Source organism: Plantibacter cousiniae (nom. nud.) (genome assembly GCF_977070315.1).
The window spans coordinates 115,344-170,398 of sequence record NZ_CDRVEU010000015.1; the positions used below are offsets into that span (position 1 = coordinate 115,344).

The 55,055-nt window shown below is 59.1% G+C and carries 61 protein-coding genes (2 of these 61 cut by a window edge); 43 read left to right on the forward strand and 18 right to left on the reverse strand.

Annotation, left to right across the window (positions count from 1 at the left end; translation table 11 throughout):
* The 8 genes from ACW55A_RS24680 to ACW55A_RS24715 form a co-directional block, all read right to left on the reverse strand.
* Positions 1–1,776, reverse strand: the 5' portion of a protein-coding gene (locus ACW55A_RS24680; protein ID WP_003372786.1) for a PrkA family serine protein kinase. It extends 147 nt beyond the left edge of the window; the window shows 1,776 of its 1,923 coding nt (coding positions 1–1,776); it begins with the start codon at positions 1,774–1,776; its stop codon lies off the left edge, out of view.
* A 287-nt stretch (positions 1,777–2,063) separates the two neighbouring features.
* The gene (gene glpE / locus ACW55A_RS24685) at positions 2,064–2,384 is read right to left on the reverse strand and encodes a thiosulfate sulfurtransferase GlpE (protein WP_003372784.1); all 321 of its coding nucleotides are present in this window, start codon (positions 2,382–2,384) and stop codon (positions 2,064–2,066) included.
* Between the two features lie 23 nt (positions 2,385–2,407).
* Positions 2,408–3,283: a symmetrical bis(5'-nucleosyl)-tetraphosphatase gene (locus ACW55A_RS24690; protein ID WP_096105317.1), complete on the reverse strand. Its 876-nt coding sequence runs from the start codon at positions 3,281–3,283 to the stop codon at positions 2,408–2,410.
* On the reverse strand, positions 3,283–3,663 hold the full coding sequence (apaG, locus tag ACW55A_RS24695; protein ID WP_003316251.1) for a Co2+/Mg2+ efflux facilitator ApaG/CorD: 381 nt from the start codon (positions 3,661–3,663) through the stop codon (positions 3,283–3,285). Before apaG ends, ACW55A_RS24690 begins: the two co-directional genes overlap by 1 nt.
* Before the next feature lie 115 nt (positions 3,664–3,778).
* Positions 3,779–4,585 (reverse strand): 16S rRNA (adenine(1518)-N(6)/adenine(1519)-N(6))-dimethyltransferase RsmA, encoded by an 807-nt coding sequence (rsmA, locus tag ACW55A_RS24700; protein WP_003433248.1) that lies wholly within the window; start codon positions 4,583–4,585, stop codon positions 3,779–3,781.
* Positions 4,582–5,571: a 4-hydroxythreonine-4-phosphate dehydrogenase PdxA gene (pdxA, locus tag ACW55A_RS24705; protein WP_003433247.1), complete on the reverse strand. Its 990-nt coding sequence runs from the start codon at positions 5,569–5,571 to the stop codon at positions 4,582–4,584. Before pdxA ends, rsmA begins: the two co-directional genes overlap by 4 nt.
* Positions 5,568–6,890, reverse strand: a complete 1,323-nt coding sequence (locus ACW55A_RS24710) for a peptidylprolyl isomerase (RefSeq protein WP_003433245.1) — start codon at positions 6,888–6,890, stop codon at positions 5,568–5,570. Before ACW55A_RS24710 ends, pdxA begins: the two co-directional genes overlap by 4 nt.
* On the reverse strand, positions 6,871–9,651 hold the full coding sequence (locus ACW55A_RS24715) for an LPS-assembly protein LptD (RefSeq protein WP_060708352.1): 2,781 nt from the start codon (positions 9,649–9,651) through the stop codon (positions 6,871–6,873). The genes ACW55A_RS24710 and ACW55A_RS24715 overlap by 20 nt, the downstream gene beginning before the upstream one ends.
* Before the next feature lie 129 nt (positions 9,652–9,780).
* Here ACW55A_RS24715 and ACW55A_RS24720 point away from each other — a divergent pair, with 129 nt between their 5' ends.
* From ACW55A_RS24720 to ACW55A_RS24730, 3 genes are all read left to right on the forward strand, one after another.
* Positions 9,781–10,803, forward strand: coding sequence for an aminoglycoside phosphotransferase family protein (locus ACW55A_RS24720; protein ID WP_044309473.1), 1,023 nt, complete (start codon positions 9,781–9,783; stop codon positions 10,801–10,803).
* Positions 10,804–10,902: 99 nt separating this feature from the next.
* Positions 10,903–11,574, forward strand: a complete 672-nt coding sequence (gene murU / locus ACW55A_RS24725) for an N-acetylmuramate alpha-1-phosphate uridylyltransferase MurU (protein WP_003433236.1) — start codon at positions 10,903–10,905, stop codon at positions 11,572–11,574.
* A complete protein-coding gene (locus ACW55A_RS24730; RefSeq protein ID WP_455808907.1) occupies positions 11,575–12,342 on the forward strand; it encodes a TerB family tellurite resistance protein in 768 nt (255 codons plus the stop codon).
* Positions 12,343–12,350: 8 nt separating this feature from the next.
* Here ACW55A_RS24730 and ACW55A_RS24735 read toward each other — a convergent pair whose 3' ends face one another.
* Positions 12,351–13,349, reverse strand: coding sequence for an alpha/beta hydrolase family protein (locus ACW55A_RS24735; protein ID WP_054081688.1), 999 nt, complete (start codon positions 13,347–13,349; stop codon positions 12,351–12,353).
* A 114-nt stretch (positions 13,350–13,463) separates the two neighbouring features.
* Here ACW55A_RS24735 and ACW55A_RS24740 point away from each other — a divergent pair, with 114 nt between their 5' ends.
* The 9 genes from ACW55A_RS24740 (at position 13,464) to trpE (ending at position 24,066) form a co-directional block, all read left to right on the forward strand.
* Positions 13,464–15,476, forward strand: coding sequence for a sensor histidine kinase (locus ACW55A_RS24740; RefSeq protein WP_498811719.1), 2,013 nt, complete (start codon positions 13,464–13,466; stop codon positions 15,474–15,476).
* Positions 15,473–16,102 carry a response regulator gene (locus tag ACW55A_RS24745; RefSeq protein ID WP_003341145.1) on the forward strand — a complete coding sequence of 210 codons (630 nt, stop codon included), beginning with the start codon at positions 15,473–15,475 and terminating at the stop codon, positions 16,100–16,102. The genes ACW55A_RS24740 and ACW55A_RS24745 overlap by 4 nt, the downstream gene beginning before the upstream one ends.
* A gap of 396 nt (positions 16,103–16,498) precedes the next feature.
* Positions 16,499–17,623, forward strand: coding sequence for an ABC transporter ATP-binding protein (locus tag ACW55A_RS24750; protein ID WP_003372763.1), 1,125 nt, complete (start codon positions 16,499–16,501; stop codon positions 17,621–17,623).
* A gap of 82 nt (positions 17,624–17,705) precedes the next feature.
* Positions 17,706–18,740, forward strand: a complete 1,035-nt coding sequence (locus ACW55A_RS24755; protein ID WP_003372761.1) for a polyamine ABC transporter substrate-binding protein — start codon at positions 17,706–17,708, stop codon at positions 18,738–18,740.
* Positions 18,741–18,817: 77 nt separating this feature from the next.
* On the forward strand, positions 18,818–20,065 hold the full coding sequence (locus ACW55A_RS24760) for an ABC transporter permease (protein ID WP_003372759.1): 1,248 nt from the start codon (positions 18,818–18,820) through the stop codon (positions 20,063–20,065).
* A gap of 11 nt (positions 20,066–20,076) precedes the next feature.
* The gene (locus tag ACW55A_RS24765) at positions 20,077–20,898 is read left to right on the forward strand and encodes an ABC transporter permease (RefSeq protein ID WP_003394916.1); all 822 of its coding nucleotides are present in this window, start codon (positions 20,077–20,079) and stop codon (positions 20,896–20,898) included.
* 126 nt (positions 20,899–21,024) lie between these two features.
* Entirely contained in the window at positions 21,025–21,699 is a 675-nt protein-coding gene (gene rpe, locus ACW55A_RS24770) for a ribulose-phosphate 3-epimerase (RefSeq protein ID WP_003304938.1), read from the forward strand.
* Entirely contained in the window at positions 21,696–22,514 is an 819-nt protein-coding gene (locus tag ACW55A_RS24775) for a phosphoglycolate phosphatase (protein ID WP_455808905.1), read from the forward strand. Before rpe ends, ACW55A_RS24775 begins: the two co-directional genes overlap by 4 nt.
* 70 nt (positions 22,515–22,584) lie before the next feature.
* Positions 22,585–24,066 (forward strand): anthranilate synthase component I, encoded by a 1,482-nt coding sequence (trpE, locus tag ACW55A_RS24780; protein WP_003433217.1) that lies wholly within the window; start codon positions 22,585–22,587, stop codon positions 24,064–24,066.
* Positions 24,067–24,278: 212 nt separating this feature from the next.
* Here the strand turns inward: trpE and estP are convergent, their stop codons facing one another.
* The 4 genes from estP to ACW55A_RS24800 all read right to left on the reverse strand — a co-directional run bounded on the left by estP (position 24,279) and on the right by ACW55A_RS24800 (position 27,719).
* Positions 24,279–26,201, reverse strand: a complete 1,923-nt coding sequence (gene estP / locus ACW55A_RS24785) for an esterase EstP (RefSeq protein WP_455808904.1) — start codon at positions 26,199–26,201, stop codon at positions 24,279–24,281.
* Positions 26,202–26,306: 105 nt separating this feature from the next.
* The gene (locus ACW55A_RS24790; protein ID WP_003316268.1) at positions 26,307–26,549 is read right to left on the reverse strand and encodes a pyocin activator PrtN family protein; all 243 of its coding nucleotides are present in this window, start codon (positions 26,547–26,549) and stop codon (positions 26,307–26,309) included.
* Between the two features lie 121 nt (positions 26,550–26,670).
* Complete coding sequence (locus tag ACW55A_RS24795; RefSeq protein ID WP_455808903.1) at positions 26,671–26,919, reverse strand: DUF1654 domain-containing protein; 249 nt, start codon at positions 26,917–26,919, stop codon at positions 26,671–26,673.
* Between the two features lie 152 nt (positions 26,920–27,071).
* On the reverse strand, positions 27,072–27,719 hold the full coding sequence (locus ACW55A_RS24800) for a LexA family protein (protein ID WP_003433211.1): 648 nt from the start codon (positions 27,717–27,719) through the stop codon (positions 27,072–27,074).
* A gap of 153 nt (positions 27,720–27,872) precedes the next feature.
* On the opposite strand from ACW55A_RS24800, the gene ACW55A_RS24805 reads away from it, so the two are divergent.
* The 23 genes from ACW55A_RS24805 (at position 27,873) to ACW55A_RS24915 (ending at position 46,493) form a co-directional block, all read left to right on the forward strand.
* On the forward strand, positions 27,873–28,316 hold the full coding sequence (locus ACW55A_RS24805) for a hypothetical protein (RefSeq protein ID WP_002551910.1): 444 nt from the start codon (positions 27,873–27,875) through the stop codon (positions 28,314–28,316).
* A 266-nt stretch (positions 28,317–28,582) separates the two neighbouring features.
* Entirely contained in the window at positions 28,583–28,774 is a 192-nt protein-coding gene (locus ACW55A_RS24810) for a Com family DNA-binding transcriptional regulator (RefSeq protein WP_455808902.1), read from the forward strand.
* A gap of 9 nt (positions 28,775–28,783) precedes the next feature.
* The gene (locus ACW55A_RS24815; protein ID WP_498811720.1) at positions 28,784–29,632 is read left to right on the forward strand and encodes a putidacin L1 family lectin-like bacteriocin; all 849 of its coding nucleotides are present in this window, start codon (positions 28,784–28,786) and stop codon (positions 29,630–29,632) included.
* A 173-nt stretch (positions 29,633–29,805) separates the two neighbouring features.
* Complete coding sequence (locus ACW55A_RS24820; RefSeq protein WP_003411734.1) at positions 29,806–30,195, forward strand: hypothetical protein; 390 nt, start codon at positions 29,806–29,808, stop codon at positions 30,193–30,195.
* Positions 30,176–30,514: a hypothetical protein gene (locus tag ACW55A_RS24825; protein WP_003372736.1), complete on the forward strand. Its 339-nt coding sequence runs from the start codon at positions 30,176–30,178 to the stop codon at positions 30,512–30,514. The genes ACW55A_RS24820 and ACW55A_RS24825 overlap by 20 nt, the downstream gene beginning before the upstream one ends.
* Positions 30,515–30,560: 46 nt before the next feature.
* On the forward strand, positions 30,561–31,151 hold the full coding sequence (locus tag ACW55A_RS24830) for a phage tail terminator protein (RefSeq protein WP_003433201.1): 591 nt from the start codon (positions 30,561–30,563) through the stop codon (positions 31,149–31,151).
* Positions 31,148–31,336, forward strand: coding sequence for a DUF2635 domain-containing protein (locus tag ACW55A_RS24835; protein WP_003419716.1), 189 nt, complete (start codon positions 31,148–31,150; stop codon positions 31,334–31,336). The genes ACW55A_RS24830 and ACW55A_RS24835 overlap by 4 nt, the downstream gene beginning before the upstream one ends.
* 18 nt (positions 31,337–31,354) lie before the next feature.
* A complete protein-coding gene (locus ACW55A_RS24840) occupies positions 31,355–32,851 on the forward strand; it encodes a phage tail sheath subtilisin-like domain-containing protein (protein WP_005781026.1) in 1,497 nt (498 codons plus the stop codon).
* 60 nt (positions 32,852–32,911) lie between these two features.
* The gene (locus tag ACW55A_RS24845) at positions 32,912–33,259 is read left to right on the forward strand and encodes a phage tail tube protein (protein WP_003372729.1); all 348 of its coding nucleotides are present in this window, start codon (positions 32,912–32,914) and stop codon (positions 33,257–33,259) included.
* Positions 33,256–33,552, forward strand: coding sequence for a phage tail assembly protein (locus ACW55A_RS24850; RefSeq protein ID WP_003316280.1), 297 nt, complete (start codon positions 33,256–33,258; stop codon positions 33,550–33,552). The genes ACW55A_RS24845 and ACW55A_RS24850 overlap by 4 nt, the downstream gene beginning before the upstream one ends.
* A gap of 130 nt (positions 33,553–33,682) precedes the next feature.
* Complete coding sequence (locus ACW55A_RS24855) at positions 33,683–35,827, forward strand: phage tail tape measure protein (protein WP_455808900.1); 2,145 nt, start codon at positions 33,683–33,685, stop codon at positions 35,825–35,827.
* A complete protein-coding gene (locus ACW55A_RS24860) occupies positions 35,824–37,248 on the forward strand; it encodes a DNA circularization protein (RefSeq protein WP_498811721.1) in 1,425 nt (474 codons plus the stop codon). The genes ACW55A_RS24855 and ACW55A_RS24860 overlap by 4 nt, the downstream gene beginning before the upstream one ends.
* 3 nt (positions 37,249–37,251) lie before the next feature.
* Positions 37,252–38,379: a phage baseplate assembly protein gene (locus tag ACW55A_RS24865; RefSeq protein WP_003372722.1), complete on the forward strand. Its 1,128-nt coding sequence runs from the start codon at positions 37,252–37,254 to the stop codon at positions 38,377–38,379.
* Positions 38,376–38,888: a phage baseplate assembly protein V gene (locus tag ACW55A_RS24870; protein WP_003372720.1), complete on the forward strand. Its 513-nt coding sequence runs from the start codon at positions 38,376–38,378 to the stop codon at positions 38,886–38,888. The genes ACW55A_RS24865 and ACW55A_RS24870 overlap by 4 nt, the downstream gene beginning before the upstream one ends.
* Positions 38,885–39,283: a phage GP46 family protein gene (locus ACW55A_RS24875; RefSeq protein WP_003394886.1), complete on the forward strand. Its 399-nt coding sequence runs from the start codon at positions 38,885–38,887 to the stop codon at positions 39,281–39,283. The genes ACW55A_RS24870 and ACW55A_RS24875 overlap by 4 nt, the downstream gene beginning before the upstream one ends.
* On the forward strand, positions 39,273–40,313 hold the full coding sequence (locus ACW55A_RS24880) for a baseplate J/gp47 family protein (RefSeq protein WP_003372716.1): 1,041 nt from the start codon (positions 39,273–39,275) through the stop codon (positions 40,311–40,313). Before ACW55A_RS24875 ends, ACW55A_RS24880 begins: the two co-directional genes overlap by 11 nt.
* A complete protein-coding gene (locus tag ACW55A_RS24885) occupies positions 40,301–40,900 on the forward strand; it encodes a YmfQ family protein (protein ID WP_058402094.1) in 600 nt (199 codons plus the stop codon). The genes ACW55A_RS24880 and ACW55A_RS24885 overlap by 13 nt, the downstream gene beginning before the upstream one ends.
* A 10-nt stretch (positions 40,901–40,910) precedes the next feature.
* Positions 40,911–42,155: a hypothetical protein gene (locus tag ACW55A_RS24890; RefSeq protein ID WP_498811722.1), complete on the forward strand. Its 1,245-nt coding sequence runs from the start codon at positions 40,911–40,913 to the stop codon at positions 42,153–42,155.
* 12 nt (positions 42,156–42,167) lie between these two features.
* Complete coding sequence (locus ACW55A_RS24895; RefSeq protein ID WP_455808898.1) at positions 42,168–42,596, forward strand: tail fiber assembly protein; 429 nt, start codon at positions 42,168–42,170, stop codon at positions 42,594–42,596.
* A 334-nt stretch (positions 42,597–42,930) separates the two neighbouring features.
* Complete coding sequence (locus ACW55A_RS24900; protein WP_074807403.1) at positions 42,931–43,428, forward strand: tail fiber assembly protein; 498 nt, start codon at positions 42,931–42,933, stop codon at positions 43,426–43,428.
* 240 nt (positions 43,429–43,668) lie between these two features.
* Complete coding sequence (locus ACW55A_RS24905; protein WP_003433193.1) at positions 43,669–44,214, forward strand: glycoside hydrolase family 19 protein; 546 nt, start codon at positions 43,669–43,671, stop codon at positions 44,212–44,214.
* Between the two features lie 11 nt (positions 44,215–44,225).
* On the forward strand, positions 44,226–44,723 hold the full coding sequence (locus ACW55A_RS24910; protein WP_498811723.1) for a lysis system spanin subunit: 498 nt from the start codon (positions 44,226–44,228) through the stop codon (positions 44,721–44,723).
* 591 nt (positions 44,724–45,314) lie between these two features.
* A complete protein-coding gene (locus ACW55A_RS24915) occupies positions 45,315–46,493 on the forward strand; it encodes a tyrosine-type recombinase/integrase (protein ID WP_498811724.1) in 1,179 nt (392 codons plus the stop codon).
* Between the two features lie 360 nt (positions 46,494–46,853).
* Here the strand turns inward: ACW55A_RS24915 and ACW55A_RS24920 are convergent, their stop codons facing one another.
* From ACW55A_RS24920 to ACW55A_RS24935, 4 genes are read right to left on the reverse strand one after another with little or no spacing between them, the layout of a single operon-like run.
* Complete coding sequence (locus ACW55A_RS24920; RefSeq protein ID WP_003377353.1) at positions 46,854–47,054, reverse strand: helix-turn-helix transcriptional regulator; 201 nt, start codon at positions 47,052–47,054, stop codon at positions 46,854–46,856.
* Complete coding sequence (locus ACW55A_RS24925) at positions 47,051–47,905, reverse strand: DNA adenine methylase (RefSeq protein WP_498811725.1); 855 nt, start codon at positions 47,903–47,905, stop codon at positions 47,051–47,053. Before ACW55A_RS24925 ends, ACW55A_RS24920 begins: the two co-directional genes overlap by 4 nt.
* The gene (locus ACW55A_RS24930) at positions 47,902–49,032 is read right to left on the reverse strand and encodes a hypothetical protein (protein WP_498811726.1); all 1,131 of its coding nucleotides are present in this window, start codon (positions 49,030–49,032) and stop codon (positions 47,902–47,904) included. Before ACW55A_RS24930 ends, ACW55A_RS24925 begins: the two co-directional genes overlap by 4 nt.
* Positions 49,029–49,385, reverse strand: coding sequence for a hypothetical protein (locus ACW55A_RS24935; protein ID WP_498811727.1), 357 nt, complete (start codon positions 49,383–49,385; stop codon positions 49,029–49,031). The genes ACW55A_RS24930 and ACW55A_RS24935 overlap by 4 nt, the downstream gene beginning before the upstream one ends.
* 98 nt (positions 49,386–49,483) lie before the next feature.
* Here ACW55A_RS24935 and ACW55A_RS24940 point away from each other — a divergent pair, with 98 nt between their 5' ends.
* The 4 genes from ACW55A_RS24940 to ACW55A_RS24955 all read left to right on the forward strand — a co-directional run bounded on the left by ACW55A_RS24940 (position 49,484) and on the right by ACW55A_RS24955 (position 52,163).
* A complete protein-coding gene (locus ACW55A_RS24940; RefSeq protein WP_499140655.1) occupies positions 49,484–50,395 on the forward strand; it encodes a DUF5906 domain-containing protein in 912 nt (303 codons plus the stop codon).
* A gap of 328 nt (positions 50,396–50,723) precedes the next feature.
* Entirely contained in the window at positions 50,724–51,221 is a 498-nt protein-coding gene (locus tag ACW55A_RS24945) for a hypothetical protein (protein ID WP_498811729.1), read from the forward strand.
* Positions 51,222–51,465: 244 nt separating this feature from the next.
* Positions 51,466–51,780 carry a phage holin family protein gene (locus ACW55A_RS24950; RefSeq protein WP_498811730.1) on the forward strand — a complete coding sequence of 105 codons (315 nt, stop codon included), beginning with the start codon at positions 51,466–51,468 and terminating at the stop codon, positions 51,778–51,780.
* Positions 51,777–52,163 (forward strand): hypothetical protein, encoded by a 387-nt coding sequence (locus ACW55A_RS24955; protein ID WP_498811731.1) that lies wholly within the window; start codon positions 51,777–51,779, stop codon positions 52,161–52,163. Before ACW55A_RS24950 ends, ACW55A_RS24955 begins: the two co-directional genes overlap by 4 nt.
* 170 nt (positions 52,164–52,333) lie before the next feature.
* Here the strand turns inward: ACW55A_RS24955 and ACW55A_RS24960 are convergent, their stop codons facing one another.
* On the reverse strand, positions 52,334–52,594 hold the full coding sequence (locus ACW55A_RS24960) for a hypothetical protein (protein WP_498811732.1): 261 nt from the start codon (positions 52,592–52,594) through the stop codon (positions 52,334–52,336).
* A 455-nt stretch (positions 52,595–53,049) separates the two neighbouring features.
* On the opposite strand from ACW55A_RS24960, the gene ACW55A_RS24965 reads away from it, so the two are divergent.
* The 4 genes from ACW55A_RS24965 to ACW55A_RS24980 form a co-directional block, all read left to right on the forward strand.
* The gene (locus tag ACW55A_RS24965; protein WP_498811733.1) at positions 53,050–53,370 is read left to right on the forward strand and encodes a hypothetical protein; all 321 of its coding nucleotides are present in this window, start codon (positions 53,050–53,052) and stop codon (positions 53,368–53,370) included.
* Complete coding sequence (locus tag ACW55A_RS24970) at positions 53,255–54,292, forward strand: terminase gpA endonuclease subunit (RefSeq protein WP_498811749.1); 1,038 nt, start codon at positions 53,255–53,257, stop codon at positions 54,290–54,292. The genes ACW55A_RS24965 and ACW55A_RS24970 overlap by 116 nt, the downstream gene beginning before the upstream one ends.
* 73 nt (positions 54,293–54,365) lie before the next feature.
* A complete protein-coding gene (locus tag ACW55A_RS24975) occupies positions 54,366–54,572 on the forward strand; it encodes a phage head-tail joining protein (RefSeq protein ID WP_019333399.1) in 207 nt (68 codons plus the stop codon).
* A protein-coding gene (locus tag ACW55A_RS24980) for a phage portal protein (RefSeq protein WP_498811734.1) crosses the window boundary here: on the forward strand, positions 54,569–55,055 show its 5' end (the start). 722 nt of this gene lie beyond the right edge of the window; the window shows 487 of its 1,209 coding nt (coding positions 1–487); the start codon lies at positions 54,569–54,571; its stop codon lies beyond the right edge, outside the window. Before ACW55A_RS24975 ends, ACW55A_RS24980 begins: the two co-directional genes overlap by 4 nt.

Genomic DNA, 55,055 nt, shown 5'->3' on the forward strand with positions numbered 1-55,055 from the left:
CAGGAGATCCTCGGTGTTGGAGAACATTTTCTTCTCGATCACCACCCGCAGCTTCTCGTAGCTGAGCCAGGTCGGATTCTTGCCATTGTTGTTGGCGCGGGCACGCAGCACGAAGTTGACGATTTCGTTGCGGAAATCTTTCGGGTTGCTGATACCAGCCGGTTTCTCGATCTTTTCCAGCTCCTCGTTCAAGGCCACGCGGTTGAGGATCTCGCCGGTTTCCGGATCGCGGTATTCCTGATCCTGAATCCAGAAGTCCGCATACAACACGTAGCGGTCGAAAATGTTCTGACCGTACTCGCTGTAGGATTCCAGATACGCCGTCTGGATTTCCTTGCCGATGAACTCGATATAGCGCGGTGCCAGGTATTCCTTGATAAAGCGCAGATAGCGTTCGCGCGTTTCGGCAGGGAATTGCTCCTGTTCGATCTGCTGTTCCAGTACGTAAAGCAGATGCACCGGGTTGGCCGCGATTTCGTGCGGATCGAAGTTGAAGACCTTGGACAGAATCTTGAACGCGAAGCGGGTCGACAGGCCATTCATGCCTTCGTCGACGCCCGCGCTGTCGCGGTATTCCTGAATCGACTTGGCTTTCGGGTCGGTGTCTTTCAGGTTCTCGCCGTCATACACGCGCATCTTGGAGTAGATGTTGGAGTTGTCCGGCTCCTTGAGGCGCGACAGTGTGGTGAACTGCGCGAGCATTTTCAGAGTGTCCGGCGCGCAATGCGCCTTGGACAGCGAACTGTTGAACAGCAGCTTGTCGTAAATCTTGATCTCGTCGCTGACACGCAGGCAGTACGGCACCTTCACGATGTAGATACGGTCGATGAAGGCTTCGTTGTTCTTGTTGTTGCGGAAGCTGTGCCATTCCGATTCGTTGGAGTGCGCCAGCAGGATACCGTTGAACGGGATCGCGCCCAGCCCTTCAGTACTGTTGTAGTTGCCTTCCTGGGTTGCGGTGAGCAGCGGGTGAAGGACCTTGATCGGCGCCTTGAACATCTCGACGAATTCCATCAGGCCCTGGTTGGCCCGGCACAGCGCGCCCGAGTAGCTATAGGCATCGGCGTCGTTCTGCGGGAATTCTTCCAGCTTGCGGATATCCACCTTGCCGACCAGCGCAGAGATGTCCTGGTTGTTTTCATCGCCGGGTTCGGTTTTCGCCACGGCAATCTGGTTGAGAATAGAAGGGTAGAGCTTCACGACCTTGAACTGGCTGATATCACCGCCGAATTCGGCCAGGCGTTTGGTTGCCCAGGGCGACATGATGGTGCTCAGGTAGCGTCGTGGAATCCCGAAGTCTTCTTCGAGAATCGCGCCGTCCTCGGTGGCGTTGAACAAGCCCAAGGGCGATTCGAAGACGGGCGAGCCCTTGATGGCGTAGAACGGTACTTTTTCGATCAGTTGCTTGAGTTTTTCCGCCAGGGACGATTTACCGCCGCCCACCGGGCCGAGCAGATACAGGATTTGCTTCTTCTCTTCCAGGCCTTGGGCGGCATGGCGGAAATACGAAACGATCTGGTCGATGCATTCTTCCATTCCGTGGAAGTCGGCAAAGGCCGGATAGCGGCGTATGACCTTGTTGGAGAAAATGCGCGACAGCCTGGAGTTGGTGGAGGTATCCACCAGTTCAGGTTCGCCTATAGCCAGCAGAAGGCGTTCTGCGGCAGAGGCATAGGCGCTGCGATCCTGTTTGCAGAGCTCCAGATACTCCTGTAGCGAGAGCTCTTCTTGCCTCGTGCTTTCGAAGCGTTGTTGGAAGTGGCTGAATATACTCATGACGTCACCTCGCTCGATACGTGGAGCCGGCGGCGGATCGTCAGTCGATGCTGGCAACAACCGTAGCACTACGGCTGCTGTTTCCCCCCAGAACACCTTAAAAGTAACTACCGATGACCCACGCGCCGGTGTACCGGCTCTCCCCTGAATACGGATGGCCTAGGCTAAGGATAGTTCGGATTCGGAAAGATAAAGAAGGGATGCGCGAGAAGAGGGGGTGACCGTTCGTCAGATGGCTCGCGAGCCCGCGTAGAACGCGGGATCAGCTGTCATAAAAATATTTTCTATCAGCCTTGCACGGTTTCTTGCGGGTAAGTGGCGCGCCACAGCTCGAAACCACCGTCAACGCTGTACACATCGGAGAAACCCTGGCCGACCAGATAAGCTGCAGCGCTCTGGCTGGAGTTGCCGTGGTAACAGACGACCACCAACGGCTTGTCCAGGTCGGCCTCGCGGATGAAGTCGGCGATCGAGTGGTTGTCCAGATGCACGGAATCGGGAATGTGATTGCTCTGAAAAGCCTGTGGATCCCGAACATCGACCAGCACGGCGCCTTGCTCGCGCAGAGCCTGGGCCTGTTCAGGTGGGATACGTTTGAATTCAGTCATTGCCTGGGCTCCTGAGCCTGAGGTTACGAAAGGGGAGTAGCGCCGGGTTGCACGCGGGTAACAAGCCCGTCGGCGGCATTGCCGATAGCATCGCAATTGCACTGATGACGTTCAAGCGTATCGACATTAAGCAGCGTCATCGAGCCGCCCCAGACACATCCGCTGTCGAGGGCAAAGACGTCCGGTTCGTCGCAGCGACCTTCCAGTGCAGCCCAGTGGCCGAAAATGATTTTCACGTCTCGGGTCTTGCGGCTCTGATGGCTGAACCAGGGCGCGTAGCCAGGTATCGCGGTGCCGACCCCTTCCTTGCTCTTCAGGTCGAGCTTGCCGTCGCTGGTGCAGAAGCGCATGCGGGTGAAGTAGTTGGTGATGACCCGCAGACGCGTCACGCCTTGCAGGTCGTTGTCCCACTTGGCTGGTTCATTGCCGTACATGCCGTCGAGAAAGGCGCCGTACAACTGATCGTCCTGCAGCGCGTGCTCGACTTCGGCGGCGTGCTTCAAGGCTTTTTTCAGTGTCCACTGCGGCGCGATACCGGCATGCACCATAGCGACATTGCGTTCTGCATCGTAATGCATGAGCTTTTGCCGGCGTACCCAGCCGAGCAGGTCGTCGCGGTCAGGCGCTTCAAGGATTTCAAGCAGCGTGTCGCCTTTCTTCAGCAGCTCTTTTTTACGGGCCACTGCCAGCAGGTGCAGGTCATGATTGCCGAGCACGCACACCAGCGATTCGCGGATGCTGTACAGATAGCGAAGCGTTTCCAGCGATTGCGGGCCACGATTGACGAGGTCGCCGACCAGCCAGAGGCGATCCTGCTCCGGGTTGAAGTGGACGTGCTCGAGCAGGCATTGCAGAGGTTCGAGGCAGCCTTGCAGGTCACCCACGGCGTACACTGCCATCAGTGCAGCGAGCCCGGAACGGCCAGACGGAAAGGCTCGATAACGGCATCGAAGCGTTTGCCGTCTTCGGCAAGCATCTGGTAGGTGCCCTGCATATTGCCGACTTTGGTGGTCATGACCGTACCACTGCTGTAGGTATGGCTTTGGCCGACCTTGATCAGTGGCTGCTGGCCAACCACGCCTTCGCCCCGTACTTCCTCGACATTGCCATCACCGTCGGTAATGACCCAGTGCCGCGACAGCAGCCGGGCAGGTAACTCGCCGTTGTTGTGCACGGTGATGGTGTAGGCGAAAGCGAAGCGGTTCTGCTCGGGTTGTGACTGTTCCGAGAGGAAGCGTGTGACGACGCTGACGTCGACCTTGTAACGAGAATCGGGCATGCAATAGGCCTTGAAATCCATAGCTGCGAAAAAGGGCGTGTGCGGCAGGTAGATCAGTCTAGGACAAGTAAGCGGAAAATGAAGACCGAGCCTGCCGTTTACTTGTCCCCAGGGTTCACTCGGTCACAACTTTTTCGCTGAGAGTGTCTGCCAGACGAACGAATGCAGCCAGATCGAGCTGCTCGGGACGCAAGCTGCCGTCTACTCCGGAAGCGGTAATCTCGTCGCTGGTCAACAGCAGCTTGAGCGTGTTGCGCAGGGTCTTGCGACGCTGGTTGAACGCTTCACGCACGATGCGCTCCAGCACACGGTGATCCTTGGCAGGGTGCGGCAGTGTTTCATAAGGGACGAGGCGCACAATGGCCGAGTCCACTTTCGGCGGCGGGTTGAACGCACCCGGTCCGACGTTGAACAGGTGTTCCACGCGGCAATGGTACTGAACCATGATCGACAGGCGGCCCCAGTCGCCACCGCCGGGTCCGGCAGCCATGCGCTCGACCACTTCCTTTTGCAGCATGAAGTGCATGTCGCGGATCAGGCTGGCGTTCTGCAAGAGGTGAAAAATCAGCGGTGTCGAGATGTTGTACGGCAGGTTGCCCACCACCCGCAGGCTGCGCGGTTCGGCGCCGAGGGTGTTGAAATCGAACTTCAGCGCGTCGCCCTGATGCAGGTTGAAGTTCGGCTTGTTGGCGAACTGACCGTTCAGGATCGGGATCAGGTCCTTGTCCAGCTCGACCACGTCCAGCTGAGCGCCGCTGTCGAGCAGGCCCTCGGTCAGTGCACCCTGGCCCGGCCCGATTTCCAGCAGCCGGTCTTCAGGTTTGGCACGGATGGCGCGCAGGATCTTGTCGATAACGCCTGCATCGTGCAGGAAGTTCTGCCCGAAGCGCTTGCGCGCCCGGTGTTGGTATTGCTCGGTCATGAATGGGTCTCGGCCATCTGGTAGGCGGTTTGCAGTGCGACGTGCAGGCTGCCGGTGTCGATGTTTGCGGTGCCAGCCAGGTCCAGCGCCGTGCCATGATCGACAGAGGTGCGGATGATTGGCAGGCCGAGCGTCACATTGACCGCTGCGCCGAAACCTTTGTACTTCAGCACGGGCAGACCCTGATCGTGGTACATCGCCAGCACTGCGTCGCAGTGCTCCAGATATTTGGGGGTAAACAGAGTGTCTGCAGGCAGCGGGCCGCGCAAGTCCAGGCCTTCGCTGCGCAGGCGCTCCAGAGCAGGTTCGATGATGTCGATTTCCTCACGACCCAGATGCCCGCTTTCGCCGGCATGAGGATTGAGGCCGCAGACCAGAATGCGTGGGTGGGCAATGCCGAACTTGTTGACCAGATCGGCGTGCAGGATGCGTGTCACGCGCTCCAGACGATCCGCTGTGATGGCGTCGGCCACATCGCGCAACGGCAGGTGAGTGGTCACCAGTGCTACGCGCAGGTCGCCGGTCGCCAGCATCATCACCACCTGTTCGGTGTGAGTCAGTTCAGCGAGAAATTCGGTGTGTCCGGAAAACGCGATACCGCCGTCGTTGATCACGCCTTTGTGCACCGGGGCGGTGATCATGCCGCTGAACAGCCCATCCAGGCAGCCCTGGCCCGCGCGAGTCAGGGTTTCCAGGACGAATGCAGCATTGGCCTTGTTCAGCACGCCGGTTTCCACCGGAGCGGCCAGTGGCGTATCCCAGACATACAGACTGCCGGCAGGTGCAGGCAGGTCGGGAAGCGCGTCGGGCGTGACTGAGATCAGACTGACCGCCACACCCAGCTGTGCGGCCCGCTCAAGGAGCAGGTCACGGCTGGTGATGGCAATCAGGGGGTATGGCTGGGGCTGCGTGGCGAGCAGCAGGCAAAGGTCGGGACCTATGCCTGCCGGCTCGCCGGGTGTCAGTGCGAAACGCTTGGGTTTCACTGTGCAGCCTGGGTCGCGCCAGGGAGTTTGATTTCAACGTAGGCTTCGTCGCGAATCTGACGCAGCCAGGTTTGCAGCTCTTCGTCGTACTTGCGGTTACGCAATACGTTCAGCGCCTGCTGTTCACGAGCCTGATCGGTAGCGTCCGTTGAGCGACGACCGAGTACTTCGAGAACATGCCAGCCATACTGGGTCTGGAACGGTTTGGACAATTCGCCTTGGGGCGTTTCGCTCATGACCTGACGGAATTCCGGAACCAGAGAGTTGGGATCAACCCAGTTCAGATCGCCGCCATTGAGCGCAGAACCCGGATCTTCCGAAAAGCTTTTCGCCAGCTCGGCGAAATCTTCGCCGTTCTGGATGCGGTCGTAGATCTTCTGGGCAAGACGCTTGGTCTCTGCCTCGTTACGAATTTCGCTTGGCTTGATCAGGATATGACGCACATGCACTTCATCACGCATTTGCGCCTGACCCTGGCCGCCACGCTTTTCCAGCAGCTTGAGAATGATGAAACCGCCCGGCGTACGTGCAGGAGGTGTCACGTCACCGACAGGCATCGAGCTGAGCATGTCACCGAACGGCGGTGGCAGTTGTGCAGCCTTGCGCCAGCCCATGTCGCCGCCTTCCAGTGCGTTTTCGCTGGACGAGGAGGTGGCTGCGAGCCGGGTGAAGTCAGCACCTTTCTTCAGCTGGTCGTAGATACCCTTGGCCTTGGCCGCTGCAGCCTGGATGGCGTCCGAAGAAGCGCTGTCAGGCGTAGCGATCAGAATGTTGGCCAGGTGAAACTCTTCAGACAACTGAGCCTTGCCCAGATCGGAGGCGAGGAAGTTCTTCACTTCCTGCTGGGACACCTGGATACGTTCGGCCACCCGGCGCTGACGCACGCGGCTGATGATCATTTCCCGGCGCACCTGTTCGCGCGCATCGTTATAGGACAGACCGTCATGCGCCAGCGCGGCGCGGAATTGATCCACGCTCATGTTGTTGCGCTGGGCAATAGTGCCAATGGCCTGATTCAACTCGTCGTCGGAGACGCGAATGCCAGAGCGTTCGCCCATCTGCAACTGCAGGTTTTCCAGGATCAGACGATCCAGAACCTGTGGTTGCAGGGCTTCTGCAGGCGGTACACCAGAGCCACGCTTGGCAATGGTCTGCTGAACTTCACGTACACGCTGGTCCATCTGGCTTTTCATGATCACGTCGTTGTCGACGATAGCCACGACACTGTCCAGAGGTTGAACCGCAGCATGCACTGCACCGCTCAGGAGTAACGCGCCCAGCATCAGCGGGCGCAGACAATCAGAAAGCTTGGTCTTCACGTTCACGATAACCTTGAATGCCTTTGTCGAGGAAGCTGTCTACCTTGGCGCCAGTGACACCGCCGAGCCCCTTCAACACGATTTGTAGGAATATGCCGCGGTCGCCTTTCTCGTTCTGAGGTGCTGCCTGGCTGAACTCGTCGTAGTCGATCCAGTAGCGATTGACCAAACGCATTTTCCAGCAGCAGTTGTCGTACTCGAACCCGCCGAAAGCTTCGATGGTGCGTTCACGGTTGTAGTCATACTGCCAGCGGCTGATCAGGCTCCACTGCGGCACGATCGGCCAGATGACCGAGAAATCGTGCTGCTGAATCTTGTAGTAGTCCTTCACATAGTTTGGCGAACCCGGGGTGCCGTAGTCGCCACCACCCACGACCCAACGGCCGGTGCTTTCGTCGTAACGAATCTGGTCGTTGCGATAGCGGTAGCCAAGGTTGACGACCTTGTTCGGGTTGTCTTCAGGCTGGTAGTGGAACATTGCGCTGCCCGAACGGGTGCTTCGGCTGTCCGGATCCCAGTTGAAATCGGAGTTGAAGCGCCAGTCGCGGTTGAAGCGGTATTCGTATTCCAGTGCATAAGGCGAAACGTTGGAGCGCGCATCATCACGATCCGCGAACACCACGCCTGGCAACTGCACCTTGCGGTCTTCGAAATACAGCGCCTGACCGATGCTGAAGCGTTGACGTTCGAAGCCGTTTTCCTCGATCCAGCGGTTGGTGACGCCCAGCGACAGTTTGTTCTCGTCGCCGATGCGGTCGGAACCGGTGAAGCGGTTGTCACGGAACAGCGAAGCGAAGTTGAAGGTGCTTTCGCTGGTGTCGAATACCGGGATGTCGGTCTGGTCTTTCTCTGGAACATAGAGATAGAACAGGCGCGGCTCCAGGGTCTGGCGATAATCCTTGCCGAACCAGTTGGTATTGCGGTCGAAGTACAGACCGCTGTCGACGCTGAAGATCGGCACGCTGCGGCTTTGGCTGCTGCTGTACTCTTCGCCGGCCAAGAGCGTGTTTTTGCCCTGGCTGTCGAGATCCAGATCGTATTGCGTGTAGACATACTTCAGCTTCGGCGTCAGGAAGCCATAGGTCCAGTTCATCGGCAGGCTGACCGACGGTGCCAGGTTCAGACGATCGCCGTTGGCGCGAGCCAGGCCGGAGATGTTGTTGTCCAGGCGTGTCTCGGAGTTGCCGTCTTCATCGATGAACGCGCCGCTGCGCAGGTCACGTTCGAAGCGCACCGCTTCAGTCTGATAATCGAACTTCAGGCCGCCGGGGTTGTAGGGCAACGTACCGTTCAGTGTCAGCTGAGGCAGGCGGTTGTACGGCGTAACGTTGGCAACCGTCGCCAGCTTGTAGGCCTGAGCATTGAGCACTGCCGAGAAGCTGTCGCCACGGTAGGTCAGGGAGCCTTGCTGGTTGAGGAAGTCAGTCCTTTTAACGCCGATCTGATCGGTTTCCAGATCCTGGAAGTAGTACGGATCGCTGATGTCGGTGTAATCGACCTGGGTCAGCCAGCGCGTATCAAGCCCGCCCTTGTGCTGCCAGTTGATCATCCAGCGGGTCTTGTCGTAGTCCGACTGCAGTTTGCGGTCGTCGTTTTCGTCGTTCAGGTACGCGCCGCCAAACTGACCTTCGCTGCCTTTGGTCAGGTAGCGGAACTCGCCTTCCATCAGCAAGCCACGATCAGCCATGTAACGCGGGTACAACGTGGCGTCGTAGTTCGGCGCCAGGTTGAAGTAGTACGGGGTGACCAGCGTGAAGCCGTTGTCGCCGCCTGCTGCAATGGACGGCGGCAGGAAACCGGACTGACGACGGTCGTCGATCGGGAAGTAGATATACGGCGTGTACAGAACCGGTATGTCCTTGACCCGCAGGGTAACGTTGGTCGCTGTACCGAAGCCGGTGGCCGGGTTCAGCGTGATGTTGTTGCCCTTGAGCGTCCAGGCGTTGCTGTTCGGCTCGCACGTCGTGTAGGTACCGTCCTTGAGCCGGATGATCGCGTTCTCTGCACGCTTGGCGTACAGGGCGTTACCGCGAATATTCGACTTGTGCAGGACGTACTCGGCGTTGTCGACACGGGCTTCGCCGGTATCGAGTTGCAGTTCGGCCTTGTCACCGACGATCAGTGCACCATTGTCGCGCAGACGGACATCGCCGTTCAGCTCGCCACGGTTCTCGGCCTGATGCAGTGCAGCCTCCTGGGCCTGCACCTGCATGCTGCCCTGGCGCATCACGACATCACCCGCCAGCGTGGCGACCTGCGCTTCCTGTTCGTAACGCGAAGCCTTGGCTCCGACGAACATCGGCGCGTCTTTCATCGGCGTCTTGTCGTCCATGCCAGGACGGATCGGCTCGACGTAGGCACCCGAGCAATACGGGCCGGTCTCGGCCAGTTGCGCTGCGGTAAGCTTTTCGCGAGGAACCCAATCGAGGTGGCTGTAGTCAGCACTACGCGACTTCAGACCTTTGCCCTTGGCTTCAGTGACCAGTTGCGTACCCGCAGACTGTTCACCCGAAGAGGTGCCTTGTGAGGTGACCGTGCCGTTGGAACTGACCGACGTCGTGTCATGCACGGGGCGCGGAGGCAGATCCACTGCAGCAGCATTGGATTTCGGCGCACAGTTCCAGGCACCCGAAGCAGAGACTGAGCAGTCATACTGTTCCGCGGCGACCACGAACTGAGTGGCCAGAGGTTGCATCGCCAGCAGACTGCCGGTTACGAGCAACGGAAATTTTTTACGAAACGCGGGGGATTTCAATGCCATCTTATTAGTCCGGGCTTCCTGCGCGCCATCTGCCCGCGGGGGGGCCGCACGCCTCTCGATGGGCTGAAAAAGATTCCGGATAATAAAGCATGACCCGCTTGACGGCTAGCGCCGTCGGAGACCCTTGTAATGTCAGATCAAGATATACGCCTGCAATCCCTGAAAGTTTGGCTCGATGAGCAGTTGCCAGCGCTGTTTTCGGCGCACGGTTGGGGCGCTGTGCCCCCGGCTACATTGACTGCGGCCAGTAGTGACGCAAGTTTTCGCCGTTATTTTCGCTGGGAGGGTGCGGGCCGAACTTTTATTGTCATGGACGCCCCTCCACCGCAGGAAAACTGCAAACCGTTCGTGGATATCGCTCATTTATTGGAAAAGTCGGGCATTAATGTTCCAAAAATTTATGCCGAAGACCTGACACAAGGCTTTTTGCTGCTCAACGATCTGGGCCGCCAGACTTATCTGGATGTCATTGACGCCGATAATGCCGATGCCTTGTTCGCTGATGCTATCCAGGCGTTGCTGGCCTACCAGCAACTGCCTATGGACGCGCCGTTGCCCAGCTATGACGTGGCGTTGCTGCGCCGTGAGCTGGAGCTGTTTCCCGAGTGGTACGTAAAGCGGCACCTGGGTATCGAGATGGATGAGGCGCAACTGAGCGACTGGCAGCAGGTCAGCGAGCTGTTGATCAACAGCGCCCTGGCACAGCCCAAAGTACTGGTGCATCGCGACTATATGCCGCGAAACCTGATGATCAGCGAGCCCAACCCGGGCGTGCTGGATTTCCAGGATGCGGTCTATGGCCCGGTCACCTATGACGTGACATGCCTGTTCAAGGACGCATTCCTGAGCTGGCCGCAGGAGCGTGTCAGTGACTGGCTGCGCACCTACTGGGATCAGGCGCGAGCCGTCGGCATTCCGGTACAGGAAGATTTTGCCGCATTCGAGCGCGCCAGTGATCTGATGGGCGTACAGCGACATTTGAAGGTGATCGGCATTTTTGCCCGCATTTGCCACCGCGATGGGAAACCGCGCTACCTGGAAGACGTTCCGCGCTTTTTCGCTTATATAGAAGCGGTTTTGTCGCGTCGCCCAGAGCTGGCGCAACTCGGGCAGTTGCTCACCAGTCTGCAACCGGTAGACGCGGCTGTCTGAAAAGACAGAGACGGCCAGCGTGAGAGGGCCGGTTTAGACATGGCCGCCTTGAAAGATGGCCATTTTGGAAAAGATCTTGATTGTGTCGAAGAGGACTGCATGAAAGCGATGATTCTCGCCGCCGGTAAAGGCGAGCGAATGCGCCCGTTGACCCTGCACACACCCAAACCGTTGGTACGTGTCGGTGATGTGCCGTTGATCGAATACCACCTGAGCGCCTTGCGCGATGCAGGGTTTCACCAACTGGTCATCAACCATGCGTGGCTGGGCCAGCAGATCGAGGATTACCTGGGTGACGGTCAGCGTTTCGACCTGAGCATCCGTTATTCGCCTGAAGGCATGCCGCTGGAAACGGGCGGTGGCATTCAGCGTGCATTGCCGCTGCTTGGCCTTGAGCCGTTCGTGGTGATCAACGGGGATATCTGGACCGATTACGACTTCGGCGCATTGCGCGTGCCGCTTGCGGGCCTTGCGCATCTGGTATTGGTCGATAACCCTGCGCACCATCCGACGGGTGATTTCTCACTGGTTGACGGTCAGGTGCGCGACGACGATTCGGCAGGTCAGCGGTTGACGTACAGCGGCATCGCCATCCTCCATCCACAGCTGTTTGCCAACTCTGAGCCCGGCGCGTTCAAGCTCGCGCCGCTGTTGCGCGAGGCGATGCATAAGGGACTGGTCACGGGCGAGCACTACCGAGGGCGCTGGGTCGATGTCGGTACCCACGAGCGCCTGGCTGAAGCCGAGCAGATGCTTGCGGAGACTCGCTGAATGCTTTGGCCCGGCACACTGATCGGCGCTGGAGTCGGTTACGCAATTGCCAGTATTCCAGGCGCAATGCTCGGTGCTCTATTGGGGCAGGCGCTGGACCGGCGCCTGAAGCTGCAAAGCTGGGCGCATCTGCGTGAGCGTCTGGGGGGGCGTGCAACGATTCCCCAGGACGACCTGCTGTTCGTGTTACTGGGCCGTCTGGCCAAAAGTGACGGAAGGGTTCTGGCCAGCCATATCCACCAGGCACGTATCGAGATGCGCCGTTTGAATCTGAACGAGACGGATCAGTTGTGCGCCATCAACGCTTTCAAGCGCGGCCGCGACGGCTCCGATGGCCTGCGCAGTTATCTGCGTGGTCTGCAACGGCAGCCGGACATTGCCGAAGACATGTTGCGCGCCTGTTGGCGGATGGCCTGGGCGGACGGCAAGGCTTCTCGGGTCGAGCGCGAGCTGATCGGGGTATGGGGCATGTGGCTTGGCTGGACAGGGCCGCAGGTCGAGGCGCTGGCGGCTGACCACGACCCTATGAAGCGTTCACCGATCAGCAGCGGCGACGACTACAAAAGTGCGATGACGCTGCTGGGGATAAGGTCGGACACGGATCCTCTGAGCATCAAGCGTGCCTACCGGCGTCTGCTCAGCCGGCATCACCCTGACAAGATTGCCGGCTCGGGCGCCAATCCGCAGCAAGTGCGGGTGGCGACCGAGAAGACCAGCGAGTTGCACAATGCCTATCGGGTGGTGAAAGCCCGACGCGGGTTCAACTGAACCTGCGCTTATTTTTCCTCTTTGGCGTCTATCCAGCCACGGACACGGCGAAATAGCTGTTCTTGTTCGGTATCTCCGCTGCCGGCGATGTTGATCAGACCAATCTGGGTAAAACCCGGCCCCTTGGTGCGTTTACTGGCCTGCAGGCGGGCTTTTGCAGCCTCGTCAGGCGAGTTTTTGTAGATTAAGTCGACGGCTTTTACTTTCAACTGAGGCACCATATCCAGCAGCGAAGGCTTGGCATTCAGGGGTTCACGCGCCGCCAGCATCACCAGCTTCTGCACCACAGGCGATGTCCGCTCGTTGAGGAACCTGGCCGCCCAGTACGCGCCGCTGCTGTGGCCGATCAACACGATACTGCGTGCCTTGTTCTGCTGCGCAAAGCTGATCGCGGCTTCGATCCGCGCAAAGATGCGCTCGGCCTGGGCCTTGTTAATCTCTTCGTCGGCTGCAGCCTTGGCTGTTTCAGCAGCCGCCAGAGCCTCGGCTTCTGCCGCCGGGTCCTTCGCTGTCGCGCTGGCGTCCTTGGGTGTTTCCTTCGGCGTTTCAGTGGCTTTGCTGGCGTTTGCATCTGCCGGAGTTGCATCGGGCTCGCGTGCCCCCGGCGTGTTGTCGAGCGGATCCGGCATGGTGATACTCAGGCTCGACCAGCCGACATCCGGAAACTTGCGACGCAGCGGGCCGACAGCGTCGGGCCAGTCCGGTGATTCAGCGTCGCCAGGCACAATGATGACCGCGCCTTCAGGGGTGTCGGTGTTGGCGGGTTTCCAGAGCGCGAGAAAGCTTTCGTCTCCGGCCTGAAGTTGCTGCTGGTCTTCGCGAGGCAATTGGCGTTCCAGTGCTATTGCGTCTTCCTGCGAGCGGCTGAGCAGCGGGGCTCTTTCGACCGGCGCATCCGCGGCAGCGTCTTTGGCAGGGGCCGGGTCGGCTGCGACGGCAGGCAAGGCGCAAGGCAGTATCAATGACAGAAACAATGCAGGAAACGTTGCGCGAAAGGTGTAGGACATCGGATATTCCAAGCCAGAAACTATCCCGGCAGCCTAATGGGTTGATCGGCTTTTGTCAGGCCTGAGCCTGCGCGGCACATGACCGCGATACGCACACACGAGAGCGACATACTGATGATTCGTCTTCTGCGCACCGGTTTTATCGGCTGCCTGGCTTTGCTCTTGATGGCTCAGATGGTCGATACGCAGGCTGACGAACCTGAAACACCTGCCGTTGCGCAGTTGAGTTCGGCGCAGCGTAATTGGCTCGACCAGCATGGTCCGTTGCGCGTAGGGCTGGTACTGCGGGCGCCTTACGCGCAGTTCGATCAACGTTTGCAGCAGTTGTCCGGCGCCAATGTCGATTTGATGAATGCGCTGGCGGCGACGCTGCCGGTCGAGTTGCTGTGGCGAAACTTTCCTGACCAGAGCGCGCTGGAGAACGCGCTGGCCAAGGGTGAAATCGACGTTGCGCCCGGCTTGATGCAAACCCCGGCAGGCCTGCGTCTGTGGTTGTTTTCCGACCCGTATTTGCGTGTTTCGCAGTTGTTGATCGGCGAACGTGATGGCAGCACTGCCGTGGACCTGGAGAAACTCGACAGCCTTTCCCGCGTTGCGGTGCGCATGCCCGGCACCACGGCGGACTACCTGCGCAGCAATTTCCCGCACCTCAATCTGCAAGGAGTGCCGTTGGAGCGCCAGGCGCTGCAATTGTTGCTCAGTCAGCAAGCACGTTATGCCGTGGTGGACGAGGCGCAACTCAGCCGTTTGCTGCGCGAGCCGGAGTTCGCAGGGCTGGCGGTGGTGGGGGATATCGGGCTGCCCCAATTGTTACGTGTGGCTTCACGTCGCGACATGCCGGAACTGGCGGCCATCGTCAGCGCAGCATTGCGGGCGATCCCTGCCAAGGAGCTGGAGCAACTGCATTCTCGCTGGATGCCGCTGACCCCCGCACATTTCATCGAGTCGACCAAGCTCTGGAAGAACCTGTGCATTCTGCTGCTGGTGATGTTGCTGGCGTGTTTCGCCATCGTGGTCTGGCAGCGACGCCAGCAGCAGGCGCTGGAGCAGGAACTGCTGGCTGCACGCGAAGAACTCGCCCTTCGTGTCGAGGGCGAGGAAGCCTTGCATCTGGCGCAATTCTCCATTGATCAAAGCACTGTCGGCATCCTGTGGGTCAACTGGGACAGCCGTGTGCGTTACGCCAACCGGGCGGCGGAGTCCATGCTGGGCTATGCGCCGGGGCAGGTGGTAGAGCGCCCGCTGATCGATTTCGAGCCCGGTCTGCATATGGATCGCTGGCTCAACCTGTGGAAGAACGCGCGCTCCAGCGAAGACAGCCCGCAAGTCTTCGAGACCCATTGCCTGCGCGCCGATGGCAGCCTGCTGCCCACCGATATCTCGTTGAGCTTCCTGCGCTTTCGTGACGCCGAATACTTGGTGGTATTCCTCACTGACGTCAGCGAACGACGCCGCGCGCATGACCAGTTACGTGACTTGTCGGCGCATCTGGAAAGCGTGCGTGAAGAGGAGAAGGCGCATATTGCCCGCGAGGTTCATGACGAACTGGGTCAGATGCTGACGGTATTGAAGCTCGAGACGTCGATGTGCGAGCTGGCCTATGCCGACCTCGACCCTGGCCTGAGCGAGCGACTGGACAGCATGAAGCGTCTGATCGCTCAGTTGTTTCAACTGGTGCGCGATGTGGCCACGGCCTTGCGGCCGCCGATTCTCGATGCCGGCATCGCATCAGCCATTGAATGGCAGGCGCGCCGTTTCGAGGCGCGCACGCAGATCCCTTGTCTGGTGCAGGTGCCGGACAATCTCCCGGCGCTCAGCGATGCCCGGGCTACAGGCATGTTCCGGATCCTTCAGGAGGCCCTGACCAATGTGATGCGCCATGCCCGGGCACACACGGTAGAGATCAGTCTGACGCTGCAGGACGGCATGATGTGCATGAGCGTCGCCGATGACGGGCAGGGGTTTGCCATCGAGTCAGGCAGGGCGGTTTCGTTCGGTCTGGTCGGGATGCGCGAGCGGGTGCTGATGCTCGGTGGCCGACTGGAGCTGGACAGCGAGGTGGGGGAGGGCACAACCTTGCGCGCCTATATCCCGCTGGACACCCTCGCACAGGAGCGAAGACAGTGATTCGTGTTTTGGTAGCCGAAGACCACACCATCGTGCGCGAAGGAATCAAGCAATTGATTGGCTTGGCCAGAGATCTGCAAGTGGTGGGCGAGGCGAGCAATGGCGAACAGTTGCTCGAAACCCTGCGTCATGTGGCCTGCGAAGTGGTGCTGCTGGATATCTCCATGCCCGGCGTCAACGGGCTTGAGGCGATACCGAGGATTCTCGCATTGACCAACCCGCCGGCCATTCTGGTGCTGTCGATGCACAATGAGGCGCAGATGGCTGCGCGTGCATTGAAGGTCGGCGCGGCAGGTTATGCCACCAAGGACAGCGATCCGGCGCTGCTGCTGACGGCCATTCGCCGGGTGGCAGCCGGCGGGCGTTATATTGATCCGGATCTGGCCGACCGCATGGTCTTCGAAGTCGGCCTCACCGACAGCCGGCCTCTGCACTCGCTGCTGTCGGAGCGCGAGTTTTCGGTATTCGAGCGCCTCGCCCAGGGCGCCAACGTCAATGACATCGCTCAGCAACTGGCCTTGAGCAGCAAGACCATCAGCACCCACAAGGCGCGGCTGATGCAAAAAATGAAACTCAACTCGCTGGCCGATCTGGTCAAGTACGCAATGGAGCACAAGCTGCTCTGAGTCTGAAAACGACACCTGACACTCCGCGCCCCTTTGCGACGCAGAGCGTCGAGACCTGCATTCCCACGCGGAGCCTGCGGAACGATAGGCGTCCTTGAGAACGCTGTTGTTCTCGTGCTCTGCGTGGGCATACCGTGCGGAACGATAGGCGTCCTTGAGAACGCTATCGTGCCCATGCTCCGCGTGGGTATGCCGTTCGGGACGCTCTGCGTCCTCTTGCGATGCCGCGCGTCGAGAAGGGTAGGAACCGACATGTCCAATCGCGCCATCTCTGTAGGGCAATCCCTACCCCTGGCCTTCCAGCCAGCCTAGGCGATTCTCTCCCGGCCCCCGATTTGCGGGGGCTTCGGGCTGCTCTAGGCTTGAGCCCACGCAGACAAAACAAAGGTGTGGGTAATGAGCGACGTCGATACAAGCGCTGGAGCAAATGATGTTCTGGTCAGCTTTCGTGGTGTGCAGAAGAGCTACGACGGCGAAGCACTGATCGTCAAAGACCTCAACCTGGACATTCGCAAGGGCGAGTTCCTGACCCTGCTCGGTCCGTCTGGCTCGGGCAAGACCACCAGTCTGATGATGCTGGCCGGTTTCGAGACCCCGACGGCTGGTGAAATCCTCCTCGGTGGCCGCGCCATCAACAACGTGCCGCCGCACAAACGCGACATCGGCATGGTGTTTCAGAACTACGCCTTGTTTCCGCACATGACTGTGGCCGAGAACCTGGCGTTCCCGTTGTCGGTGCGTGGCATGAGCAAGACCGACGTCGGCGAGAAGGTCAAAAAGGCACTGGGCATGGTCCAGCTGGACACGTTTGCGCATCGCTACCCGGCGCAGTTGTCCGGTGGCCAGCAGCAACGCGTGGCGCTGGCACGCGCGCTGGTGTTCGAACCCCAGCTGGTGCTGATGGATGAGCCGCTCGGTGCTCTCGACAAGCAGCTGCGCGAACACATGCAGATGGAGATCAAGCACCTGCACCAGCGCCTGGGCGTGACCGTGGTCTATGTGACCCACGACCAGGGCGAAGCCCTGACCATGTCCGACCGGGTCGCCGTCTTCCACCAAGGCGAGATCCAGCAGATCGCACCGCCCCGCAGCCTGTACGAAGAGCCGAAGAACACCTTCGTGGCCAACTTTATCGGCGAGAACAACCGCCTCAATGGACGTCTGGTCAGCCAGGACGGCGACCGCTGTGTGGTCGAGCTGGAGCGTGGCGAGAAAGTCCACGCACTGGCGATCAACGTCGGTCAGCCTGGCGGTCCGGTGACCCTGTCGATCCGTCCCGAGCGCATTAACCTCAATGGTCGCAGCGAGAGCTGTGCCAACCGGTTTTCCGGTCGTGTGGCCGAGTTCATCTATCTGGGCGACCACGTTCGCGTGCGCCTGGAAGTGGCAGGCAAGAACGATTTCTTCGTCAAACAGCCGATTGCTGAACTGGACCCGACGCTCAGCGTGGGCGATGTCGTGCCGATCGGCTGGCAAGTCGAGCACGTCCGCGCGCTCGACCCCTTGCAGCAAGTGCATTGATCTATCAATAAAAGCAATAACAGAGGCGACCTGATCGCCCATCCCAATCGCTTACCAACACTGCTCGTGGAGAAAAGAACCTATGTTGAAGTCTTTGAAGTTCACCGCTATCACGTTGGGCCTGATGTGCGCCGCGCAGGCCATGGCTGCCACCGACCTGACCGTCATCTCCTTTGGCGGTGCCAACAAGGCCGCTCAGGAAAAAGCGTTTTACGCGCCTTGGGAAAAGGCCGGCAACGGCAAGATCATCGCCGGTGAGTACAACGGGGAAATGGCCAAGGTCAAAACCATGGTCGACACCAAGAGCGTTTCCTGGGACCTGGTAGAAGTCGAATCGCCGGAACTGGCGCGTGGTTGCGACGAAGACATGTTCGAAGAGCTGGACCCGAAACAGCTGGGCAATGCCGCTGACTTCGTGCCCGGCGCCATCACCACCTGTGGTGCCGGCTTCTTCGTCTGGTCCACCGTGCTGGCGTACAACGCTGACAAGGTCAGCACTGCACCCAGCGGCTGGGCCGATTTCTGGGACACCAAGAAATTTCCAGGCAAGCGCGGCCTGCGCAAAGGCGCCAAGTACACCCTGGAATTCGCCCTGATGGCCGACGGCGTTGCGCCGAAAGACGTCTACAAGGTATTGGCCAGCAAAGATGGCCAGGACCGCGCGTTCAAAAAGCTGGATGAGCTCAAGCCAAACATTCAGTGGTGGGAAGCTGGCGCACAGCCGCCGCAGTACCTGGCTTCCGGTGATGTGGTGATGAGCTCGGCCTACAACGGCCGGATCGCCGCCGTGCAGAAGGAAAGCAACCTCAAAGTCGTGTGGACTGGCGGCGTGTACGACTTCGACGCCTGGGCCATCCCTAAGGGTTCGAAAAACGCCGATGCCGCGAAGAAGTTCATCGCCTACATGCTGAGCCCCGATCAGCAGAAGACCTACTCGCAGAACATTGCCTACGGCCCGGCCAACACCCAGGCGGTCAAGCTGCTGGACAAGGAAACCCTGCAGAACATGCCGACCACGCCTGAGAACATCAAGGATCAGGTGCAGATGGACGTGGCGTTCTGGACCGACAACGGCGAATCCCTCGAGCAGCGTTTCACTGCCTGGGCTGCCAAGTAAGTCATTTGCGTTGAGTCAGAACCGGGCGCTCCCTGAAACGGGGAGCGCCCCCTCGTTGAAAGATCCCGGAGTTCGCTATGGCCATCGCCGTGCCCCTGACTGAAGGCGCCAGCCCCAACTTGAAGCAACGTCTCGCTCGCGCCGAGCGGGTCAACCGCTGGAAGGCTCAGGCACTGATCGCGCCGTTGGTGATTTTCCTGTTGTTGGTGTTTCTGGTGCCCATCGCCGCGCTGCTCTACAAGAGTGTTGGCAACCCGGAAGTCGTGACTGCACTGCCGACCACTGTGGTCGAAGTGCAAAAGTGGGATGGAAAAGGGCTGCCGCCCGAGTCGGTCTACAAGGCAATGAGCCTGGACCTGGCCGAAACACGCAAGAATTCCACGCTGGGCGATCTGTCCAAGCGTTTGAACATGGAACTGGCCGGTTATCGCAGCCTGCTGAGCAAGACCGCCCGCGCGCTGCCGTTCAAGACCGAGCCTGCCTCTTATAAAGAAGCGCTCGAAGCATTGGACGAGCGCTGGGGCGACCCGGCGTACTGGCAGGCGGTGCGCCGCAATACCAGCAGTGTTACGCCGTATTACCTGCTGGCGGCCGTCGACCATCGTATCGATGACCTCGGCGAAGTCGCCCCGGCGACCCCGGACCAGGCGATCTATCTGGACATCTTCGCCCGCACGTTCTGGATGGGCCTGGTGATTACCGCGATCTGTCTGGTACTGGCTTATCCGCTGGCCTATCTGCTGGCCAGCCTGCCCGCCCGGCAGAGCAACCTGCTGATGATTCTGGTGCTGCTGCCGTTCTGGACCTCGATTCTGGTGCGCGTGGCTGCCTGGATCGTGTTGTTGCAGTCCAGCGGTCTGATCAACAGTGCGCTACTGGCGATGGGCATCATCGACAAGCCGCTGGAGCTGGTCTTCAACCGCGTCGGCGTGTACATCTCGATGGTGCACATCATGCTGCCGTTCATGATCCTGCCGATCTACAGCGTGATGAAGAACATCTCCCCGACCTACATGCGCGCTGCGATTTCGCTGGGCTGCCACCCGTTTGCGAGCTTCTGGCGCGTGTACTTCCCGCAGACTTACGCCGGGATCGGCGCCGGCTGCCTGCTGGTGTTCATTCTGTCGATTGGCTACTACATCACCCCGGCGTTGCTGGGCAGCCCGAACGATCAGATGGTCAGCTACTTCGTCGCCTTCTACACCAACACCAGCATCAACTGGGGCATGGCCACCGCGCTCGGCGGGCTGCTGCTGTTGGCGACCATCGTGCTGTACCTGATTTATAGCTGGCTGGTCGGCGCCAGCCGCCTGCGTCTGAGCTGAGGAGTGTCACCATGCTGAACCCTTACACATCGCCGATCGAGCGCCTCTGGTATTACGCCTTGCGCATCATCTGCACCCTGGTGCTGCTGTTTCTCGTGCTTCCGGTATTGGTCATCGTGCCGCTGTCATTCAACTCCGGCAGCTTTCTGGTCTACCCGCTGCAAGGCTTCTCGTTGCAGTGGTATCAGGACTTCTTCAACTCCGCCGAGTGGATGCGCGCGCTGAAGAACAGCATGATCGTCGCCCCGGCCGCGACCCTGCTGGCGATGGGCTTCGGCACGCTGGCAGCGATCGGCCTGACCCGCGGCAACTTCCCTGGCAAGGCGCTGGTCATGGCTTTGGTGATTTCGCCGATGGTGGTGCCGGTGGTGATTGTCGGCGTCGCCAGTTACCTGTTCTTCGCGCCGCTGGGCCTGGGCAACAGCTACACCTCGCTGATTCTGGTCCATGCGGTGCTGGGTGTGCCATTCGTGATCATCACCGTGTCGGCGACCTTGCAGGGTTTCAATCACAATCTGGTGCGTGCGGCTGCCAGCCTCGGTGCCTCGCCACTGACCGCCTTCCGGCGCGTGACCCTGCCACTGATTGCGCCAGGGGTGATTTCCGGCGCGCTGTTCGCCTTCGCGACCTCGTTCGACGAAGTGGTGGTCACGTTGTTCCTCGCCGGACCGGAGCAGGCGACCCTGCCTCGGCAGATGTTCAGCGGCATACGCGAAAACCTCAGCCCGACCATCGCCGCCGCTGCGACCTTGCTGATCGGTTTTTCGGTGGTCTTGCTGCTGGTGCTCGAGTGGTTGCGCGGGCGCAGCGAAAAACTCAGAACGGCTCAGTAACCGAGCGCGACAAGTCTCAAGCGGCCAGCCAGGGCGAATCCATTGGCGTGCAGCTTGAGGCTTACCGCTCCGGGCGAAGCTTGGCGTACAATCCGCGCACCGTGATTCTGCTCAAACAGGTGCGTCATGCAGCCCTTCGTTATTGCCCCATCGATTCTTTCCGCTGACTTCGCCCGTCTGGGTGAGGAAGTCGACAACGTGCTGTCCAGCGGCGCCGACTTTGTCCACTTCGATGTCATGGACAATCACTATGTCCCGAACCTGACCATTGGTCCGATGGTGTGCAGCGCGTTGCGCAAATATGGCGTCACCGCACCGATTGACGTGCACCTGATGGTCAGCCCGGTGGATCGCATCATTGGCGACTTCATCGAGGCCGGTGCCACCTACATTACCTTTCACCCGGAAGCGACCCAGCACATTGATCGTTCGCTGCAGTTGATCCGCGAGGGTGGCTGCAAGGCGGGCCTGGTGTTCAACCCGGCCACGCCGTTGAACCTGCTCGAATACGTCATGGACAAGGTCGACATGATCCTGCTCATGAGCGTCAACCCCGGTTTTGGCGGGCAGAAGTTCATTCCCGGCACGCTCAACAAGCTGCGTGAAGCACGCGCCTTGATCGATGCTTCCGGACGCGACATCCGCTTGGAAATCGACGGTGGCGTGAACGTCAACAATATCCGCGAAATTGCAGCGGCAGGTGCTGATACCTTCGTCGCCGGTTCAGCCATTTTCAATGCACCGGACTACCGCGAAGTGATCGAAAAGATGCGCACAGAACTGGCGTCATCCCGCGCATGAGCAGCTTCGAGCAGCTGTTTGCAGGCAAACTTCCCAAGCTGATCATGTTCGACCTGGACGGCACCCTGGTGGACTCGGTGCCCGATTTGGCCGTGGCGGTGGACACCATGCTCGCCGAGCTGGGGCGTCCGATCGCCGGGCTGGAATCGGTGCGGTCCTGGGTGGGCAACGGTGCGCCGGTGCTGGTACGCCGCGCGCTGGCCAACAACCTCGACCACAGCGGGGTCGATGACGCGCTGGCCGAGCGGGGCCTGGAGATCTTCATGCGCGCTTATGCGCAGAAGCATGAGTTCACCGTGGTCTATCCCGGCGTGCGCGAAACCCTCAAGTGGCTGCAGAAAATGGGTGTCGAAATGGCCCTCATCACCAACAAGCCGGAGCGCTTCGTCGCGCCGCTGCTGGACGAGATGAAGCTGGGGCGTTTCTTTCGCTGGATCATCGGCGGCGACACCATGCCGCAGAAAAAGCCCGATCCTGCTGCACTGTTTTTCGTGATGAAAATGGCCGGCGTACCGGCCTCGCAATCACTGTTCGTCGGCGACTCGCGCAGTGATGTTCAGGCGGCCAAGGCTGCCGGTGTGGCCTGCGTCGCGCTGAGCTATGGCTACAACCATGGGCGGCCGATTGCCGAGGAAAACCCGGCGATGGTCATCGATGATCTGCGCAGGCTGATTCCCGGTTGCCTGGACATGGACGCTGAGATACTGTTGCCCGACATCAAACGTCCCTCCTCAAGAGAATCCATCGTGGTGGTCACTCGCAAACTCTGGATGAAAGTCATCAAGGCCCTGGCCCGCTGGCGTTGGCGCGCCTGACCTGATTCTGGCCGGCCTGCCGGCACGTTTGCCTACCTGACCGTTTTGTCCTCAAACCACGAGGTTGCTCATGAACCGTGAAGAATTCCTGCGTTTGGCCGCTGAAGGCTACAACCGCATCCCGCTTGCCCGCGAAACCCTGGCCGACTTCGACACACCGCTGTCGATCTACCTCAAGCTTGCCGACCAGCCCAACTCCTACCTGCTGGAGTCGGTTCAGGGCGGCGAGAAGTGGGGGCGTTATTCGATCATCGGCCTGCCATGCCGCACCGTGATGCGCGTGCATGGTCATCACGTCAGCGTGACCCATGATGGCGTCGAGATCGAAAGCCTGGATGTCGAAGACCCCCTGGACTTCGTCGAGACCTTCAAGGCGCGCTATAACGTGCCGACGATTGCCGGGCTGCCACGCTTCAACGGCGGGCTGGTGGGCTACTTTGGCTACGACTGTGTGCGCTATGTCGAGAAGCGTCTGGCCAACTGCCCGAATCCTGACCCGCTGGGCGTGCCGGATATCCTGTTGATGGTGTCTGACGCGGTCGTGGTGTTCGACAACCTGGCGGGCAAGATGCACGCCATCGTGCTGATTGATCCAGCGCAGCAGGACGCCTACGCAAGTGGTGTGGCGCAGCTCGATGAACTGATGCACAAGCTGCGCCAGCCGATCACGCCGCGCCGCGGTCTTGATCTGGACCGGCCTCCGGCTGCCGACCCGGTGTTTCGCTCCAGCTTTACTCAGGATGATTACGAGGCGGCGGTCGACACGATCAAGCAGTACATCCTCGCTGGCGACGTGATGCAGGTTGTCCCGTCACAGCGTATGTCCATCGATTTCAGCGCCGCGCCCATCGATCTGTATCGGGCGCTGCGCTGCTTCAACCCGACGCCTTACATGTATTTCTTCAACTTCGGCGACTTCCATGTCGTCGGTAGTTCGCCGGAAGTGCTGGTGCGGGTCGAGGACAACCTGATCACCGTGCGTCCGATTGCCGGTACTCGCCCTCGTGGCGCCACCGAAGAGGCGGATCGCGCGCTGGAAGAAGACCTGCTTTCCGATCACAAGGAAATCGCCGAACACCTGATGCTCATCGATCTTGGCCGCAACGATACCGGTCGGGTGTCCGAGATTGGCACGGTCAAACTGACCGAGAAAATGGTCATCGAGCGTTATTCCAACGTGATGCACATCGTGTCCAACGTTACAGGCCAGTTGAAAAGCGGGCTGAGCGCGATGGACGCTCTGCGCGCGATTCTGCCGGCCGGCACCCTGTCCGGAGCGCCGAAGATCCGCGCCATGGAAATCATCGATGAGCTGGAGCCGGTCAAGCGCGGCGTCTATGGCGGGGCAGTCGGTTATCTGGCCTGGAACGGCAACATGGACACGGCGATTGCGATTCGGACTGCGGTAATCAAGAACGGTGAGCTGCATGTACAGGCCGGTGGCGGCATTGTCGCCGACTCCGTGCCAGTGCTGGAATGGGAAGAAACCCTGAACAAACGCCGCGCCATGTTCCGCGCCGTGGCCCTGGCCTCGCAGACTGCCGAGGGTTGAGCAGGCTTGCTGCTCTGGTAATGAGCGGTAGTTGGAGAGCTATCGTTCCTCACGCTCCAGCGTGGGAATGCCGTGGGTGACGCTCCGCGTCACCGATCCGCACCGCGCCGCAGTTCTCAGGATAGGACGCGGAGCGTCCAGAAAGGCATGCCCACGCGGAGCATGGGCACGATAGTCAGATCATCGTCCCTCACGCTCCCTCCTGCGGCAGTCTAAAAACTCAGACTCAACGCGACATTCACCCCTTGCTGGGTCACGTCATCGTTCTTGCGCCAGTTGTAATTGCCGCGCAGTGTCAGGTCCTGAGTCAGCTTCTGGCTGACGCCCAGCGTTGCCCGGTTCAGGTCGCGTTGCGGCGTGTAGCCTTCCAGCGTGAAACCCACTGACTGGACACTGTTGAGCGCCATGGTTACGTCCTGCTGATCGGTCTCGAACTCCCGCTCATGGGCAACTTCTCCCCATACCTGTGTGCTCGGTGTCACCTGGAATTTGCCCTGTACACCCACGCCTGCACGCCGCGATTTGCGCGTCTGGTCACTGAAGGTCAGCGCGGTCGAGCGGTCGCCTTTTTCCGAGTAGCCGTCGACATCGATGTGCGCGTAATCGGCGCTGACGAAAGGCGACAGATGCCAGCGACTGGTCAGGCCTGCGATGTCGAAACCCACTCGCCCGCTGGCAGCCCACATTTCACCGTCGGTATCGCCTTTTTCCTGACCTTCGCTGACGCCCAGCGCGAACTTGCGCTCGGCATTTTCGTAGTCCAGTTTGCCGCCCGACACTGCCAGATCACCCCACCAGTGGTTGGCCTGATACTGCAGGAACGCAGTGGCGATGTAGCTGTTGAGTTTGTAGTCCGAGTCTCTTGGGCCGGCCTCAAGATTCTGGCGATACGCGCCGGCGACAACCCCTGTGCGCCAGTTTTCGGCAAACCGGTAGCTGCCGCCTATGGTCAGGTTATAGCCTCTTCCGTCAGCATCAGCCGAGCTGTCCTGCGCGTCGAAGTCCATTTTCTGACCGCCTGCCGAAAGCATGCTCTGCCACTGCCCGACACCTTGCCAGTTGCCCCAGTCGCTGAGCCACTGGGCGCGAATTTCGTCCTGATGCATACGCAGCGTGCCATTGGCCATTTCCGGCAGCAGAGAGACTTCCCAAGGGGCCGAAAGCAGCGAGTAGGCGTAGTCGGCCAGCAACCTCTGTCCGGCCTCGGTCGGGTGCACGCGATCGTTGAAGAACAGCCGGTTCGGATTCGGCGTCGCACTGGACCTGCCGTTGGTGGTGCTTTCCCGGCAGCTATTGCCGCTGAAACAGGTGCTGACCAGATTCTCGTTGGGATCGAACCCGAAGCGTGCCGGTTCAGCGAGGATCTCATTGATCAGCAGCGGAACGTTCAGCGGAATGATCTGCGCATTGATCTGCGCCAGTCGGCTGACCAGTTGCTGATTGAAACCCGCGCTGAGTGCCGAGGTGGCCGAAGCCAGTGGCGAACCGCTCAAGGCTGGCGTTTTACCGATGTCCGGCAGCAACCAGACCATGATGTAGCGCGCACCGGCCTGTTGCAGGGCTTGCGCGCTGTCCGCCAGCTGATTGGCAGCTTGCGCGGCGCTGCTGGCACTCAACACGCGACCTTGCAGAAAGTCGTTGCCGCCTCCGGTCAGGTAGTAAAGAGCGTTGGGGTCAGCGCGAAAACCGTTGGCGGGCAGATAACCTGTCCGGCTGCGCAGCAGCGTGCCGGTGTTCGGGTCGACGACGGTGGATTGCGAGTTGATCGAGTCGAGAATCTGATCGGTCCGATAGCCGCCGACCGCCCAGTTATTGCCATCGGGCACTCCCAGCGCAGCATTGACCGGTGACGTCGAAGCCGCCAGATCTCCTGACGGCACACCGAGCATCCTGCCAATCAGCGTCGACGAGTTCAGGTTGAACGCTTCACCGCTGCCGTCCTGATAGGTGGGGCCGACACGATTGGTGAACCTGAGCGTGGAGCCTCTGGGCCCGGCGGTGTCCGGAAACTGCCCGGCATCGGCGAGACTGTCACCGAACACCACCATGGTCGAATAGGGCGCGGCAGCAGCGGTGCCGCAGGCAAGCGATAACAGGCAGGCCGCGAAGGGCCAGCGCCTCGATGTCTTGGTCATGAACGGATCCCGATTGTTTTTGTTTTGTACCGGAAACGTAGCAAGATTTTTCATGGCTGCAAAGTTCGATGAACATTATCGCGCTGCGGCGGTGCTTTTTTGACCTCAGGCTGCCCTGTTGGTCACGATGGCGCTCAGGTAGTTGGCCAGGTCATGCAGGTACACGAAGGGGTGACCCTGACGACTGCCGCCTGTGCGGCTGACCTTCAAGTCGATGCGTCCTGCGTTGATCTTGCGCAGCAGATTTCTGTCGTTCGATAGGTGCGAAAAATAACGCTCTCGGACGGCGCTCAGTGAAGGGCACGGCGTGGCGAATTCTTTGCGAAGTTGATCCAGTATTTCGTTCATTCCATGACTCCCTGTGGTTTGCATGTGAGTACTCCCGAGATGGGGTGCAGACAAACAATACGATATGTAGCGCATCGTGACAATACAGTTTGTATTTTAAATACGATTTGTATTGCTCGTCTCACAGGGAATCGATGTACCAGGACACGCGAGCAGTGCCGTTTTCAGGGTTGCGGGTCACGCTGATACCTTCGGCCTCGCTGATCTGATCCATGATGCGCTCCCAGTGAGCCGTCGATTCGCCAGGCTCCCTGATCAGCAGGACCTGATGCTCGATCTGCGCCTTGTCACTGGTGATAGCGTCCTGAATGCGCTGTGCCAAGGCCAGGTAAGCGTCATGTTGCGAGGTGTCGGGGAACTGCTTGAGCATGAGTGAACTCCTTTTTACTGTATGTGCATACAGTAATTGAGGGGTGTTTCTCACGCAAGCTACAAATGTTTCCTACACGGACACCTGCCCGGGACGAAACAGTGGCGCATGAAAAAGCCCCGGTTATCGGGGCTTGGACGTGGCATGCCGGGTCAGAGACGCATCGTCATCTGCCTGATGACACCGATCAGTTTGCACTCCTCGGTCACCGCAAGGGTCGGGTAGGCGGGGTTCAGCGGCTTGAGAAAGTAGCGTCCGGCGTCTTCGACCAGTTTTTTGAACGTGGCCTCGTTACTTTCCGGCAGTTTGGCGATGACCAGCTTGCCGGCAGTGGGCTCGATTCCGGTGTCGACCAGAATCAACATGCCTTCAGGAATGCTCTGGCCTGCGGGTGCGGTCATCGAATCGCCACGGACCACCAGCCAGAAGGCTCTGCCCTTGGCTTTATAGTCGCTGATCTCGAAGGTGTCCGAATAGCCGGCAGGGTAGGGCTCGACGGCTTCACTCCAGCCACCGGCCTCTACCCAGCTGATGACCGGATAGCGATAGAAACGCGAGGGCTGCACCGTGGGCTCCACGTTGTGCATGCCGGGCTCGCTGGCCGGAATGGAGGTGGTGAGAATCGGCAGGCCGAGCTCGGTCAGGAACCGATTGATAACCTCGATCTTCGGCTCACGCTTGCCATTCAGCCAATGCCCTACCGCGCCGGGCGTCACGCCCATCCGCTCAGCCATCTCTTCCTGGCTGATCTGCTGAGTTTCCATGACCTGTCTTGCGACTTCATACCATTTTCTGTTCATGCGTCGAATCATACAGGCTGTAGGGTGTTGAGCAATATACATAATGTAATGCTTCGTTGTGTCATAAAAATACAAAATGTATTGTAAGGCCTTGGTTCTGCGCAGCGAAAGGCGCTGCGCAGCGTTTCAGAAAGGTCCTACAGGAGAGACACGATGATCGAGAAAATAGAAGCCGTGATGCAGCATTGGGGAGAACAGCGCATGCGCATTGGCCTGGGCGGCGGACTGAGCAGCCCGATGGCCGGGATCATGGAGTGGGGCGCGTACATTCCGCGCCGCACACCCGGCTCGCGCGCACTGGTGGGTAATGGCAGCGGCCTGGACTATATAAGCAGCGAAGTCGAGGCGGCTGTGGCGCAGCTTTCGCGCAGCCCTGCAAAGAGCCGCGGGCCTGAACTGGCGCAACTGGCTACATTGCGTTATGTCGAGTCGTTGCCGGTGCGCGAGCAGATGCGTCTGGTGGGCATCAATGAAGGCGCAGACCGCACCTATCGCAACTGGATCAACAAGCTTCACCAGCAAGTGCTGGCGATTCTCGCTGAGCGCAGCGCTTCCAGAAGCAATAACGCCGTCGCCGACAAGGCTGCGCAAGGGTAAATGAAGACACGGTTTCACGCCGTTTATCCGGGTCGATTGCACAGCTGTGGCCGAACTCGTGTTGAACTCCGGTCAAACTCGACCCACCCCGAAACTGCCCCTTCCCAGGCTTTCCGGAGGGGGGTAAAAAGGTCCCACGATATGCGATTTGCGCCTCAGGGCAGCAGCCGGAAACAGGCTGATCAACAGCCACAACCGGTCACTCGCGACCCATCTCAAACCCCGCCTCGGCGGGGTTTTTTATTGGGCCAGGCACACGGAGGCCAGTGCACATTTTGAAGGACTATCGATGCGGGCAGTGCAAGAAGCTGCTGGCCCGCATGGGTGAGTACACAGAGCTCCAGATCAAATGTTCCCGCTGCGGAACGTTGAATCATGTGAAGGCCACGAGCCTCGAGTTATCGCCGTTGAGCGACATAAAAGCGGAATCTTCCGCGCAAAAAAATTTGACTCAATAGGTGAGATTAATGGGCTATTTTCTAAATTCAATGACCGAAAACGGGCGTGCGGTTCTCCCTCCCCGGACCGAGATGGTTCTCAACCAGTATCTGGATTCCCCTAACAAAAGATTTCGGTTGATCTTTCAGGACGATAGCAACCTGGTATTGCGGGACAATGGAAATCCGATCTGGGCTGCGAATGCCGATGCTGCTTACTCGAGTGAAGTCTACCCCCAGCGCGGCATGGGAGCTCCGGTTTCGCTTGCCTATGTGAACTACAATCTGTCGGTCTCTGATAATCAGCGGTCTAGGCTTTGGGGTACTCACAACACTACAGTTCCTAGTAAGCAGTTTCAGGATGCGGCAGCTCGCACATACCTCCAGCTTCAAGATGACGGAAATATCGTAATCATTGATGCAACGCCAATTTGGAAAAGCAAGGATTCGATTCCTGTCGCACCGGACATTTCTGCGACGATGATTTCTCCGGGTACCATGATCTACCCGAATCAGTCGTACTCCATAGGCACTTCTACTTTTATCTTCCAAGGCGACGGTAACCTCGTGCTTTATGGAGCAAATGGCTTAGTGCACTGGGCGAGCTACACCCAAGGAAAAGGTGGCGCCCTGGCGTCGATGCAAGAGGACGGTAATTTTGTAATCTACGATAATGCTGGCACTCCGCTGTGGCATACCCATACCAATGGGAATCCTGGTGCATATGCTCGAGTTCAGTATAACGGCAGCTTCTCTATCGTCTACCCGAAAATCGTTTGGGCCAGATTTGGCTTCAGGCCTGATATCAAGCCGGTGAAGGTTTTTTATCCAAATAACGGTGCGTGGAGTACCTATGATCAGCCAATCTATAAGTTTTGAGTGATCTGCCCCCGGCTCTCTAGCCAGACATTGTTTTTGTTTTATTTGATCACCAGCCCCGGAGTTCCGGGGCCCCTTATTTCTAAGTCTTGAAGAGTTCAAGGCTTTTCTGTGGCTCTAGGCTGCGCACGATTTTTTCGACCGTTTCCGCAGTCTTTTATTCAGAGGTAATGATGGACCCAACCGACCTAGGCCCAGGCACAGCTACCTGGCTGGGCGGCACGGGCACAATTCTGCTTGGCGGCTTTCTATGGCTGCGCAAGTTTCTTTCCAGAGATGCAACAGACCGGGCGATGGACAACGCGGACATCGGTACGGTGCGCCGCCTCAATGAACTGCTCGACTCCGAGCGCCAGGCGCGCAAGGAAGCTGAAGCGCGGGCTGATCAGTTCGCCAAGGAGCGCAACGAGCTCGCCGCAGCGGTTGGGCGGATGGAGGGCAAGATCGAAGCCCTCACCAGCCACATCGTTCAACTCACCGACAAGGTCACCACGCAAAGCGCCGAAATAGCCCGGCTGCGATCCCAACTCGGAGGTGCAAACGATGCACAGATGCGCAATTGATTTCATCGCTCGCCATTGGTGGCGGCGCCTGGAGGTCTGGCTGATTTCCGTGCTGCTGATCGCTGGCTGCCTGATGCTCGGTTTTCAGGCCGGGCAGTGGTCGGCGAATGCCGAGCATACGCAGCAGCTGGCCGAGGTTCGCAATGCCTACGACGCAGCACTGGGCAAGCGCGACCGGCGCCTGGACAGGCTGGCCGAAACCACCACCCAGGCGGCAGACAAGGTCGAGAGTGCTGCATCAATTGCCAATCAGGCCGCTCACACGGCCAGCCGTGCTGCAGACAAGGCTGATGAGGCGTTGGGCAAGGCGAACCAGTAGGCGTTTCCCACGCCGCAATCAACCTTCAACACACGCGGAACCCCTCATGAAGATAACCCCGATAGTTGCCCACTTGCAGGCGACCTGCCCGAGCTTTGCCGGGCGAATCAGTGCCGGTATCGACTGGGCGGCGGTCGCCCTCGGTGATCAGCTCGCCCACCCGTCGGCGTACGTGATTGCCACTGGCGATCAGTCCACTGCCAACGATTTGCAGAACGTCATTCGCCAGAACATCACCGACACGATCGATGTCGTGGTGGTGCTCGATGGCGGTGACAAGCGCGGGCAGGAAGCCAGTGAGCAACTGCATGCCCTGCGCGCCGAACTGTGGCGTGCGCTGGTGGGTTGGAACCCGGATCACGATTACGACGCGATGCAGTACACCGGTGGCGCGCTGGTGCAGATCAGCGGCGACCGGGTGACGTATCGCTTCGGCTTTGCAGCGCAGTTTCAACTGGGCCGCAATACCTCCGATCAGCCTGCCGAGACCTGGCACGAAGCGTATCTGGATGGTTTGCCCGGGTTTACCGGCGCCACCATTGAGATGGACTGCGTTGACCCCGCAGATCCGAACCTGAAATCCCCCGGCCCTGATGGCCGTATCGAAGCGAAGTTCACAGCAGAGGTAACCCCATGACTCAACGCATCACTGTAGTACCGGCCGAGGGCCGCACTGTGCCGGATCCGGAGGCGGGCGATTTGCTGCCCGTCGAAGGCCGGCAGGTGACCTTCAACGCCTGGTGGCAGCGTCGTCAGAACGACGGCGACATCACCCTTAAAACCGAGCAATCCACCACCACCCATCAAGCCTTCACGGCTTAACCAAGAGGAAGCCAAACAATGGCTATCAGCTTTAACAACATTCCATCCGATGTTCGCGTTCCGCTGTTTTATGCGGAGATGGACAACTCGGCCGCCAACAGCGCGTCGGCCAGCATGCGTCGACTGATCGTTGCGCAGGTCAACGACGATGTGTCCGGCCCCGAACTGGGTTCTCTGGTGCTGGTGCCAAGCGTGGCGCTGGCGAAAAACATCGGCGGTCAGGGCTCCATGCTGGCCTCGATGTATGAAACCTGGCGCAAGGCGGACCCCACCGGCGAAGTCTGGTGCCTGCCGCTGCTCAATACCGAAGGCGCCAAGGCCGGCGCGAAAGTCACCCTCAGCGGGGCGGCGACCGAAGCCGGTCTGCTGAACCTGTATGTCGGCGGCATGCGAGTGCAGGCCACTGTCGTTAACGGCGCAACCGCTGCCCAAGCGGCCACGGCACTGTCGGTGAAGATCAATGCCACGCCTGACCTGCCGGTCACCGCGGCTGTCGAAGCGGGTGTGCTGACCCTTTCCTGCAAATGGAGCGGGGCAAGCGGCAATGACATCCAGCTGGAATTCAATCGCCAGGGCAAGACCAATGGCGAAGTCATTCCTGCCGGCCTGACGGCGGCAGTCACCGCCATGACCGGTGGCGTAGGTACGCCTGATCAGCTCAAGGCATTGGCTGCGCTGGGCGATGAGCCGTTCGAGTTCATCTGCATGCCCTGGACCGACACCGCCACGCTGGATGCCTGGAAAGCGGCAATGGACGACAGCACCGGTCGCTGGAGCTGGGCGCGTCAGTTGTACGGTCACGTTTACAGCGCCAAGCGCGGCACGGTCGGTACGCTGGTGGCCGCAGGTCAACTGCGCAACGATCAGCATATCACCCTGCAGGGTGTCGAAAACGGTGTGCCGCAACCGGTCTGGCTGCAAGCCGCTGCCCTGGCTGCGCGCACGGCGGTGTTCATTTCTGCCGACGCCAGCCGTCCGACCCAGAGCGGCACCATGCCCGGTATCGATCCGGCTCCGGCCAGTCAGCGTTTCACCCTGACCGAGCGTGAGTCGCTGCTGCGTTACGGCATCGCCACGGCGTACTACGAAGGCGGTTACGTGCGCATTCAGCGTTCGATCACCACCTACCAGAAGAACGCTTACGGCCAGGCGGACAACTCGTACCTGGACAGCGAAACCATGCACCAGTCGGCGTTCATCATCCGTCGTCTGCAAGGCATCATCACCAGCAAGTACGGCCGCCACAAGCTGGCCAACGATGGCACGCGCTTCGGTGCCGGCCAGCCGATCATCACGCCGAGCACCATCCGTGGCGAGTTGATTGCGCAATACGCACGTCTTGAAGAAGAGGGTCATGTGGAGAACGCCGAAACGTTCGCCCAGCACCTGATTGTCGAGCGTGACGGCAATGACCCAAGCCGCGTGAACGTGATGTTCCCGCCTGACTACATCAACGGCTTGCGCGTGTTCGCGCTGCTCAACCAGTTCCGCTTGCAGTACGACGAAGCGGCATAAGCCTAACCAACCCTTTCAAGCCCGCCTCGTGCGGGTTTTTTCATTCTGGAGATAAACAACATGGGTCAGAAAGTTGCGGGTACCTGCTACATCAAAGTGGATGGCACCCAATTGACCATCAGCGGCGGCGGCGAAGCGCCTCTGATGAACATCAAGCGCGAGACGGTCGTGCCTGGTTACTACAAGGAAACCGAAAAGGCTGCCTGGTTGAAATTCACCGCCGTGCATACCGCGGATCTGCCGCTCAAGCTGCTCACTACCGGTGTGGACATGACCATCACCTGTGAATTCAAGAACGGCAAGACCTACGTCCTGTCCGGCGCCTACCTGGTGGATACGCCGAGCAGCAAAGCTGACGACGGCACCATCGAGCTGCAATTCGACGGCAATCAGGGGAGCTGGCAATGAGTGAAGTCATCGACCTGGCCAGCCCGATCGAAGCGCACGGCGAAACCCTTTCGCAACTGACCTTCCGGCGCCCTACGGCGCAGGAAGCGCGGGCTATCAAGGCTCTGCCGTACAGGATCGACAAGAACGAGGAAGTTTCCCTGGATCTGGACGTGGCGGCGAAGTACATCGCCGTCTGCGCCGGCATCCCGCCCTCGTCGGTCAATCAGATGGACCTGTGCGACATCAACACGCTGAGCTGGAAGGTTGCGAGTTTTTTCATGGCAGCGGCATCAGCGACCTCGAAGGACTGATCGCCGTCGTTTACGACCTCGCGTATTTCTGGAAGACCGATCCCGAACTGATGATGTCCAGGGAGCTGGACGTCATCACCGAGTCGATCTTGCAGACGCAACGCATCAACCAGATCCTGCAGGGGGAGTGATGGCAGACACTATCAAGACGCTGATTACCGGCGTCGACCAGCTGTCTCCAACGCTGGCAACTATCCGCAACAATGTCAAAGGCCTCGAGACCAGTCTGGGGGCCATAGAACTTGGCAAGGCAGTCACGGACAACGCTTTGGCGGGGCCTTTGATTGCCGGGGTAAAGGCAGCGATCGGTTTCGAGACCAGCATGGCCGGCGTGAAACGGTCGGTCACCTTTGAAACACCGCAACAGTTCCAGCAGATGAGTTCCGACATTCTGGACCTCAGTGAACGACTGCCGGAAAGCGCCAACGGTATCGCGGCGATTGTCGCCGCGGGCGCCAAGGCCAATGTACCGCGCGAAGAACTGACCGGGTTTGCCAGCGACGCCGTGAAAATGGGCGTCGCATTCGATCAGACAGCGGCCGAGTCGGGCGACATGATGGCCTCATGGCGGTCATCGTTTCAGATGACTCAGCCGCAGGTCACGGCGTTGTCCGAGAAGATCAACGTGCTCGGCGGCAACAACCTGGAAAAAAAAATCGCCACCATGGTGACTGCAATGGGCCCGCTTGGGCCGGTTGCGGGGATGGCTTCCGGGCAACTGGCGGCAATGGGCGCCACGCTTGCCAGCGTCGATGTGCCGGCCGATGTGGCCGCCAGCGGTATGAAGCGATTCATGCAGTCGTTGACCGAAGGTGGCGCGGCGAAAGCCGGGGCGTTCGAAGCGTTGCAGCTCGACGTCAACCAGCTGACCCAAGGCATGCAGAGTGACCCGTCCGGGACCATTGAAAAGGTTCTGACGGCGGTTTCCAGTGTTGATCCCGGCAAACAGTCGGACGTCATCACGCAGCTGTTCGGTGCCGAATCGCTGGGCGCGATCACGCCGCTGCTGGCCCACCTCGATGTGCTCAGGTCCAACCTGGCCAAGGTCGGGGAGGGCGTGCAAAACAGCGGCTCCATCGAGAAGGAGTTCGCAGACAACTCCCAGACCACGGCAACTGCCATCAAAGAGATGACCAACCGTGTCGATCGTCTGGGCATCAATATCGGCAGTATGTTCCTGCCGGCGATGAACGAAGCAATGGCCGTGATCGGGCCGATGATTTCTCAGGTCGCCGCACTGGCGGCCGAACACCCTGGCGTGATCAAGGGTGTGGTGGCCGCTGCGATTGCGTTCGGTGTATTGCAAGTTGCGGTCATGACCGCGACGACCGCCATGAGCGTACTTAGCGCGGTGATGGGCCTGTCACCGCTGGGCCTGATCGTGCGCGGCCTCGCGCTGGCGGCAGGTTTTCTGATCGCCAACTGGTCGACCGTCGCACCTTATTTCCAGGCGGTCTGGGAGGCGATTCGCGGACCGGTGATGGCGCTGTGGGACGTACTCAAGGCGGTCTTCGCCTGGACGCCGCTGGGCATGATCGCAGCCAACTGGCAGCCACTGACCGAATTCTTTGCTGCGCTGTGGGACGTGATCAAGGCGCTGGCAACCCCGTTTTTCGACTTCCTGCAGACGCTGTTCGCCTGGTCGCCATTGGGTATGGTCGTGGCCAACTGGCAGCCGCTGTCCGAGTACCTGGCCGGCCTGTGGGAAACCATCAAGGCCGAAGCGCAACCGTTTACCGATGTGCTGGCAACGCTGTTCAGTTTTTCGCCGCTGGGCATGGTCATCGAGAACTGGCAGCCGATCAAAACCTGGTTCGCAGGTCTGTGGGCGGGCATCAAGCCATTCATCGAACCGATCATGAGCCGGTTTGGTGGCGACACTGATAAGACCGTCCTGCAGAGGGCGACCGAGACGGCCAATCGGTTCGCGGAAGAACAGCGGATACGCAACGCCGGGCCGGGCGGCGGGACCGGTGCGTTTCTGGCGGCCGGTGCCGTCGAGAACGTTCGCATGAATCAGCAGTTGCTCAATCAGGCCACTGGCGTGCCGTCGACCAGCCAATTGCTCGGCGTACCCACCCCGCTGGCGCCCGGCAGCCTGTTGTTGCAACAGGGCGCAGCCGGGGCCGGCCCGCGACTTGAAGGCGAGCTCAACATTCGCTTTGAAAACGCGCCGTTGGGCATGCGCGCCGTACAAGTGCAAACCAACCAGCCGGGTTTGACGATATCGCCAAACGTCGGTTATCGAACCCTCGGCGCAGGAGCCGGATCATGAGTACATGGCGTGACAGCCTGCTGCCGGCGTCTTTCCGTGGCGTTGGTTTTTTCATTGAAAAAGCCGTCGTTCCGGCAGGTCGCAAGGGGCAGTTGCATGAGTTTCCACAACGCGACGAGCCTTATTTCGAGTCGCTGGGCAAACAGTCGAAAGTGCATACGCTGACGGGGTTCATTGTCGGTCCCGACTGTTTCGAACAGCGAGACAGACTGCTACAGGCACTGGAGCAGGAAGGTGCCGGCGAGCTGGTGCATCCGTGGCTGGGTCGTGTGCAGGTCCAGGTTGGCGAGTGCGGCGTCACACACAACCTGAACGAAGGCGGACTCGTCCGACTGGACCTGAAATTCTATCCGGCCAACCCGCTCAAGTTTCCCGTGTCGACGCTCAATACGCGACGGCAGTTGCTGGGCGCGTCCGAGAGCCTGCTGGATTCGGCGCTCAGGCGCTACCGCTCGGTGATGGCCACAGTGGACGCGGTACGTATCAACATTCAGGCGCTGCGCAGCGCCCTGTCGGGCGTATTCGCGACCATTCAGCGGCAGTTCACACCGTTCATGACGATCTATTCGGATGTCACCGCGCTGGTGCATTCGCTGGTCAATGCGCCGTTGACGGTCAGCACGCTGTTTACCACGTTCTTCGCCAGTTTCGACGGTGACAGTCGTCGAGCCAGAAGAGCGAACGGCACCAGCAGTATTGGCGGGGCGAGTACCGGAACGAATGCCGGGTCAGGTTCCGGCAGCTCTACAGGGGGGGGCTCAGGCAGCGGGTCCGCGAGTGGCAGTAACGGCACCGCTGCGAGCAGCGCGGCAGCAAGGTCCGGCAGCAATGGCGGCGTGTCCTCTGTTGAAACGGTCGATTATCGCTCCGTGATTTCCGAGGCCACGCAACAGGCGGAAGCGGTGTCCGGCATCAATCTGGTCAGCCAGGGCAGCGGGCTGGATACCGGCGTGACGGCTCAGGCCGCGGCCAATCTGGTTCAGGATGCCTTGTTGGTCAAGGTGGCGAAAATCGTCGCGAGCATGCCGGTTGCGACGACGGTCACGCCGCTCACAGTGGTGCCGTCGCTGGATCAGCAAGTGACGCAAGCGTTGCAGCGCGTCGATGTGCCGGTTGCCGATGACGTCATCGAATTGCGTGACACGCTGAGTTCGGCGATCTGGGAAGCGTCATTGAAAGCCGACCCCGAACATTACCTGGCGCTCAACACATTGCTTCAGGCGTTGATCAGGCACCTCAACGCGGTGGCGGCCTCCGGTGTACGTCTGGTGGACATGAAGGTCTCCGAGCCTTTGCCCGCGCTGGTGCTGGCCTATCGCCGATTCGGTGACGCCAGCCGGGCGCAGGAAATGGTGCAGCGCAATCGGCTGGCCCACCCGGGTTTCGTACCGCCAGGCACGCTGAAGATCGCACAGGAGTGACCCATGATCGACCCTAACGTTGTCACCCTGACGGTTGACGAGCACGACTATGCCGGCTGGAAGTCGGTGGAAATCTCTGCCGGGATCGAGCGTCAGGCGCGCAGCTTTGACGTGAGCATTACCTGGCAGTGGCCGGGCACTGAAATCTCGCATCCGATCACGCCCGGCGCAGCGTGCGAAGTACGTATCGGCGGCGAGTTGATTCTGACCGGCTGGGTGTTTGCCGCACCGATCAGCTATGACGGCAAGCAAATCACGCTAAAGATTTCCGGACGCTCGAAAACCGCCGACCTCATCGACTGCTCGGCCATCAACAGGCCGAGCCAGTGGAAGGAGGTGGGGGTGTTGAAGATTGTTGAAGCGCTGGCTGCTCCTTATGGTTTGTCGGTGATCAGCGAAATACCGGAGACCTCGAAGATGGCCGATCACACCATCGAGCCTGCCGAAACCGTGTTCAAGTCCATTGACCGGCTGCTGACCCTGTTCCGGATTTTTTCCACCGATGACGAATACGGCAATGTGGTGCTGGCCAGGCCGGGTAGTCGTGGGCAGAGCGCAGACGCGCTCGAACTCGGCAAGAATGTGTTGAGCGCCGTCATCACGCGGGACTTTTCCGGGCTTTTTTCCGAGTACCGGGTCATTGGTCAACAGACCGGTAATGACCAGACGTTCGGCAAGGAGTCGTCGGAAGTCTCGGCAGAAGTCACGGATAACCGGCATGACGACCCTGCGCATAAAAAGCGTCTTCGCGTACTGGTCGTTCATGAGGATGCGCCGATCACACCGAAACTTGCCCTGAGTCGCGCCAATTGGGAGCGTGGTCAGCGGGCCGGCAAGGCGCTGCTCACCACCTACAAGGTCCAGGGCTGGCGGCAGTCCAACGGGGCGCTCTGGCGGCACAACACCATGGTCCGGGTGATTGATCCGGTCATCGGTTTCACAAGCCGCAACATGCTGATTTCAGCCGTGACCTACTCGCTGAGCGACCAAGGCACGATCACCACACTGGTGGTCGGTCCGCCTGAAGGTTTCCAGGCCGAGCCAGGTGACCCCAACAAGCGCAGCAAGGTGCAGGTCAATCAGGACGCTTACTCCTGGCTGCTGCCCATCGACGAGGAAACAACCTCATGAGCTTACTCAATCGCATGCTGGTGCGCGGCACGGTGGTGCTCGCCAGGGCCAGCAGCAAAATGCAGGCGCTGCAAATGCGCCTCACCGCCGGAGAGGTCAAGGACGACATGGAGCACTTCGAACCCTATGGCTTCACCAGCAACCCGCTGGCTGGCGCCGAGGGCATTGCCGCCTTCATTGGTGGCGACCGGTCGCACGGTCTGCTGCTGGTGGTGGCCGACCGGCGCTATCGCCTCAAGGGCCTGGAGTCGGGCGAAGTGGCGATCTATACCGACGAGGGCGACAAGATTCACCTCAAGCGCGGCAAGGTCATCGACATTGAAACCGACACCCTGAACATCAAGGCGACGGTGGCCGTGAACTTCGACACACCGCAGATCACCCAGACCGGAAAGATCGTGTCTCAGGGCGACCAGCTTGCCGCTGGCATCAGCCAGATCAGCCATCTGCACGGCAACGTGCAGGGCGGTAATGGCCAGAGCGGGCCGCCCGTTGGAGGTGCTGGATGATTATCGAAGGCTCTCTGCAGGCGTCCTTGCTGCGCTCGGTGGTCATCAGCCTGTTCACCTGGCGGCGTGCCGAAGCGGACGACCCGTTCGACGATGCCGAGCGCTATGGCTGGTGGGGCGACACCTACCCGGCACAGGCCAATGACCGCATTGGCTCCAGGCTGTGGCTGCTGCGCCGGGTCAGGCTGACTGCCCAGACCCAGCGCGACGCCGAGTTCTATGCCCGCGAAGCGCTCGACTGGCTGATCGAAGATGGCCAGGTCAAGCACATCAACATCCTTACCGAACAGGTTCAGAGCAACCGCCTGAACCTGGGCGTCGAGCTGGTCGTCTCGGACGGTCAGCTCGTGCGTTTCAACCCTTCTGAACAGTGGCAGGTGATTTATGCCGTTTGAAACACCTACGTTACCGGCGCTGATCAACCGAACCCAGGTCGACCTCGCCGACGAAGCGCTGCGTCAGTCCGATGCGCGGGTATTGTCCCGTGCGCACAGCGGCGCGGCCTACGGTCTGTACGGCTATCAGGACTGGATCGCCGACCAGATTCTGCCGGACACCGCTGACGAGGAAACCCTCGAGCGGCAGGCCATCCTGCGCCTGAGGCAACCGCGCAAGGTGGCACAGGCCGCTACCGGCACGGTGCGCTTTACCGCTGCAGCCGGCGCGGTGCTGGATGCGGACACTGTGCTGCAGTTCAGTGATGGACGCTTCTACCGCGTCACTAAAGGCGTCACCACGGTTGCGGGCAATAACACCACCACGGTCGAAGCGGTGGATGCCGGTGTTCTGGGTAATGCGGATGCCGGTCTGGTGATGACTGCCGTGCAACCGGTCGAAGGCATCGACAGCACCTTCACCGTCATTGCCGACGGACTTTCCGGCGGCATCTCGCAGGAAAGTATCGAGTCGTTGCGTGCGCGTGTCGTGCGCTCCTACCGGGTCATCCCGCATGGCGGCAATCAGGATGATTACGTGACCTGGGCGCTGGAAGTGCCGGGCGTGACACGCGCCTGGTGTGTGCGCCGGTTCATGGGGCCGGGGACGGTGGCGGTGTTCTTCATGCGTGACGACCAGGCCGATCCCATTCCTGACGCCGAGCAGCTGGCTGCGGTCGCTGCGTATATCGAGCCGCTGCGTCCGGTCACCGCAGACGTGTATGTGCTGGCGCCGGTGCAGAAACCGGTGGTCTACACCATCCGGCTCACACCGGATACCTCCGCCGTGCGGGCGGCGGTCGAAGCGCAACTGCTGGACCTGCACAACCGTGAGGGCGGACTGGGCGAAACCCTGTTGCTCACGCACATCGCCGAGGCCATCAGCCGCGCGACAGGCGAAACCGATCATGTGCTGGTTTCACCCGTGGCCAACGTTACTGCCGCGGCCAACCAGTTGCTCACGTTCGGGGGTATTCAATGGTCGTCATAAGAACTGCCGAACATTACGCCGGACAACTGCAGGCGCTGTTGCCACCCGGTCCCGCGTGGGATCCGGAGCGGGTGCCGGAATTGCAGCAGGTCATTACCGGCCTGTCCCGCGAGTTCGCACGCATCGATGGCCGCGCGTTCGACCTGCTCAACGAGATGGACCCCGCCACCGTCAGCGAACTGGTCCCGGACTGGGAGCGGGTGATGAACCTGCCTGATCCGTGCCTGGGGCTCAAACCCTTGTTCGCAGACCGGCGTCTGTCGGTGCGTCAGCGGCTTGTGGCGACAGGAGGGCAGAACGCGGCGTTCTACATCGACATTGCCATCAGCCAAGGCTACCCCGATGCCACCGTGACCGAGCACCGAGCGCCCCGTATGGGGCGTTCGCGTTTTGGCCAGGCGCACTTCGGCACCTGGAACGCGCAATTCATGTGGACCCTGAACACCGGTGGGCGCCAGCGCCTGGGGCGGCGCTTCGGGGCCAGCTACTGGGGAGAGCGGTTCGGGGTCAACCCCGGCACCGCCATCGAGTGCTTGATCCGTCGAGCTGCACCGGCGCACAGCGTCGAATTCGTTAATTTCAACTGAGGAACACAATGTGGATTATCCCAAGAGTGTGCCAAGCGTAGGCTTGGTCAGCGGCAAGTTTGTAGATGAAAACCCGGCAACCGGCACCCCTGGTTCGCTGATCCCGGCGCAGTGGGGCAACTCGGTGACGCAGGAGATCTTGAACGTGATCCTGGGGGCTGGTCTCGTACCTAACGAGGAGGATGTCACCCAGTTACATCGAGCCATTCTTGGCCTGGCAGCATCCGATTACAAAAAATCGGTGCGTTGCGCCACGACAGTTTCCATTGGGCTGAGCGGTTTGCAGACCATTGATGACGTCACACTGGCGGCCGGTGATCGGGTGCTGGTCAAGAATCAGGACACTGCGTCGCAGAACTGGATTTATGTGGCCGCGGCAGGCGCCTGGGCTCGTGCGCAGGATGCGAACGAAAGCACCGAATGCACGCCGGGTCATCTGGTGCCGGTGCAGGCCGGCACGAAAAACGCCGGGACAGTGTGGCAGTTAGTGAACACCACCGCTCCTGTTCTCGGCACCACGGGTTTGGTGTTCGAACGTGCATTGGGGCGCAGCGGTGTGGCGGCCGGTAGTTACAGTCGGGTGAAGGTCAATCAGTTCGGGCAGGTGGAAGATGGGAGTAACCCAGGGTTTGAATGGTCAAATTTCAACTCTATAGCCTCCAGTACTGTACTTGGAGTCGACAGTATCGGAGGGGTAATCAGCGCTGCGTCCTCAACTGCGGTCACTGTAACGATGCCTGCGGCAGCGAAGGTGCCTGCCGGTGGAACTGTCATGGTTGTGAGTGCCGGAGCCGGTGCTGTTACGTTGATGGCCTCCGGGACTGACAGCCTTACGAATCAGACGGGTGTGACTGTCCCAATCGTACTGGGCATTGGCGATTCGGCGCTCTTATCTCGGGTTTCCGGTGAGTGGCGTCTGCTAGGAGGCAGCATTGCCTCCAAGTATTGCGCTGCGTTTGCGGGCGTCATAGGTCCTTCTGGACGTCAAAGACTGCCGAACGGAACGCTTATGCAGTGGATCACCGTTTCCATACCGCTAGGGCAGGGGACCGTGGTGCCTTTCAACTGGCCTATCTCATTCGATAATGCGGCCGTCTCCATTGCCTTTGCTCCCGATTTTACAGTCGCCGAATACGGTTACATGACATTGTCTATTATCGACAGAAACAAACAAGGCGCAAAGCTTGCCAACGTTGGACAGTCTTTGAAGATCGGTTCAGTTGCAGGCACTACAATTATTGGCATCGGCTACTGAGGATCTGGGCACATGATTTTTTATTCAGCTACAACAAATGGCTTTTACGATTCGTCAGAAAACACTTATATACCTGAGGAAGCGCTGGAAATATCGAGTGAGCGACATGCCGCTTTGCTCAATGGGCCTGCATCCGGATTGCGGATAATTGCCGATGATAATGGGCTTCCAATCCTTGCCGATCCGCTACCGCTGCCTGAAAAAGCGCTATTTGCTAATGAGCGCTTTTGGCGAGATGAACAACTGGCAGCCACGGACCGGCTAGTCAGTCGCCATCGCGATGAACTGGAAGGTGGGGCGATATCAACCTTGACATCAACGCACTATATCGAGCTTCAGTCTTACCGCCATAGTCTTCGTGAATGGCCGGAGTCAGGAGCGTTTCCTTTGATGGAGCATCGCCCTCAGTCGCCTGATTGGCTTTCAAAAGAACTTGCGTAAGCGCCCCGCAATGATGGGGCGTTTTTTACCCGCAATACGAGTGCTCTTGAATCACAGGAGCTTCGTCGACAGTGGGCACGGACGAGATTCATAAGCACGGCAGGAGTAACCATTCCTATCAATCAGCAACAACTGCTACAAATCCTCCCCAACGCCGGCCCTAAAGCCGGCGTTTTTGTTCCTGCCATCGCAGGCATTGCATTCGTTCATGCCGTACTTCAAACGCTGACTAGCGTTCCCTTCCACTCAAACAAAACAGGAGGTCCGCTGACGCCCGCAAGCATCAATCATTCATAAACCCATACTTTCTCACTAGAAAATCAAAGGTATTCCTATGTACACAGTAATAAGCGCTCGTGATCCACGTTGGTCCGATATGACACACACATACATTAATCTGTGGGTGTTGTTTGCAGAGTTTAAAGACACTTACGGCGAGGTGCCTTTTGGTGCGTCCCCCAACGACTCCGCTGCTCATGGAGTCGATCTGTTTAACCGTGCCCTCGCCGGTGAGTTCGGCCCGGTTCTCGAGCCGACCGAGGAGGCGGTCTTGCAGCAGGTGACGAGTCAGCGGAATAACTTGTCAAGTAACGCTACCTATCGAATCCACTCGTTGCTGGACGAACTGGATATTCTTCAGGACGCCATAGCAATGAATCTGGCGACCGAAGAGCAATTGAAATCCGTGCCAGCAATCAACGCTGAGCTGTACGCGTTCCGTCTTTATCGCGTGCGGCTTTCCCTGATTGATACATTGCCAGGTTATCCAAGGAAGTTCGACTGGCCAGTGGCGCCTGCGCAGCCTTTTGTGTATGTGCCACCTTCTGAGTAGTTGGCCATATGGCAGGGCGTGCGCGAAGACGAATGCACCCGAGCCGGCTCTGAAGCTGGCGTTACTGTTTATGCTTTCGATATCGCCGCGACCTGCTGACATGACTGCTGCTAACGACTCAGGTAACGACGCCTCGCAATGATGGGGCGTTTGTTACCCCTAATGCGCGTCGCTTTTGAGTCACGAGAGCTTCGTCGATTGGGGACACTGACGAGCGTCATAAGCAAGGCAGGAGTAACCATGCCTATCAACCAGCAACAACTACTGCAAATCCTCCCCAACGCCGGCCCTAAAGCCGGCGTTTTCGTTCCTGCTCTCAATACCGCCATGGCCCGTTACGCCATCGACACTCGGCTGCGTATCGCCGCGTTCATCGCTCAGATCGGGCATGAATCCGGGCAGCTTCGTTATGTGCGCGAGCTGGGTAGCGACAGCTATCTGGCCAAGTACGACACGGGCCAGTTGGCGTTGCGTCTGGGCAATACGCCAGAGGCAGATGGCGACGGTCAGTTATATCGGGGCCGTGGGCTGATTCAGGTGACGGGGCGGACCAACTACGAGGCGTGCGGGGAGGCGCTCGGACTGGACTTGCTTGCCCAGCCGCAACTGCTCGAACAACCCGACCACGCCGCCATGTCGGCGGCATGGTTCTGGGACCGGGCCAACCTCAACGCGCTGGCAGACAAGGGTGATTTTCTGATGATCACCCGCCGCATCAACGGCGGTACCAACGGCCTGGCGGATCGGCAGGCGCTTTACCAGCGGGCATTGGAGGTGCTGCCGTGAAAGTGCTGGATATGCGATTCCTCATCCTCGCATTCGTGCTGGGGTCAGGGCTGGGTACATGGGCCGCCTGGAAATGGCAGGCGGCCCGCTATGGCCTGCAACTGTCCGCGCAACAGCTGACATGGCAGCACGAGCGCGAGCAGGCGGCGCTGGCGCTCGTCGACTGGCAGAACGCCGAGCAGGCACAACGACGGGCGCTGGAAGTCCGTTTGCACACCAACGATACAACCATCCACAAGGAGTTGAGCGATGCACAGACTGCTCAGGCTCGTTTGCGTGATCGCCTGGCTACCGCTGATTTGCGGTTGTCAGTCCTCCTCGCCAACAGCCCCGCCAACCGTGATGGCATGCCAGCCGGCACCGATACCGGCGGCGTGGTTCATGGAAGCTCGCGAGGCGAACTTGACCCAGCGGCTGCTGGACGAATTGTCGCCATCACCGACTACGGCGATCAGGGATTGATCGCTTTGAAGGCCTGCCAAGCCTACGTGCGCGAGATTGCGCACTGATGTTCCTCTCGGCTCCCCACCCTCGGCCATCGTGCCCCTGCCTCAATCCCGCCTCCGCGAGGAGGCGCGGCCCTCTTTTCAGCCTTTAACCGCTTTTCAATCGGCGCAGCCCGGTACATTCATATTGCACCGGCCGATTCGGTACGCTAATGTCCTGAAACGTACCGATGAGACCCCTTCCGTGACGACAGTCAGCAAGCTTTTGATGCGCGTTATCAAGGCTCACGCCCGTTGGCGTTGGCGCGCCTGACTATTTCCTTGCCGGCCCTGCCGGTCCCGTACCTGTATGCCTTCGATTTTGTGATGTTTTTCTCCGTCCCCCGGCCTTATGGCTGACGAGGGGATGCATGAGTGAAGCAGAATCCGGAAGGCCTGAATCAAGTCAGTAAATCAAAAGGTTGATAGCAAAATGCTGCTGATGATCGATAACTATGATGTTCGTTCGCTATTGTCCGGCGTCGTCCGTTTTTTCGCTGATTCTGCCGATTTTTCTAGCTGATTCATCCGCCATTGTCCGTGGTAGTGCGGAGACATCCAGATAAAATGCGGGTATGGTTGCGGGTATAAAATATCGGATACCCGCATACCCTCATGGCCCTTACCGACCTCAAGATCCGCCAGGCGAAGCCGGGCAAAACCTCCTCCAAACTGACCGACAGTGGCGGCCTGTATCTTGAGGTCACTGCGGGTGGTTCAAAGCTCTGGCGCTACAGGTTTCGTCTCGCAGGTAAAGAAAACACTTACGCGATTGGCTCCTACCCCGATGTGTCGCTTTCGGATGCGCGCACCGAGCGTGATGTAGCGAGGGACCTGGTCAAATCGGGACGAAATCCTGCGCACGTGCGGCAAACCGAGAAGGCGCAGCAACTGACCGAAAATCGCAACACGTTCAAGATCGTGGCGCAGGAGTGGATTGAGAAACGGCTGGCCCAGCGCACTCAAAAGTATCGAGATCAGATCGAGCGGGCATTCCTGAACGATGTCTACCCGAGAATAGGTCGCTTACCCCTGCGTGAAATTACAGCTGCCCAGATATTGGAGATCATCACTGCAATGGACCGTCGTAACGCGACCACCTTGGCGCTGATGGTTAGGCAGTGGATCTCCGCCGTGTTCTGCTATGGGGTGGCGACTCTGCGTGCGGACTCTGATCCAGCGGCGGCGGTGAGAGGGGCGATTAGGCGGAGCGAGGTCAATCACAGTCGCCCAATGAGTCTGGTAGAGCTGAGGGAGTACTTCAAGGCAGTCAAAAACTACGGTGGTCATAGGCGAACCGTAATTGCGCTCTACCTTTTGCCGATCTTGTTTGTTCGAACCGTCGAGCTGCGCTTGGCTGAGTGGTCCGAATTTGATTTGGATGCTGCACTGTGGACGATACCGGCCCAGCGAATGAAGAAGCGCAAGATTCACTTGGTTCCGCTGCCTGAATCCGCGCTAGCTCTGCTGCGTGAGCTTCGTGAGATAACGGCGGGTAACCTTTTGTTTCCCGGAATGCGGCACCCGAGGGAACCAATCAGCGCTACCACATTAAACCGCGCGCTTGAGTATATGGATTTGAAAGGCTGGCATTGTCATGACTTTCGTGCAACTGCATCTACCCACCTTTACGAATCTGAGCTATGGTCTAGTGACGTGATTGAATTTCAGTTGGCCCATGTCGAGCAAAAGAAAAGTAAGGCAGCCTATAATCATGCATCGTACCTCCCTGCACGAAAATCGCTAATGCAGTGGTGGGATAATTATATTTTTAGTAATGAGGTTAATAGATGAGTCTCGTGAAATTGTTTGACACTGCTGCTAGCCCAGACAGAATTTTTCTAGAGGTTGTCAGTTCGGGTATTGCCGGAGTATTTGGTGGGCGACTCGCTGTACGAGATGTAGCGGGCAAGGTTGGGGATTTGGCTAGGATGAAGGGTGTTTGCGTAAGCCAAGAGGGCGGATACGTTAGTTCAGGTCTGACGCATAATCACTCTCGGACAGAGCTCGCTTACATGTTCGATGATAACAAGTTTACTCCGGAAACTGCTTTAGAAGCAGTCGAGGCTACATACGACATACTTCATCCGTGATGTTAATGTGTTAAACATGAAGGCGGGCTTTACTGGTTTTGCCTGCCTTCAGATTGCTTGATCAAGCTGCAAATCTAGCGAGCTTCTGTTGCTCAATCCAATCCTGAACTTCCTTTTGTGACCAGCGGGAAAACCTTCCAAGTTTTGTTGGTGCAGGAAAAGCGCCGTCAGCAATTAACTCGTAGATGGTCGACTTGCCGTAGCCTGCTTGCCGACATACCTCTGGGAGTTTGATTAATATATCAATATCGTGCTCAATCATGCGGTCTCTCCCAGGTTGAGGCCGGTTTGTTGAAGCGCCCGCATGCATCTTGGATTGATCCATATACACTCCTGCCGAACAGCGCCTCCTCGGCCCGCAGATATGCGGGCATTCGTGGTATTGCATGTCCAACCCTTTAGGGACTCTGTGTAGATTGCGCTCGGGTAGCCAGAGAGAACGACCATGCCCTTAAGCTGTTGCAAGGTGGCCAGAAGCTCCAGATGCTGGAGGTCGTCAAGTTCGTGTTTGTAGTACCGTCCTTTCGCCGCTCCGTTCACCCTGGTGCCATGTAGATAAGGCGGGTCGACATAGTGAAGGGTTGATTCTGCATCGTGTGCGAGTAGGACCTCGATTGCTGGTCGATTTTCGATCAGTACTCCGGTGAGGCGCTGACCAATATTGGCCACTTGGTCTGGATAGCGGGCCCAGAGTTGTTGGGCAGTACCGTACTGGCGCTTTGTGTCGATACGAAAGCCGGTTACTCCCTTCGTTGCGCCTGCTGATCCAAAACCCATCTGTGCCCGGATTATTAGTCTGCGCGCTCGCTCGACGTTATCATCGGTTGGTTCCCACGATAACTCGAACTCGGCCCGCGAGTACGGGGTTAGAACCAGACGCTCTGTCAGATCAGCTCGCGTGTCAGCTGCTTGCAGTGTGCGGAACAAGTTCACGACGTCGCCATCCAGGTCGTTGTAGACCTCTGCATAAGATCTTGGCTTCTGCATAAGCACCCCTGCAGCGCCGCCGAACGATTCGACATAGCAGGTGTGCGGTGGGAAATGCTCCACGACCCAAGGAGCCAGCCGGAATTTACCGCCGTGATACCGAATTACTGGCGATGAGACCGTCATGGCTTCACCTGCTTGAACTCGACGACCCAGACCCACGGGTTCGACTGCCATGAGCCATCGCCGTTAATCATCGTCCACAGCCCGCCGAACAGCTCAAGGGGCGAGTAATCGTTCCCGTCTGGGTCTATGTCCTGCTCGCAGCTCATGACGCCCTCGGCCAGTGCCTGCTCTGCGCTGATGTCCTGCAGTCGCTCGATGCGCACGGCGGTTATTTCCAGAAGGATGCGGCAGGCCCAGCGCGGCATGTGGATGCTGGGCCGCCACCTGAAACCGTAGTCGTTACAATTGGCGCGATAGATGCAATTCCTAGGTTTGCGCAGGTCGAGAGGTATACCGCCGATTTTCTTTCCTGCTCTCACCCAGTCTGAGTAATTGCAAGCGTTGTTACCCCACGACTCATGCCCTGCGTCGGGGGAGGGTATCCATGCCTCGCGCACCCAAAGTCGCTGGCCGGGTACGCCATAAGGGCAATTATTGCGAACATCGGCGGCTCCGATCTCGCTGCCAGCCAGATCGCAACCGGTTGCGCGGTCGATGAGCGGAAACTGAATGGCCCGGCGCGTGACCGTCTTTCGGCCCTCCAGGATTGCGCGGACCATTGCACCGTTGAACAGGATCGGGCGCTCTTTAATCGTCGCAGCATAAGCTCCGTTCTGAGCGCGGCAACCGGCATTGGTGAGGTCGAGCTTGGTGTTGTTGAAAGCCAATGTCAGTTCCATAGGATCAGCGCCCCGTTGATGCAGCATCATGGCGAAGTTCGCGATGTCCTCAAAGTTGCCAGCATTGCCCTTGGGGACGTGCCCAACCAGCAGATCGGCCAGGTGCTTGTCCTGCACGCATGACTCACTCCAGCCGTGACGGCCTTTGGCACGGGCCTTGGCAAGCTTGGTTTTCATTGCAGCAGCGAACTCATCAACAGCTTGATTATCAGGGTGCTGGTCGACCTGCGCTGGGAAGGGGCGAGCGCAAAACGAGTCCAGATCTGCGAGGTACTGAGCCACTTCCGGGGTATCGATATGCTCGACTAGCGTACGCGACTTACCCAGGAGGGCCGCACCCTCGCTTAACACCGATAGGGTTTCGGTAAGCTGCCTACGCGCTCTGTCACGCGCTCCGGTGCGGCTCATGCTGCTTCCCCCACGTCTATCGGGCTTTCAGTCGGTTTGTTGCTGTCGCGAATCTCGCCAAGGATTCGGAGCACTATGGCGTTCAGCTCCTGGAGTTGGTTTGTTGCCCGAGTGCGCCATGGCTCTGTGCCTTTGACGTGCACCCACGTTTTATGGGCCAGCCCCAGCGTGATGGCTGTGTCTGACAGAACCTGGAGATCGGCTTTGGTGAGCGAGCCGGTGCTGCGCGAGTTCAACTGCTCCTCCAGATGTCTGATGGTGAGGTTTTTGAGTTCGATAGTGTGCAGAAACCCTTTGCGGTCGCGTTCGCGGCGACGTGCAAGCGTTGCTATGTCTGCATTCAATGCATCCATCCGTGCGCTGCTGTCGGCGATACCTGCGGATTTTCCTGCCCAGTATCAGCGTCGAGCGGCTCACGATGGTTGGGTGGTTCAGGTGCATCGGGGCCAAGATGGATACCGCGGTTTTGATGCACTCCACTATGGAAGGCTCGGGCAAAAGCCTGTTGTTCGCCGACACCTTCGGCGCGCTTTACGGGCAGTACGCCGCGACAGTTGGCCAGACCCAGTTAGAGAGCAACTTCAACGCCTGGCAAAGCCGGAAGATGTGGGCCGTGTTCGAAGAGGTGGTCAGCCGCGATCAGCGTTACAACCAGGTCGGCAAGATCAAGCACCTGGTCACCGGCAAGACCGTACGCATGGAGTCGAAGTTCATCAACGGCTGGGAGGAAGCCAACCACATGAACGCGGTGTTCCTCAGCAACGAGATCCTGCCGTGGCCGATCAGCGACAGTGACCGGCGAATGTTGGTCATGTGGCCGATGGAGACTTTGCCGATCGCCCGACAGAAAGCCATCGGCCGTGAGCTGGAGAATGGCGGTGTCGCCGCGCTTTATGGCTGGCTGCTGCGTGTGGATCTGGGGGACTTCAATGAACGCACCCGCCCGCCTAGCACTGCGTCACGCGAGCGGCTGGTTGCGCTCAGCCGGGCAGGGTGGCAAACGTTTCTGTACCTTTGGCGGTATGGCGAACTGGGTCGCGGGCTCTGGGGCGTATGTCTTTCAACGGACCTCTACGCCTTGTTCCTTGAGTGGTGTCAGCGCAACAAAGAGCACGTGATGAGCCAGACGAAGTTCTCGCTGTTCATCAGCTCGGAGGTGGAGAAGACCCGGTCAATACCCTGGACTGAACGCAATGATCGGCGCTTCGGCGCTTTCTTTGTGCCCGATGATCCTGAGGCTTCCCTTCCCCCATCAATGAGAGCGCCGGACTTGGGCGTTGCCGTCGATGCCTGGCGGGCCAAGGCGCGCCTTGCGGGGTGGAACGTCGACAGCTGGGACCACGTGAAGGCGGTCGCAGCATGAGTACCTCTCAAAGTGTGTCGGGTGTGTTGGGTATGTTTTGGGTCGGTTTTGGCAACCCGACACAGATCAAACGCCCATCTTTCGCGGGGTGCAGACGTGTGTGTTGGGTGTGTTGGGTTTGGCTTCGCGTGCGCGCATGCGTGACGTTATTAATGCCGCTTAAAGCGCAGTTGTTTTTTCTCCATGCGAGGACAGACAAACCCGACAAACCCAACACACCTAACACACTATTGATTAATTCATTGTTTTTAAAAGGTTTTAAGTGTGTTGGGTCTGTGTTGGGTAGGGCGTTTTGTGTGTTGGGTTCAGATTTCGAGAGGAAAGGGCAGTGATCAAGGAAATCGAAGCGTTGATGGTGCATTGGGGCGAGCAGATGCGCGAGCGCGGCCAAGGCGGGGGCTTGGGCAGCCAGATGGGGGCCATTATCGAATGGGGCGGGGCGCCGCCGCGCGGTACGCCGGGTTCCCGGATACTTGGTGGTGCTGGCTGCGGAATTGATCACATTGCCGGTGAGGTTCAGGCAGCAGTAGCAGAGCTGGAACGGTCAGGCCGCGCACCGCTGGCCCGGTTGGCACTGGAGCGTTATTGCGCCATGGCGACGGTCCGCGATCAGATGAAAGCGGTCGGTATTGCCGAAGGCGCTGATCGGACTTACCGCAACTGGGTAGATCGCCTGCATCAGCAGGTGTTGGTGATTCTTAAAGCACGTACCCGCGCACATCGTGGGCTGCCGCCAGATCGACAATCCAGCGTTCAACTGCCGAGGTCGGTTAGGGAATCCGACTCGCTGCGCCCTCTAGGACAGCATGACCGTTCGTCCGGGTAGTTTGTCGCATTGTGGTCGCATTGGTGTTCTATCGCGGACACATTTGGCCCAACCGTTAACAGGCCCTTTTCGGTTTTTCCGAACGCAGGTACAAGGTGGGCACGATCTGCGATTTGCGCCTGAATCGCCTACAGAGCACCTGCTGTGCATGCTTCAACCCAGCCATCCCTAGGCTGTCACTCACCCCGCTTCGGCGGGGTTTTTATTTTTAGCTCACCCCAAGGGTGGTAACCGGATGCGCACCATGCCCGACAAACCAGATACGTGGGCCAGGATCGTGGCGGCCATTTCAAACCCACTGTGGCAGGGCATGATCATGGCCATCGTCGTCTCTCTACTGCGCATCCTGTACGACGCCAAAGAAACCAGTAAGCGCCGGATACTGTTCGAAGCGCTGATATGCGGGGCGTTGAGTCTGGTGGCGTCGAGTCTGATCGAGTGGATGACCTGGCCGCCCAGCCTGTCGGTGGCTGCTGGCGGGACCATCGGCTTTCTCGGCGTCACGGCCATTCGGGAGCTGGTCACCCGATTTATTGGCCGGAAGGTGGATTCCGTATGAAAGCCATCGCTGCCGCAATAATCATCGCGCTGGTGGGGGTACTGCTCGTTGGCATCCAGCAGTACCGCGTTGTCGCCATCACCGGTGCCATGCAGCTCGAAACAAAGAGCAAGAACGAAGCCATCGCTGCCAATGCCGAGAGCCTGGCGACCATCACCACACTACGGGCAGAAGCCAAGCGTAATGCCGACTACCAGGCTGATCTGAGCAAGCGGCTCAAGGCCAGTGAAGACAAAGCCAAACGGGCGAGGAAAGACTTTGATGATCTCAAACGCACAAACAAACCTGTTCGTGATTGGGCTTCTCAGCCTTTGCCTGACGGCCTGCGCGGCAACGCCGGTGGTGGTCACAAAAACATCAGCGGTTCGAATCGAATCCCCTGAGCTGATTCCTTGCGAGCGCATCGACACCGATGAGGCCGATCTTCGTTCGAACGGCGACGTCTGGGAGCTCAAGGATCAGGCCATCAGGCTGCTCGACACCTGCGCAGACCAGATTGATGCCCAGATACTGCGCAGTCAAAGTCAGTGAAGCCGATTGCCAAGTTTCAGAGCTATTTACTAATGCCAGATGACGTGTCCGGTGAACGCTTCACCACGTACAAACGAGGGGGCGAGCGTCGAGTCGCGGCTTTATGCAGATCTACTGCTTGTTGCAGTCGATCTGTCATCGCGTTTAGCTCTGCCATGGCGACCCGAAGCTCTTTGAGTTGGGCTACGACAGCAGGGTCTTCAACCAAACCGGTCTCTTTCATCCTCATGAGCATGTCAGCGATCTGCATGTATCCACTAAGCTGCTTTTCCAAATCATTCATGTTTGCACTTCGCTCGTCAGAGGTGGTGAATGTCTCGCAGTTAGGAGTTTTTCGGCAAATGGCCCTCAGGCTTGAGGCGTGGGCGATAGGCGGCGGTTTCAGTGGTCGAGTCGGCGCCCACAGCACCCGCGAGCCCCTGCTATTTGGGTCCTCCCTGAGGGGGGCTCCCTACACGGGTACGTGGACTCGCGGTTCTTGTGCAGCTCAGTTTTCTGCAGGGATGTCCGTCTTCTCAAGGTTTTTGCATGGGCGGACAAATCGGCGACACCGATGGCGCCAGCTCGTCGTCAGGTCTGCCCCCCCCCACGGCTCAGGAGGCAGGGGACCCTGGGGGTATTCGAGGCATACGGGGCTGGGGACTCGCGGGACTTGGTTAGCGGACGGTTCACCAGCTTAGTGAACTGCGGTGAACAGGTGAACACCCCGTATTCATTGGGTGAACAGGACATTTCAGCATGACAGTGATCAGCAAGTCGGACTTCGCAGCACGGCGCGGCTGGGCCAAATCCTACGTTTCCAAACTGGCAAAGCAGGAACGCTTGGTTCTCACGCCAGACGGGAAGGTGGATCTGGAAGCTACCGAAGCGTTGCTGGCCGATTCCGCTGATCCTAGCAAAGCCGCTGTCGCGGCCCGCCATGAAGAAGGTCGTATTGATCGCGGTGTCTACAGCGAGCTTTTGCCGAGCGCCGAAACACCTGCGGTGCAGCCCCCGAGCAAAGGCCCGGACTTTCAGAAGTCCAGAGCGCATCGCGAGTACTACCTCGGGCGGCTATAACCATTCTCCCAGCCCATACCTACTTCAGAGAACACCCTTTGCGAAAGGGCCAATGCGCTGTCTTTCACAGTCACACCCTTGCAAACGTGTAGTTGTCATGGCTGCCTCGCTGCTTATGAATACTCGGGTCGCCATCAACTGGATTGGTTCGATGGTTCATTCATCGCCAGCGAACATACTTGCCCTGAGTCCGACACGTGAGCTCGCGCTACGACTAAACTTCCGCATCGATAAGGAGTTTAAAGCTACCCCCGCTCTTCGCGGTCGATTGACGACTATGGAGAGAGAGTTTTATAGCAGGTCTTTCGAGGGCGGATCGCTTCGCGTAATGCCAGCAGCCTCGTTAACCTGTCAGTCGTTTGCTGCTGATTACATCTGCGGTGACAACATAGACTTCTGGCCCGTTGATGTTGACCAAGGGATCGACCTTATCAAGGCGGCAGAGCGTTGCCACGAGACATCGATACTGAAGCCCAAGTTCTATTTCTCTGGGACTCCAACTAGGCAATTAGCATCTCGCATAGAAAGTTTGTTCTTGGTGAGTGATCAACGTCATTACTACTTGCCATGTCCTCATTGCCGACATATGCAAACGTTGGAATGGGACCGCCTGCATTATTCGTCGGACTTCCAGGCAGTGCATTACCAGTGCTCAGGCTCAGCGTGCGGTGCTTCGATCACAGAGCAACACCTGGGCGAAATGCTCCTTATGGGGGAGTGGCGGTCTCACTCAGAGGGCGATGGCGAAACTGTTGGCTTTCATCTCAACGCTCTTTATGCCCCGTCTGGATGCTGGGGTTGGGCTCGGATGGCTAAGCAATATGAAAGAGCCAAAAAAAGCCTAGCTAATGGAGATGTGTGGGAAATGAAGGTGTTCTACAACTGCATGCTCGCAAGGAGCTGGGACGAAGCTCGCGACTAGCCTGGCCTACTAACAGCCGCATTCCTACATCCCACTCAAGCCTCCATGTGTCGCTAACTCAAGAGAAGTTGATATGGCTTACACCCAGAAGCACCTGGATGCCGTCGAGGCAGCGATAGGGCGTGGCGAAAAAATCGTGCGTTACGCAGATCGGACGGTCGAGTACCGCTCGGTTGATGAGCTGATCCAGGCTCGCGATCTGATCCGCACCAGCCTGACCAATGCTGCCGGTCCGCGCTCCCGCGTCATCCGTCTTTACCATGGGGGCAAGGGCCTGTGACTACTCGTTACCCCACGCTGACGCGTTCCGGCTTCGTCCTGCCCGAGCGCATGAAGGCCAGTTACGAAGGCGCTGCCGACGGTCGCCGATCCGCCACTTGGGACGCACCTGATACATGCGTCAACAGCCTGATCATGCCAGCGCTACGCAACTTGCGCTCACGCTCCAGAGCAGCGGTGCGCAACGATCCGTATGCGGCCAATGCTATTGACCGCAGGGTCAGCAACCTGATCGGCACCGGCATTACCCCGCAGCCCAGGATCGCGGACAAGGAGCTGCGTCGTATTTTTCAGGAGACATGGGAAGACTGGGTAGACGAATCCGATGCCGATCAGCTGACCGACTTCTACGGCCTGCAAGCCTTGATCGCCCGTACGGTCGAGCAGTCGGGCGAATGCTTCGTCCGGTTACGACCCAGGCGGATGGATGACGGCTTGGCGGTGCCCTTGCAGTTGCAATGCCTGGCCCCCGAGTTTGTTCCGC

What these genes read in the sequence shown, in the direction of transcription:
- glpE (WP_003372784.1), bottom strand. Translation starts at nt 2,384, where the DNA reads ATGACTGAATTCAAACGTATCCCACCTGAACAGGCCCAGGCTCTGCGC.
- ACW55A_RS24690 (WP_096105317.1), bottom strand. Translation starts at nt 3,283, where the DNA reads ATGGCAGTGTACGCCGTGGGTGACCTGCAAGGCTGCCTCGAACCTCTG.
- apaG (WP_003316251.1), bottom strand. Translation starts at nt 3,663, where the DNA reads ATGCCCGATTCTCGTTACAAGGTCGACGTCAGCGTCGTCACACGCTTC.
- rsmA (WP_003433248.1), bottom strand. Translation starts at nt 4,585, where the DNA reads ATGACCGAGCAATACCAACACCGGGCGCGCAAGCGCTTCGGGCAGAAC.
- ACW55A_RS24715 (WP_060708352.1), bottom strand. Translation starts at nt 9,651, where the DNA reads ATGGCATTGAAATCCCCCGCGTTTCGTAAAAAATTTCCGTTGCTCGTA.
- ACW55A_RS24720 (WP_044309473.1), top strand. Translation starts at nt 9,781, where the DNA reads ATGTCAGATCAAGATATACGCCTGCAATCCCTGAAAGTTTGGCTCGAT.
- murU (WP_003433236.1), top strand. Translation starts at nt 10,903, where the DNA reads ATGAAAGCGATGATTCTCGCCGCCGGTAAAGGCGAGCGAATGCGCCCG.
- ACW55A_RS24730 (WP_455808907.1), top strand. Translation starts at nt 11,575, where the DNA reads ATGCTTTGGCCCGGCACACTGATCGGCGCTGGAGTCGGTTACGCAATT.
- ACW55A_RS24735 (WP_054081688.1), bottom strand. Translation starts at nt 13,349, where the DNA reads ATGTCCTACACCTTTCGCGCAACGTTTCCTGCATTGTTTCTGTCATTG.
- ACW55A_RS24740 (WP_498811719.1), top strand. Translation starts at nt 13,464, where the DNA reads ATGATTCGTCTTCTGCGCACCGGTTTTATCGGCTGCCTGGCTTTGCTC.
- ACW55A_RS24750 (WP_003372763.1), top strand. Translation starts at nt 16,499, where the DNA reads ATGAGCGACGTCGATACAAGCGCTGGAGCAAATGATGTTCTGGTCAGC.
- ACW55A_RS24755 (WP_003372761.1), top strand. Translation starts at nt 17,706, where the DNA reads ATGTTGAAGTCTTTGAAGTTCACCGCTATCACGTTGGGCCTGATGTGC.
- ACW55A_RS24760 (WP_003372759.1), top strand. Translation starts at nt 18,818, where the DNA reads ATGGCCATCGCCGTGCCCCTGACTGAAGGCGCCAGCCCCAACTTGAAG.
- ACW55A_RS24765 (WP_003394916.1), top strand. Translation starts at nt 20,077, where the DNA reads ATGCTGAACCCTTACACATCGCCGATCGAGCGCCTCTGGTATTACGCC.
- rpe (WP_003304938.1), top strand. Translation starts at nt 21,025, where the DNA reads ATGCAGCCCTTCGTTATTGCCCCATCGATTCTTTCCGCTGACTTCGCC.
- ACW55A_RS24775 (WP_455808905.1), top strand. Translation starts at nt 21,696, where the DNA reads ATGAGCAGCTTCGAGCAGCTGTTTGCAGGCAAACTTCCCAAGCTGATC.
- trpE (WP_003433217.1), top strand. Translation starts at nt 22,585, where the DNA reads ATGAACCGTGAAGAATTCCTGCGTTTGGCCGCTGAAGGCTACAACCGC.
- estP (WP_455808904.1), bottom strand. Translation starts at nt 26,201, where the DNA reads ATGACCAAGACATCGAGGCGCTGGCCCTTCGCGGCCTGCCTGTTATCG.
- ACW55A_RS24790 (WP_003316268.1), bottom strand. Translation starts at nt 26,549, where the DNA reads ATGAACGAAATACTGGATCAACTTCGCAAAGAATTCGCCACGCCGTGC.
- ACW55A_RS24795 (WP_455808903.1), bottom strand. Translation starts at nt 26,919, where the DNA reads ATGCTCAAGCAGTTCCCCGACACCTCGCAACATGACGCTTACCTGGCC.
- ACW55A_RS24800 (WP_003433211.1), bottom strand. Translation starts at nt 27,719, where the DNA reads ATGAACAGAAAATGGTATGAAGTCGCAAGACAGGTCATGGAAACTCAG.
- ACW55A_RS24805 (WP_002551910.1), top strand. Translation starts at nt 27,873, where the DNA reads ATGATCGAGAAAATAGAAGCCGTGATGCAGCATTGGGGAGAACAGCGC.
- ACW55A_RS24815 (WP_498811720.1), top strand. Translation starts at nt 28,784, where the DNA reads ATGGGCTATTTTCTAAATTCAATGACCGAAAACGGGCGTGCGGTTCTC.
- ACW55A_RS24820 (WP_003411734.1), top strand. Translation starts at nt 29,806, where the DNA reads ATGGACCCAACCGACCTAGGCCCAGGCACAGCTACCTGGCTGGGCGGC.
- ACW55A_RS24825 (WP_003372736.1), top strand. Translation starts at nt 30,176, where the DNA reads ATGCACAGATGCGCAATTGATTTCATCGCTCGCCATTGGTGGCGGCGC.
- ACW55A_RS24830 (WP_003433201.1), top strand. Translation starts at nt 30,561, where the DNA reads ATGAAGATAACCCCGATAGTTGCCCACTTGCAGGCGACCTGCCCGAGC.
- ACW55A_RS24835 (WP_003419716.1), top strand. Translation starts at nt 31,148, where the DNA reads ATGACTCAACGCATCACTGTAGTACCGGCCGAGGGCCGCACTGTGCCG.
- ACW55A_RS24840 (WP_005781026.1), top strand. Translation starts at nt 31,355, where the DNA reads ATGGCTATCAGCTTTAACAACATTCCATCCGATGTTCGCGTTCCGCTG.
- ACW55A_RS24845 (WP_003372729.1), top strand. Translation starts at nt 32,912, where the DNA reads ATGGGTCAGAAAGTTGCGGGTACCTGCTACATCAAAGTGGATGGCACC.
- ACW55A_RS24850 (WP_003316280.1), top strand. Translation starts at nt 33,256, where the DNA reads ATGAGTGAAGTCATCGACCTGGCCAGCCCGATCGAAGCGCACGGCGAA.
- ACW55A_RS24855 (WP_455808900.1), top strand. Translation starts at nt 33,683, where the DNA reads ATGGCAGACACTATCAAGACGCTGATTACCGGCGTCGACCAGCTGTCT.
- ACW55A_RS24860 (WP_498811721.1), top strand. Translation starts at nt 35,824, where the DNA reads ATGAGTACATGGCGTGACAGCCTGCTGCCGGCGTCTTTCCGTGGCGTT.
- ACW55A_RS24865 (WP_003372722.1), top strand. Translation starts at nt 37,252, where the DNA reads ATGATCGACCCTAACGTTGTCACCCTGACGGTTGACGAGCACGACTAT.
- ACW55A_RS24870 (WP_003372720.1), top strand. Translation starts at nt 38,376, where the DNA reads ATGAGCTTACTCAATCGCATGCTGGTGCGCGGCACGGTGGTGCTCGCC.
- ACW55A_RS24875 (WP_003394886.1), top strand. Translation starts at nt 38,885, where the DNA reads ATGATTATCGAAGGCTCTCTGCAGGCGTCCTTGCTGCGCTCGGTGGTC.
- ACW55A_RS24880 (WP_003372716.1), top strand. Translation starts at nt 39,273, where the DNA reads ATGCCGTTTGAAACACCTACGTTACCGGCGCTGATCAACCGAACCCAG.
- ACW55A_RS24885 (WP_058402094.1), top strand. Translation starts at nt 40,301, where the DNA reads ATGGTCGTCATAAGAACTGCCGAACATTACGCCGGACAACTGCAGGCG.
- ACW55A_RS24895 (WP_455808898.1), top strand. Translation starts at nt 42,168, where the DNA reads ATGATTTTTTATTCAGCTACAACAAATGGCTTTTACGATTCGTCAGAA.
- ACW55A_RS24900 (WP_074807403.1), top strand. Translation starts at nt 42,931, where the DNA reads ATGTACACAGTAATAAGCGCTCGTGATCCACGTTGGTCCGATATGACA.
- ACW55A_RS24905 (WP_003433193.1), top strand. Translation starts at nt 43,669, where the DNA reads ATGCCTATCAACCAGCAACAACTACTGCAAATCCTCCCCAACGCCGGC.
- ACW55A_RS24910 (WP_498811723.1), top strand. Translation starts at nt 44,226, where the DNA reads ATGCGATTCCTCATCCTCGCATTCGTGCTGGGGTCAGGGCTGGGTACA.
- ACW55A_RS24915 (WP_498811724.1), top strand. Translation starts at nt 45,315, where the DNA reads ATGGCCCTTACCGACCTCAAGATCCGCCAGGCGAAGCCGGGCAAAACC.
- ACW55A_RS24920 (WP_003377353.1), bottom strand. Translation starts at nt 47,054, where the DNA reads ATGATTGAGCACGATATTGATATATTAATCAAACTCCCAGAGGTATGT.
- ACW55A_RS24925 (WP_498811725.1), bottom strand. Translation starts at nt 47,905, where the DNA reads ATGACGGTCTCATCGCCAGTAATTCGGTATCACGGCGGTAAATTCCGG.
- ACW55A_RS24930 (WP_498811726.1), bottom strand. Translation starts at nt 49,032, where the DNA reads ATGAGCCGCACCGGAGCGCGTGACAGAGCGCGTAGGCAGCTTACCGAA.
- ACW55A_RS24935 (WP_498811727.1), bottom strand. Translation starts at nt 49,385, where the DNA reads ATGGATGCATTGAATGCAGACATAGCAACGCTTGCACGTCGCCGCGAA.
- ACW55A_RS24940 (WP_499140655.1), top strand. Translation starts at nt 49,484, where the DNA reads ATGGATACCGCGGTTTTGATGCACTCCACTATGGAAGGCTCGGGCAAA.
- ACW55A_RS24950 (WP_498811730.1), top strand. Translation starts at nt 51,466, where the DNA reads ATGCCCGACAAACCAGATACGTGGGCCAGGATCGTGGCGGCCATTTCA.
- ACW55A_RS24955 (WP_498811731.1), top strand. Translation starts at nt 51,777, where the DNA reads ATGAAAGCCATCGCTGCCGCAATAATCATCGCGCTGGTGGGGGTACTG.
- ACW55A_RS24960 (WP_498811732.1), bottom strand. Translation starts at nt 52,594, where the DNA reads ATGAATGATTTGGAAAAGCAGCTTAGTGGATACATGCAGATCGCTGAC.
- ACW55A_RS24965 (WP_498811733.1), top strand. Translation starts at nt 53,050, where the DNA reads ATGACAGTGATCAGCAAGTCGGACTTCGCAGCACGGCGCGGCTGGGCC.
- ACW55A_RS24975 (WP_019333399.1), top strand. Translation starts at nt 54,366, where the DNA reads ATGGCTTACACCCAGAAGCACCTGGATGCCGTCGAGGCAGCGATAGGG.